This window comes from Streptomyces sp. NPDC047079 (assembly GCF_040643755.1).
Classification (GTDB): domain Bacteria; phylum Actinomycetota; class Actinomycetes; order Streptomycetales; family Streptomycetaceae; genus Streptomyces.
Map to the genome: position 1 here is coordinate 385,245 of NZ_JBEYUZ010000003.1, position 57,671 is coordinate 442,915.

Here is a 57,671-nt window from a genome sequence, read left to right on the forward strand (position 1 = left end):
GGCTTCGCGGCCCGCGACCGCCGTCCGACGCCACCGGTTCCCGAACCCCGACCAGACGTTCATCGGCTTGCCCGGACGGTTCCAGGGCCGGGGGCAGCACCCACGCGAGCAGCTCCCGGAACCGCCCGGACCAGATCAGTCGGCCAGCCGGTTGACGGCACCGGCGGTGATGCCCGCCATGTAGCCGGGGTCGTCACTGGGCTGACCGGTGAGTTCGACGATGCCGAACCTGTGGCCGCTGCGGATCACCGCGACGCCGCCGGTAACCTTGCCGTCGCCGCTGAAGGCCGGGTACCAACTGCCCTCGCCGGCCTTGACGGTGATCGTGTGCCCCTTGCCGTAGTACCAGTGACCATGCGGCTCGTCCTGGCAGCCGCGCACCAGCTTGTCGAGCTGCTTCTCGTACGAGGCCGCCGATGTGTCGGTGGAACCGTCAGCGACGGATTCGGTCAGCGAGGTGCCTTTGGTGTCGAAGGACCAGGTCACGTCGGCATAGGCGGCGGCCTGCCCCTTGGTCAGCTCTCGCATCGTCTCCTCGCCGGAGCATGCCGAGAGAGCTTGCTTTCCGGTCAGGTCCACCGTCGCGCGGACGGGGGCCAGGCCCTGCTGGAAGAAGTCTTCACTCTGCATCAGGCCGGCGGAGCCGAGGCCGGGTGCGGCAGGAGCGGCGGCAAGGGCGGTTGCCGACCGGCTCGCGGAGCTCGTGTCCGCGCCGGCGGCGGGAAGCGCGCCGATGCCGACCGCTATGAGGGCGGCACCGACGGAGGCGGCTATTCCTGCGGTACGACCGCGACGCGCGAACTGCCTGCGGGCTGCCTGGTTGTCGAACATCTCATCTCCTGTCTGGTCGCGACGCGGTTGGCGTCGTCATACGTCTGGGAGATGCCGGAGGTACGGGAGATGTTGGATGGCGATCTACCGTGATCGATGTGACGTATGTCACGTCCACTGGTGGGGCGGTGGTGGCCTCAGAGCCGTGTCACGGCCGCGCGGACGATCCGCGTCATCGCAGCCGTGTCCAGGCAGGCATCAACCTCCAGGACCCCGTAGTGCGAGCCGTTGCGGAGTATGGCGACGCCTCCACACGGCTCCTTGCCTCGTGGTGCGGTCCCTGTGGTGTTCAGGTCGCCGCCGTAAACACCCATCCAACTCGCGGTGATGTCCGCAGCGACGTCGATCGTGTGCGTCGGCCCGTAGATCCAGTGGGTGGCGGGCTCGCTCTGGCACGGCACCTCCTCCAACAGCAGGCGTTGCGCGTAGTTCTGAGCCAGTGCGCGGCTTCCGGCGTCGTCGGCGACTTCGCGTGCGACCTGATCGTCGATGTTCGCCGCCTCGGTGGGGTCGCCCTGGCCTGTGTCCTTGGTCGTCACCAACCCGCGGAAGTGCGCGTCGGACGACCCCAGCGTCTCGCCGAGGGTCTTCTCGCCGGTGCAGGTCGCGTTGGCGTAGTTGCCGTCTCCGACGCGATCCCGAACGTAGATGCGCTTGGAGAGACCAACCTTCCTGAACTCGGCCGCTGTCAACAAGTGCCGGTTCGTCACGGGCCCGCTCGCGGGCCTCGGCGTCGGAGAGCCGTTGCCCGGCGAGGACGCCGCAGCGCCTGGCGTCACCGTCGGGGTGGCCGGAGCAGAGGGCGCGGGCAGGACGAACCGGCCGGTCAACAGGCCGAGTCCGATGGCTACCGCCAGGATGACGACGATCGTCCGAGGACGCACGGCCTCCCGGCCCGCGGTCGAGCTGATGCCAGGTGAGAGCGGGAAGCCGGGGCGTCTCAGAGGCCACCGCCGAGGCGGTCCCGCATGAAGCGGCGGGCCTGATGGATGCGGTCCTTGACCGTGCCCAAAGGAGCGTCGGTGATCTCGGCGACCTGAAGATAGGTCAGGTCTCCGAGATCGCGGAGCACGAAGGACTCCACCAGGGCCGGGTGCCGCTCCTCCAGTGCGGCCAGCGACTCCATCAGGTCCAGGCGGGTCCCCGCGATGACGCTCGTCGTCCGTGGGTCGACACCGTCGGGAACGATGGCATGACTGTCCTCCGCGCGTCGGCGCATCGAGCGATACGTGGACCTGGCGGCGTTCGAGGCGATCACTGTCACCCAGCCGAGGAACGACCCTCGCCCGGTGTACTCGTGCAGATGTGTGCTGATGGACAACAAAGCGTCCTGCGCGGCCTCTTCGGCGTCGGCGTGGTGTGGAAGAAACCGGGAGCAGCGGCGCATCACGGTGGGCCGAAGCCTGACGAGGAGGCGGTCCAGGGACGACCGGTCACCTTCCTGGGCAGACGCCACGAGCTGCGTCAGCTCATCCTCCTCGAGCACCCTGCTGTCCCCCGCTATCGTCCGACCTGGACCCCACTGGGTCGCACGGAAGTGCCCAACTACAGCCGGCCGCATCCGCCACATCGCCCCGGGAAAAATGTTGCCACATGCAGAAGCTAGGTCGTTATCTCCTTGAGGACAGGCTGGGAGCCGGTTCGTTCGCCACCGTCTGGAAGGCATACGACCCCGAGCTCGACACCGATGTCGCGGTCAAGGTGCTGGCCGACAACTGGGCGTCGAACGCCGATGTACGACAGCGCTTCCTGGCGGAGGCGAGGCTGCTCCGCAGGATTTCCAGCCCACGTGTCGTGCGCGTTCACGACGTCGGCGTCCAGGACGACCGGCCGTACTTCGTCATGGACTACGTCCGAGGCGGCACGCTGGCCGAGAAGACAGGGCACTGCCGGCCTGCGGAGGCGCTCCGGCTCGCGGCCGAGGCCGGATACGCAGTTCAGGTGCTCCACGACGCGGGCGTCATCCACCGCGACATCAAGCCGTCGAACCTCCTGCTCGACGCCGGCCGCACGCCTGCCGCCGTACTTGTCGCGGACCTCGGCAGCGCGAAGCAACTGGCCGACGCGTCGGGGCTGACAGTCACCACCGGCACTCCCGCGTACATGGCGCCCGAACAGGCCTTCCAGACCGGCGGGTTCGACGGCCGAGCCGATGTGTACGCCCTCGGTGTCGTCGCGTTCGAGTTGTTGACCGGACGCAAGCCGTTCGGCTCGGGCGGTCGCACAGTCCTTGTGACGCAGCAGGCGTCGACGACGTCGTTGCCGTCCCTTCCCAGGGAGCTGAGGGTTCCGGACGGCATCGAAACACTGCTTCGCGCTGCGCTGTCCGTTGAACCTGACGAACGACCCCAGACCGCGCAGGCGTTCGCGGACGCGCTGCTGTCACGGGAGGAAGAGGAGCGGGCGTCGGTCAGGTCTTCGGGGCCGACGCGCCTGATGGTCTGGCTTGCGGCGGTCGTCGTGTACCTGATGACAGCGGGGCTGACCTGGTTGTTCCGCTGAACTTGCGGGTACCGCCTCCCATGCGGAAGGTGCCGCCTGCTCGCGAGCGCCGCAGCAGGTTCCGGCACGACTCGCCGCAGCTCATGGTTCGCCTCGGTGCCTTCGGCCTGCTGGGGGGACATCGCTGTCCGCGGTGCACTGCTGGGCGAGCGGGCGCACTGCACCGGCCGCGCCCGCAGCGCGACGTACCGTGACGAGTCCGCCCGCTTGCGGATCTCCTTGTAGCCGCGGTTGAGGATGCTCGCCCTGTGGCCGGAGCTGTTCATCCAGCCGTCCATGACGCTCTCGGGAGAGTTGTACGCGTAGGCGACGTTCTCGCCCGCCGACCTGTACTCGTACCCGACACGAAACAGCCGGCCGCTCATGGTCGAGCCGTCGGAGCCGGGCGCTTCTGGCCGTGCGGCCTGGACCACGACAACGAGTAGTCGAACACGGCGGCCGACCGCCACGTCCAGATCATCGCCGCGATGGTGCGTGACGGCCTGCAACTCCGCCGACGGGCCGGAAGCCGGGGCGACGGGAGCCCCGGCTCACTGGGTCAGGACCCCGGCGGGGCGACTCGGCCCGCCGAGACCGGACAACAAAACCCCAGGCCGCTGACCTGGGGTTTCTCTCTGGAGCGGGTGACGAGAATCGAACTCGCGCTCTCAGCTTGGGAAGCTGATGTTCTACCATTAAACTACACCCGCGTAAGACGCCGGTTCAGCCCGGTGTCCGAACGCTCGCTCACTCTACCTCATGTCGGACCCCCGGTGTCGCAGCCGTGGGGTCCGCAGGTGTTATCCGGGGATGGACGGGGCTGCGGGTGGCAGGAGTTGGGGCGTACGGTGGGGGTAGTGGAGAGGTGTCCTGTGCGGTCGGAGTGCCGCCTGGAGAGCCGTCCCTTTGATCCCGTAATGTGGCTTTCGCCGTCCGTCGAGGACGTGACGGCGAAGGCTCTTGGGGAAGGGACTCAGAGGACTTGATGGAGCGCACCGTCGTCCGATGTGCCGAGGGGCACGTGTTCAGTACCGCTTCGTTCCCGATGCAGCAGGCCGAGCGTCTCGGGCCCGGCCGGCTCGTGCGGTGTCCGCGCTGTGCCAGGCTCCGCAGTGCGGTGCCGGTGGTTTTGGGGAAGAGGTAGCGGTAGGCGTCACGGGCGCGCGGAGTCGTCACGATTGGGGCGAGTCCGCGCGCCTTGCGTATTCTCGGGACGTGCTTCTCTCAGACAAGGACATCCGGACCGAGATCGACAAGGGGCGGGTCGTCATCGACCCGTACGATCCGAGCATGGTGCAGCCCTCGAGCATCGACGTGCGGCTCGACCGCTACTTCCGGGTGTTCGAGAACCACAAATACCCCCATATCGACCCCTCCGTCGAGCAGATCGACCTCACCCGGCTCGTCGAGCCGGAGGGCGACGAGCCGTTCATCCTGCACCCCGGGGAGTTCGTCCTCGCCAGCACCTACGAGGTCATCACGCTGCCCGACGATCTTGCGTCGCGGCTCGAGGGGAAGAGCTCCCTCGGCCGGCTGGGGCTCGTCACCCACTCCACCGCCGGGTTCATCGACCCGGGGTTCTCCGGGCACGTCACGCTCGAGCTGTCCAACCTCGCCACGCTCCCGATCAAGCTCTGGCCGGGTATGAAGATCGGGCAGCTGTGCATGTTCCGGCTCAGCTCGCCGGCCGAGTACCCGTACGGCAGTGAGCGCTACGGGTCGCGCTACCAGGGGCAGCGCGGACCCACCGCCTCCCGCTCCTTTGTCAACTTCCATCGGACCCAGGTGTGAGCGCAGACATGACCGACGTACGGGAGAACCTCACCTACGAGGCGTTCGGGCGTGCCGTCCGCGAGCTCGCCCAGACCATCGCCGACGACGGCTACGAGCCGGACATCGTGCTCAGCATCGCGCGCGGCGGTGTCTTCGTGGCCGGAGGGCTGGCGTACGCCCTGGACTGCAAGAACATCCATCTGGTCAATGTCGAGTTCTACACCGGTGTGGGCACGACGCTCGAAATGCCGGTCATGCTCGCTCCCGTCCCCAACGCGATCGACTTCACCGACAAGAAGGTGCTGATCGCCGACGACGTGGCCGACACCGGCAAGACCCTCAAGCTGGTCCACGACTTCTGCCTCGAAACCGTCGCCGAGGTCCGCTCCGCGGTGATCTACGAGAAGTCGCAGTCGCTCGTGAAGTGCGAGTACGTCTGGAAGCGCACGGACGACTGGATCAACTTCCCGTGGAGTGTCTTGCCTCCAGTACATAGGTTGGGAGAATCGGCCAAGCCGAACACGGAAGCGCTCTGACCTGGACTTCCTTCGCACCCGGCGTTGCTTCGGCTGTGCTAAGGCCCCCGGCCAAATCTGACCGGGGGCCTCCTCGACCTGGAGCTGACAGGATTTGAACCTGCGGCCTCATCCTTATCAGGTCGATCACAGGGGCTTATCAAGGTCGACCAACGGTCCCTGCGCCTCGGTCGATCGTCCGCTGAGGTCCGGCACCGACCGCTGCTATTCGTGCTTGTTGGTGTCAGCCGTTGGTGTCAGGAACTGATGCAGGTCTTGACAACGTCTAAAGTCCCAGCCCGCCCATAACAGACAGCTCCTGCCTGGTGAACTCTCCCGTCAGCATCGGCATCGCCTTGCCGATGGCAGCCTTTGTCTCCGGCAGCTCCAGCGAAGCATCGTGATGCTCCTTGCTCTGCCAGACCTCGGTCACCCAGATCGTCACGTCATCGTCGTCGGACACGCTCACAACGTAGAGGTGGCATCCCGCCTCGCGGAGACCGTCCGCACCACTCAGCAAAATGGAGACGACTTCGTCGCGGGAACCGGGCTGGGTTTTCATCGAGGCGATGTAGCCGTAAGTCATCGTGACTTCCTCTCCCAGGGATGGGCCGTGCTTGCCTGGACCAGGACCCTGCCATCGGAGATCTGGAGACACAAGGACGGAAGGTCACGGCCGAACACCCACCGACGCTCCGCGCCCCAGCGTCCCCACCCACCCCAGCCCACCACCCTCCCCAGCTCCCATCCCGTCCGCCGTCGACCCACACACCGTGGAGCGGGCGTGGTTCATGGCGTCCAGGTGGAGCGCGCCACTGTACGAACGACCTGGACGCCATGGGCCGCGTCTGCTCGGCTTCGCCTGGGTCGACGGCGGACGGGATGGGAGCTCCCCGCGCACGCCACTACGGGCCCGCAGTCGGGAACGGCGCCCCCTCCATCCCGGTGTCGGCCGATCCCCCGCCGGAGGCATCGCCTTGACCGCAGGCCGCTCTATGCGGTGATCGACTCATGGCTACCGGCCCTATCCACATGTGGGCGCGCGTCGGCGCAGCGCGCGGGACTGTAAATCGTTCGGTGTAACTCCCGATCATGGAAGATGCATCGATGACCAGTGAGAACGTGGCCGAGCACGAGGCAGGCGAGTCGGTGGCGGCTGTGTCGGCGAAGGCCGTGGACGACCAGCTGATCGACGAGCTGGTGAGCCGGGCTCAGGCCGAGGGCCTGCGGTTGACCGGTGAGGGCGGGCTGCTGCAGCAGCTGACCAAAAGGCTCCTGGAGTCCGCGCTCGAAGGTGAGATTACCGACCACCTCGGCTATGACAAGCACGATCCGGTGGGCAAAGACGGTGGCGACTCCCGCAATGGCAAACGCTCCAAGACCGTGCTGACCGATGTGGGACCGGTGGAGATAGCCGTGCCCCGCGACCGGGACGGCTCCTTCGAGCCGAAGATCGTCAAGAAGCGGCAAAGCGCCTGACCGGCGTCGACGAGATGGTGATCTCGCTGGCCGCGAAGGGCCTGACCACCGGTGAGGTGCAGGCCCACCTGGCGGAGGTCTATGGCGCCGAGGTCTCCCGGCAGACCATCTCCACCATCACTGACAAGGTCCTCGAGGGCATGGCCGAATGGCAGAGCCGCCCTCTGGACTCCGTCTATCCGGTGGTCTTCGTTGACGCCATCCACGTGAAGATCCGCGACGGCGCGGTCGCCAACCGCCCGATCTATGTGGCGCTGGCCGTCACCACCGAAGGTCGGCGCGAGATTCTCGGGCTGTGGGCCGGCGACGGCGGCGAGGGCGCCAAGCACTGGCTGCACATCCTCACTGAGATCAAGAACCGCGGCGTGAGCGACGTGCTGATGCTGGTCTGCGACGGGCTCAAGGGCCTGCCCGAGGCGGTGGAGACGGTCTGGCCTCGCACCATCGTGCAGACCTCATCCGTGCACACTCCTTGGTGGCGGGAATTCCCCGCCGGTCACCGCGCCAGCGGGAGAGGACCTATGCAGACGCGTTGCCTTCGAGGCCCCCATGCAGACCAGTCCCTCCCGCTGGAGGCGGGCCGCGAACTGGCCAGCGGGAGTCGCGCCTCGAGCGCCGAGATGAGGTACCAGCGGGGCCGCCCAGCCGGTGACCAGGACCGACAGGACGGTATCCATGGACCATTCGTTACCCACCAACACCACAGATCCAGGCCGGGTCTTCGCCGGCGTCGACTGGGGCAACGCCCATCAGCAGCTCTGCCTTGTGGACGAGGCCGGCCAGGTCGTGCACCAAAGGCGCTACGCGCACACCGCTGACGGTCTCGAGCGTCTGGACCGGCACCTGCGCCGTCACACACCACTGGCCGGGATAGCCATCGAACGAGGCGAGGGCCTGCTGGTCGAGCGCCTTCAAGCCGCAGGTCACACCCTCTACTGCGTCTCTCCGAAGGTCTCCGCGCGAGCGCGGGAACGCTACCGGATGGCACCGAAGAAGGACGATGCCTTCGACGCGTTTGTCCTGGCTGACACTCTCCGGCACGAATACCGGCACTGGCGGCCGCTGCCGGTCGCCTCACCGAAGCTGGCCGAGCTGCGGGCCGTCATCCGCGATCGCGAACGCGTCGTCTGGAACCAGCGCGACCTGGAGAACCAGCTGCGGGCCATCCTCGAGTCCTACCACCCGGCCGTGCTGCACCTGTTCTCCTCCCTCGACCGCGACATCACTCTCGCGTTCCTGCAGGACTACCCCAGCCCTGAGCAGGCCCGCCGCGTCGGCCCTGAGCGGATGAAGGCGTTCACCGGCCGTCACGGCTACTCCGGGCGTACTCGCCCCGAAGTGCTGGTGGAACGACTGCGTACGCACCTGCTGTCCGCAGCCCCAGGCACGGTCGCCGGCAAGCAGCTGACCGCCGTGCTCTTCGCCGAGCAACTCGCCTTGCTCAACGACCACATCCGCATCCTCAACAAACGGATCGACGAGCTCCTGGTTACGCACCCCGACGCGCCCCATCTTCCTCAGTTTCCCCTGCATGGGCCGCTCCTGCGCGGCAACTTGCTGGCCGAGATGGGCGAGGACCGCGATCGTTTCCCCACCCCGGCCGCACTCATGGCCGAGACCGGAGTCGCCCCGGTCACCCGGTCCTCCGGCCGCACCCGGCAGGTCCGTTTCCGCTACGCAGCCAACAAGCGAATGCGCCACGCGGTGGACTGGTGGGTCTTCAATATGGCTCGCGAAGTGCCCTGGGTGCGCGAGGCATACGAGCAGGCCAGGTCCCGCCGTCAGCCCCACAACCGCGCTATCCGCGGCCTCGGCGCCCGTTGGGTCCGCGTTCTCTGGCGTTGCTGGCAGGACCACACCCTCTACGACCCCGACCTCCACGTCGGCAACCGTTCGGAGGCCGACCTGACAGCCTGAAGACATCCTGGGCCGTCTGACTGAAGCCGCGGGATGATCACGTCATCGACCCTCGGCTCCTTGGCATGCGCGCAACCCTGCCGAAAGAACAAACGCCTCGTGATCCACAAACCGGAAGGTTGACAGGGGGAGTCTGCGTGGTCCACCTGCTGCGGAACTCCTTCCGTTATGCGGCCCGCCAGGACTGGGACAAGATCGCCAGGCTCCTCAAGCCCGTCTACACCGCTCCGACCGAGGAGGCCGCCCTGGACCGGTTCGCGGAGTTCGCCGACGCGTGGGGCAGGAAGTATCCGGCGATCGTGAAGCTGTGGGAGAACGCGTGGGAGGAGTTCACTCCGTTCCTGCGGTTCGACACCGAGATCCGCCGGATCATCTGCACCACCAACGCGATCGAGTCGGTCAACGCCCGCATCCGGCGAGCGGTCAAGGCCCGCGGGCACTTCCCCAACGAGCAGGCCGCCCTGAAGTGCGTCTACATGGCCATCATGTCCCTCGACCCCACCGGCAAGGGCCAGGCCCGCTGGACCATGCGCTGGAAGACCGCGTTGAACGCCTTCGACATCACCTTCGACGGCCGACTTTCAGCGGCCCGTCAGTAACCATCAACTACCCCAGTTACACCGCTCGTTTGACAGACCCCGCGACGGAGCGGAAGGTCATGACGACGGAGGAGTGGATCCAAATGCATCTCCGCCGAGCTCCCGAACGGGATGAGGAGTGGACACGTCGGGCGCTCGTGTTGCAGGGACGCCTCTAGTACTGATCCAGCTTGAGCCACGGGTCCACGTGTAGGTCCGCTGCTTCGGCGTCCATCGTCCTAGTCGCCAGACGAACATTCATCATGGCGGCCGTGCTGGTGGACTCGTCGGCCTGCTCAAGGATGGCCGTACGCGAGGTCGCGACTGCTCTAGCCCATGCCTCTGCTGCGTCGGCGAAGTCCTGCGTTTCGGCGGGTGCGCGTTGCGAGAGCTTCGAGAGCTTGTTGCTTTCTACCTGCGCAACAAGCTGCACGCTCTCGACCTCGTCCCGAGCATCGCCGGACTTAACAGCCTTCGTCTCGTCCTTCATTGCGCTCTGCAAGTCACGGACTGCCTTGGCTATGTCGTCCACAGACTTGTCGCGCTCAGCATTGTTGCTGCATGCCGTCAGAGCTGTGGTGGCCGCCAAGCATGCGAGTGCAAGCCAGACCCGTCTCATGATCCCCTCCCCTTGACCACAAACGACGTGGTCATCAAGGCGCAGCTTAGAGGTTCGCTCACCCCTTGTCGTGAAGCGGTCACACAGGCGGAAGCACTTGTAGCTCCTACCGCCAAACTGGCTCGATCAGCGAGGGATCAAAGACGCGCTTGCCACGTCCGGCAGGGTGGATGATGACTGCGGATAGGCTGTGAAGCACGATCTCTTGCTGACGCTCGATCGGCAGCCCAAAGAAGTCGTCAACCGTCAGGTTCGCTGTCTCGCCCTTGGCCTCCGCCTGCTTCCGCTCCTTGTAGAACCGGGCTCGCTCCAACTTCAGCTCGTCCCGTGCCCGCTCCTTGGCCGGCAGGAGCTGCAAGAGGGTGGACACGGTGATCTGCTTCGTCCGCTCGGCCTCGACCAGTGCGGCAATGTCTGCGTTCACCTGCTCCAACTCGGCCTCGTTCGGCCATCGCTGGTCAGCAGGCACACCCGTCACCGACGCTCGCGCGCGCTGCTCCTCCAACACGAGTTGAGCTATCAGCCGGTCGACGGGTTCTCCGGTACGGCCGACCTTGCCGCAGCCGCCGTTCACCACAGAGCACTGATAGGTGAACCTGGCTGCCTTCGACTCCGGCTTCCAACGCTGGTTGATCTGGCCTCGAATCTTGGTCTTGCACAGTCCACACCGGGCAATTCCTGACAACAGGTACTTACGGGCGAGCGACTTTCCGGGGCGCTTCTGCTTCCGCTCGGCGATCGCTGCGCACACCGCCTCCCACTCTTCAAGCGTGTTGATCGGCTCCCATTCGCCCATGACGGGCTGGCCGTCGTCGCCGTAAAGGATCTCGCGGTGGTAGGTCCGGTAACCGACCAAGCGGGGGTTGGTCAGGATGTGCTCGACGTGATGGTGAGCCATGCGCTTGGTGCCCTCACGGGGATTGCCCAAGCCCTGTTCCTGCCACCTCGTGCGGATGGTCCCGATGCGGACCCCGGCCAGGATCTCGCGCTGTGCCTCGCGGATCGCCTTGGCCGCCTCCGGGTCGACCTTGGTCCGGTCGTCCTTCCGCCATCCGTACGGCGCCGGCCCGCCGCTGTCCTTCCCCTGCTGGGCCAACTCCAAGTGTTTCCGCTTAATGCGGCGCGAGGCGTCGTGCGACGACTTGTTGGCGAAGGCGACCATGATGCGCGCCATGGTGCGGCCGTCCGGCGTCCCGATGTTGATGTCATTGGTGACGGTGGCGAACAACAGCCGCGGGCGCTCGTCGTAGATATCGATGAGGCGTTCCAGGTCCCTCGGCTGTCGGGCGAGCCGGTCGAGGTCATAGGCCACGATGCCGTCGATGAGGCCGGCGCGGAGATCCTTCAACATCAGTTCGAACTCGTCGCGCACGACGTTGCGCTTGAACGCGGACACGTCGTTGTCCTCGTAGACCTTCACGGGCTGCCACGACCGTAGGTCCGTTAGACGCTCGCAGTCCTGCTGCTGCCGGGCGACACCTAGGGCGTCGCCTTCGTCGTCCCGCGAGATGCGGGTGTAGATCCCCACCCTGCGTGCCAAGATCGGGCCTCCCCTGCCTCCAAAGCAGGGATCAGGCTACTACCGTCATCGAGTCAAGTCAGCTTGGAGTGTCGAGCCTCCGGTCGTCTCCCGGGCGGGGCAGGTACTGGACGCCTGAGGGGCCGCCCTACGTCAAAGGGCCCCGGCGCCGCTGGAACCCAAGCACGCGCCGGGGCCCTCTCGCGTGGGGCGCGGGGATGGCGGCCTTCCGCGCCCCGCGCCGGCCAGTGCCCCAGCAGGCGCTAGAAGGTGCCGAGCTTCACGATCGACAGGATCGCGATCAGCTGGATCGCCGACGCGCCCAGCGCCTTCGGCCACGGCAGGTCGTGGGACTTGGAGATCATCAGGGTCAGCAGCGCGCCCGCCGCCACCCAGGTCGCCCAGCCCAGGAGCTGTACGAAGGGGGCGTCGCCGCCGAAGAACATCGCGACGACCAGGCGCGGCGCGTCCGTGATGGACATGATCAGCATGGAGAGGCCGACCGTGGGCTGCCAGGCGCCGTCTCCGCCGAGCTGGCGGGCCAGGGTGTGGGTGACCACGCCCAGGACGAAGGAGCTGAGGACGAACGCCACGGCCGTCGTCAGGACGATCGGGATCGCGTTCGACAGCGTCGCGTTGATCGCGTCCTGGCGTGCGCCGTCGAAGCCGAAGACCGCCAGCAGGCCGTAGAGGAAGGTCACGATGAGGGCCGGCGCCCACATCGTGTAGTCCCGCATCTGCAGGAAGGTCTGGCCGGGGGACAGCACGACGCCCCGCAGCAGGTCCTTCCAGTGCAGCCGCGGGCCGATGGGCGGCGCCGAGGTCTGGCCCGCGCGGTAGGTCTCGCCCTGGCTGTACGGGTCCTCGCCGACGGAGAACGCCTGGGTGTGGCCCGGGTTGTTGGCCGCGTACGGGTCCGCGGTCACGGGGTGGCCCTGGCCGCCCCCGTCCCCGAAGTACTCCGGCTCGCCCTGGCCCTGCGGCGCCCGCCACTGCGGATGACCGCCCTGGGGCTGTGCGCCCGCGTAGGGCTGTGCGCCGCCGTACTGCCGCTGCGGCGCGGAGGGGTAGCCGTACGACGGGCCCTGGGGCGCCTGCTGTCCGTACGGCGTCTGCTGCGGTCGAGCTTGAGCGCGGTTGTCCCGGCCGCGTCCGATCCTGAATCCAGCCACGTCCTCGAACGTACCTGGTCCCGGAGGGTCGCGTGCCGGGCCGGGGGCGAGGGGACCGGCTTTGCTGCCGAGCTGTGACATCCCCTAAGGGATCGGCGGGTGGCGAGTCAGGGACGTCTCAGTGACCGGTACGCCCGTCTCACCTGGTCCGCCGCCGTGCCCAGTGCGCGGCGGTGAGGGCGACGAACCGGGTGTTGCCCACCGCGTAGCGCAGGAACATGCGGCGCGGCTCCTGGGCCAGGCGGTGGAACCATTCGAGGCCGGCCCGCTGCATCCACCGCGGTGCCCTGCTGCGCAGCCCCGCCACCACGTCGAAGGAGCCGCCGACGCCGACGACCAGGGCGCAGCCCAGCTCCTTTTGCCGGCGGGCGAGGAAGTGCTCCTTGCGCGGGCTCGGCACCGCGAGGAACAGCAGGTCCGGGCGGGCCTCGCGGACAGCCGCCACCACCTCGGGCTCCCGGGCCTCGTCCCAGTAGCCGTCCCGGTGTCCGACGACGTCGACGCCCTGCCGGGCGGCGATGCGGGCGGTCTCCCTGACCACCTCCGGCTCCGCGCCGAGGAGGTAGACCCGGTATCCGTTGCGGGCGGCGCTGCGCCACATGGCCAGCATGAAGTCGATGCCCGCGACCCGCTCGGGCAGGGGGCTGCCGAGGAGGCGGCCCGCCCACACGACCGACTGGCCGTCGGCGTTGACGAGCGAGCACGAGCGGATGATGCCCGCGAGTTCCGGGTCGTCGTGCGCCTGCACGATCTTGGCGGCGTTCAGTACGACGTGCTGGTGGGGGCCGCCGTCCGCGATCAGTGTCTCGGCCGCCGCCACCGACTCCCGAAGGGTGAGCGGGTGTACGGGCAACCCGCACACCGTCACCGGCCGGCCCGGGCCCCTCGGCCCGGTCGGCGCCTTCTCGTCCAGCGGCGGGGTGGTCGGCATGCCGGGTCTCCGTTCCGTCAACGATGCCGGGTCAGGCCGAGGTTCCGCCAGAACCGCACGAACTCCTCCGTGACACTGGCCGGTTCGTACCGGGGCCGCAGTTCCTCCCAGGCCTTCTGCTGGCGCCGTCGGATGTCGTCGATGTCGTCCACGCACGCCTTGAGGAATCCGGCCACGGACTCCACCGACGCCTCGACCGGTTCCACGCAGCCCTGGCCGAACAGCTCGGCGCTCCCGGGTGACGGGGTCGCCGCGACGGCGCAGCCCGACTGGAGCCCTTCGAGCAGGACGAAGGGGAGCCCCTCGACCCAGCGGGCCGGCAGGACGAAAACGTCGACCTCCGCCCAGAACGACAGGGCCTCCGACAGGTCGAGGACCCCGAGGTCCTCGTCCACGCAGGCCATTCGGGTGAGTGGGACGTCGTGCCGCATCCCGGCGACCCGGAACTCGACGCCGAGTCCCTGCCCCTTGAGCGCCTCGACCGCACCGCAGACGAGGTCGAATCCCTTGACCCGGCTCATCGTGCCGATCCAGCCGACGCGCAGCGCCCGGGACGGGGCGGCCTCGCGTGCGGGCGGGGCCGCCGGGGGCGCGGGATTGCGCAGCACCGTGACCGACGCCGTACGGCAGCCGCTGGCACGCAGCCGGTCCGCCACCGCCTCGCTCAGCACGATCCAGTGGCATCCGCCCAGCGACGCGCGCAGCACGGGGCTCGCGGCGAGCCGGGCCGGCAACTGCGCGCCATGGAGATGAAGGACCGTGGTCGAGCCGGTGGTCCTGGCGAGGAGGACCAGGAGCACATCGCGCAGCAGGGGCAGGCCCCACTGGGAAACCGGCAGGTAGACCGCGCTCGGCGCTGTCCCGATCAGCACGTACGCGGCCCTGCCGAGGGCCGCCGCGGTGGCCGAGGCCTTGGCGGACCATGAGGCGGCCAGCCGGTCGGAGCCTGCCCGGCTCGCCGAGAGCGAGATGACCGCCGGCACCTGGCAGCGGCTCGTGAGAACGGGGGTGAAGAACTCGGCCGCCCGGCCCATTCCACCGAGACGCGGACTGTGTCGGAAAACAAGGACGGTCGGCCCAGCGCATTGGCGCGGAAAAGGTGGACGGACGCGAAACATTACCCTGTCTCCAGCCATGGGTGCGGGAATGCGGAGCTCGGGTGAAAATGGCGATGAATCCACCGAAGCACTCGGTCTCCGCGGAAGTCCAGTGCAACACGTCGAACCGCTCTTTTCATACGGTATGCAGCGCGGGAATCAAGGGGCGCGCCCCAGCGCGGAGCCGGTATTTCTGGCCGGCGTGATATGAATCGACGAAGTCGGCGAAAGGGAGGGCTGTGAGCGTTTTCGACTTCACTCCACAGTTTTATTCCGTCTTCGCCGCGGTATGTGCCGTCTCCGTTCTGGTGCTGGCCGTGTGCCTGCGCGGCGCGGGCTGGCTGCTCTGGGCGGCCTGCCTCGTGCCGCTCTTCCTGCTGAGCAGGACGTACGCGACGGTGGGCGTCGACCCGTTCTACGCCATGGACGTCACGGCCGCGTTCGCGCTGGTCGCGACGGTGCGCATGTGGGGGCCCCGGGCGCTCTCGGAGAGGCGGTTGAGCGGGTTCCGCGTCGTGGCGGTGGGCCTGGCGGTGATCACGTGCCAGGCGGTGTACCGCGGACTGGCCGCCGAGTACCCCGAGGCCCTCAAGGGCGTCATCCTGGGGCTTTACCCGGTCGTCGGGTGGTGTGCCGCGACCTGGTTCCTCACCCGGCCCGTCGAAGAGGCCCTGCGATGGCGGTGGGTGCTGTTCGTGCCGACCGCCGGACTCCTCCTGGCGTGGAGCGCCGGCACCACGCTGCCCGCCGCGGCCTGGGGCCTGTATCTGGCGATCGCCGGCGCGTTCGGTGCGCAGCTGCGGCTGCGGGGGAACAGCCGGCTGCTGCTGTGGACGCTGGTCGGGGCGGCCCTGATGACCGCCCTCGCGAGCAAGCGGGGCCCGCTGCTGGCGGTGGTGGCGGCGGTGGCCGCCACTACGGTGGCCGGCCGGGCGTACCATCGGCGCGCCGTCCGCCTGCCGGTCCTGTCGTGGAGCCTCGCCACCGCCGGGGTGGTGGCCGTGCTCGGGTTCGCCCTGGGCGGGCAGGACGTGTCGGACATGCCCGTGGTCGGCGGTCTTGCGAGCCGGGTGTCGCGCTCCCACGACACGAGCACCGAGGCGGGAGCCAACGTCGAACTGCGGCTGGAAATGTGGCAGGAGGCCTTCCGGGTGGTCCGGAAGGACCCGCTGCTCGGCGCGGGCGCCGGGCACCCGATCGACGTGGTCGGACACGGAAGGCACCTGAACGCCCCCAGGGCCGGCCCGCACAACTCGTTCGTCGGATACGTCTACTACCTGGGCTGGCCCGCGGGAATCGCGGTCGTCCTGCTCGTCGCCGCTACCCTGCGCCGGACCTGGCGGGCCCGGCACCACCCCGCGGCCGCGTCGTGGTTCGGGGCGACCGTGGGGGTCGCCGTCACCGCGTCCACCAACGTCGCCTTCGAGACCACGTACATCGGTCTGCCGTCCTGGCTGGTGCTCGCCTGCGCCTACGCGCTGGTCGGTGTCCCACAGGGGGACGGCGAGGCCTCCGACGGGCCCCGGGACACGGCCGCGCCCGGTCGCGGCGTCCTCGCCGCCCCCTCCCGTTCCGGCACCGGACGTCCGCTGCCGGCGCCCCCGATGGTGCCGGTCTCCTCCTGACCCAGGGCACCACCCCGCGACCGCGGGCCGAAATGCGTCCCGAACCGGCGTGAATACGGCCGCACGGGGGATGCGCGGCCATGACCGTGGGCTATTCCGGAATTATTTCCTACGCTGTGCACGGGGGAGGCGCGAACCGGCCGCCCGAAAAAGGGAAATGAAAATACGGTCGGCCGCCGAATCGCCCCCGTCTCACCACAGGGAGTCTGTGTGACAGCCAGAAAGGCGCTCATTACCGGAATCACCGGGCAGGACGGCTCCTATCTCGCCGAGTTGCTCCTGGAAAAGGGTTACACCGTCCACGGGATCGTCCGGCGTGCCTCCACCTTCACCACCAGCCGCATCGAACACCTCTACCAGGACCCGCACGATCCGGGGGCCCGGCTGTTCCTGCACTACGGCGACCTGACGGACGGCAGCAGGGTCGCGGGCCTTCTCGAACGCGTGCAGCCCGACGAGGTGTACCACCTGGCCGCCCAGTCGCATGTGCGGGTCTCCTTCGACGAGCCCCTTTTCACCGGGGACACCACGGCGCTGGGCACCACACGGCTGCTGGAGGCCATCCGCACCACCGGCCTGCCCTGCCGCTTCTACCAGGCGTCCAGTTCCGAGATGTTCGGGGCGTCGCCCCCGCCGCAGCACGAGGGCACCCCGTTCCACCCGCGCTCCCCGTACGGGGTCGCGAAGGTCTACGCGTACTGGATCACCCGCAACTACCGTGAGGCGTACGGCCTTCACACGGTCAACGGCATCCTCTTCAACCACGAGTCGCCGCGCCGCGGCCCCACCTTCGTCACCCGGAAGGTCGCCACGGCCGCGGCCCGCATCAAGGCGGGCCTTCAGGACACCCTGTATCTGGGCAACCTCGACGCGCGCCGCGACTGGGGCTACGCCGCCGAGTACGTCGAGGCGATGTGGCTGATGCTGCAACAGGACGAGCCCGACGACTACGTCGTGGCCACGGGCAGCAGCTACAGCGTCCGCGACTTCGTCGAGTACTCCTTCGCCCACGTGGGCCTGGACTGGCGTGAGCACGTGCGCTTCGACGAGCGCTATCTGCGCCCCGCCGAGGTCGACGACCTCGTCGGCGACGCGTCCAAGGCCGCACGTGTCCTCGGCTGGCGGCCCGCCGTCCGGGCACCGGAGCTGGCGCGGCTCATGACCGACGCCGAACTGGACGCCCTACGGGGCGGCGACCGGTCCCCCGCGGCGACGGTACCCGCGCCGGCCCAGGCGCTGGCCGCATACGGGCGTTAGGCGGCAGCGCCGTGGCAGTCCCACGCCCCTCGCGCGCTCTGAGCCGGGCCGGGCGGCGGCCCGGGGCCGTGCCGTTTCCCTCGGCGCGCGCGCCCGAAGGGGCGGACGGCACGCCGAGCCCGCGGTTCGCCGGTGCCGTCGCCCGGTCGATCGGCGCGAGAGCCGTGACGCTCCCCGTCACCGCGGTCACCAACCTGGCCCTCGCGCACACCGTGGTCGGGGCGGTCGGGGTGCCCGGCTATGCGCAGTTCGCCCTGGTCACCACCCTGCCCGCGGTGCTGCCCCTGACGGATCTGGGCGCGGGGGCCGCCATCACGGAGGCCGTCGCCCGCGACACCTCGCGCGAACGGCGGCTGGTGCGCGGCGCGGTCCTCACCGCGGCGCGCAACCTGATGTGTGCCGGGGCCGTCATCGCCGCAGCGGGGGTGACGCTGGCCCTGCTCGGGATGTGGGACGCGCTGCTCGGGGAGGCGGCGCAGCCGGGGTCCGACCTCACGGTGGCGGTCGCCTCGCTGCTGTTCGGGTGCAGCATGCCGCTCGGGCTGAGCAGATCGGTCCTGCTGGCGGTCAACCGCAACGACGTCGCGTTCCTGCTCCAGGGGGCCGGCAGTGTGCTGCTGCTCGCGCTCGTGCTGCTCGCCGCCCGACTGCACGTGCCCACCGGCGTGTTCGTGGCGGCGGCCTTCCTCGCGCAGTGCCTCGTGAGCGCCGCCGGCGGGGTGCTCGCCCGGCGGTACCTCGGCATGCCGCTGCTGGGCATGACCGTGGGCAGCATCCGCGCGTCCACCGTCCGGGACCGCGCGCCCATCGCGCATCTCGCTCTCCCGATGACCGTCGTCACGGCGGCCACGGCCGTCGCCTACGCCACCGACCGGCTCGTCCTCAGCCACACGGCCGACGCGGCCGCGGTGGCCGGTTACTCGGCCGGTGCCCAGTTCTTCGCACCGGCGAGCAGCCTGCTGGGCGCGGCCGGGCTGCCGCTGTGGGCCCTGTTCGCCCGCCGCAGGCGCTCGCCGGGCGCGCCCAGACGGCAACTGGCCGGGTTCACCGTCTGCTTCGCGGCGGGCGGTCTGATCGTGGGCGCCGGGATCGCCGTGCTCGGGCCGCTCGCCGGCACCTGGATGATGCACGAGCGCATCCGGGTCGGGACCGGCCTGATGGCCGCGTTCGCCGCGCTGCTGTTCGTTCAGGCGGTCGCCTACCCGGCCACCATGTGGGCGACGGACGAGGCGGGGCTCCGATTCCAGGCGGTCGCCTTCAGCCTGATGGCTGCGGTGAACCTCGCCGTGTCCATCCCCCTGGCGCGCCTGGGAGCCGAGGGCCCCGTCATCGGTTCGGTCGCCTCCTACGCCGTCTTCGTGCTCGTACCCACCCTGTTCCGAGCCTTCCGCCCGGGGACGGCGACGCCGTCGGCGCGAGGGCCCCACCGCGTGTCGACGCAGAGGTTCCCACCGTGATCAAGCTGATCAAGTCCACCTTCCACCGCGAGGCCGAGACCCGCCGCGCCCTCGCCGAGTTCGTGCTCCACCAGGACGTGCTGAGCATGAACGAGCAGTGCCGGGCGTTCGAGGAGGCCTTCGCCGCCCGGCAGGGCCGCCGGTACGCCGTCTTCGTCGGCAACGGCAGCGTGGCCGACCTGCTGCTGATCCAGGCCCTGCTGAACGAGGGCCGGCTCCGGCGGGGCGACCGGGTCGGGGTCTCGGCCCTGACCTGGCCGACCAACGTCATGCCGCTCATCCAGCTGGGTCTGGAGCCGGTCGCGATCGACTGCGCGCTCGACACGCTCAACGTCTCGCCGTACACCCTGGAGCCGCACATCGGCGGTCTGCGGGCGCTGTTCCTGACCAACGTCCTGGGCTTCTGCGACGACCTGCCCCGGCTGCGGGAGATGTGCCGCGACCGCGGCGTCCTGCTCCTCGAGGACAACTGTGAGGCGCTCGGGTCGATGACGGCGGGCACGCTGCTCGGCAACTTCTCGCTCGCCTCGACGTTCTCCTTCTTCGTCGGCCACCATCTGTCCACCGTGGAGGGCGGGATGGTGTGCACCGACGACGAGGACCTGCACGAGCGGCTGGTGATCTCCCGGGCGCACGGCTGGGACCGCAATCTGTCACCGGACCGGCAGGCACGGCTGCGGGCCGACGCCGGCGTGGACGACTTCTACGCCCGGTACACGTTCCACGACCTGGCGTCGAACTTCCGGCCCACCGAGCTGGCCGGGTTCATCGGAAACCGGCAGATCCGGTACTGGGACGAGATCGTGGGCGCCCGCGCGGCCCACTTCGCGCGCTTCGGGCAGGCCATGGCGGGCAACGCGGACCTCCACCGGTACGACCTGTCCCACATGGACCTCGTGTCCAACTTCGCCATGCCGGTGGTCTGCCGGACGCCGGAACTGGCCGGGAAGTACCGCGCCGAGTTCGAGGCGGCCGGGGTGGAGATCCGTCCGGTCATCGCGGGCGACATCACCCGGCAGCCGTTCTACCGCCGTCACGTCCGCGACACCGCCGAGTGCCCCGTGGCCGGTCTCGTCCACACGAACGGTTTCTACTTCGGCAACAACCCCGACCTCACCGAGGACGAGGTGGCCACGCTGTGCGAGCTGCTGGGCGGATGAGGCACGTGATGGACCAGCGAGCGCGGATCTACGTGGCCGGTCACACGGGCATGGTGGGTGCGGCCGTCGTCCGGCGGCTGCGCGACGCGGGTTTCGGCAACCTGGTGCTGCGCACCCGCGCGGAACTCGACCTCACCGATCAGGCGGCCGTACGGGACTTCATGGCGGCCTGCAGGCCCGTGTACGTCGTCGACTGCGCGGCCAGGGTCGGCGGCATCAAGGCCAACATGACCCGTCCCGCGGAGTTTCTGTACGAGAACCTCCAGATCCAGAACAACCTCATCTGGTCGGCGAAGGAAGCGGGGGTGGAGACGTTCCTCTTCCTCGGCAGCTCCTGCATCTACCCCCGGGGATGCCCGCAGCCGATGCGGGAGGAGTACTTCATGACGGGCCGCCCCGAGCCGACCAACGAGGCGTACGCCTACGCCAAGATCGCCGGGATGAAGCTGTGCGAGTACATCCACGAGGAGTTCGGCAGGAACTTCGTCTCCTGCATGCCGACCAACATCTACGGCGAGGGGGACAACTTCGACCCGGAGACCTCCCATGTGATCCCGGCGCTGCTGCGGCGCATGCACGAGGCCCGGCAGGCCGGGGCGTCCGAGGTCGTGATCTGGGGGACCGGGGACAGCCGCAGGGAGTTCCTGCACGTGGACGACCTGGCCGACGCGGTCCTCTGGCTGCTGGGCCACCACCGCGCGAAGGGCTTCCTGAACGTGGGAACGGGTGAGGACATCTCCGTCCGGGAGCTGGCGGAGCGGATCCGGCGCCTGGTCGGGTTCGAGGGCGCGCTGGTCTTCGACGCGTCCAAGCCCGACGGTATGCCCAGGAAGGCGCTGGACGTGTCCGCGCTGCACGCGGCCGGCTGGCACCACCGGATCGGCTTCGATGAGGGCCTGAGCCGCACCTACGCCTGGTACCTCGCGCATGTCGCCCGCGCCGGGGCGCCGGCGTAGGGGATTGGCGGTGCGGTACGCCGTCCCGCGCGGGCCACCGGGGACGGTGGTGTCAGCAGCCCTGAGGGGCGCGCCGCCTGATGCGCAGGCCGGTGGTGCGGCGTGCCGCCGCGTCGATCAGACCCGACCGCGTCGTCGCGCCCCACGCCTTGCTGACGCCCTGGGCGACCGGCCACCAGCACGACTCCAGGCGCAGCGCGACGGGGCTCAGGTAGCGGCGCATCACACGGCGCCCCTCGTCGTCCGGGCAGGGGTTGGTCACCGTGAGGGAGGTGGAGTGGACCCGGAAGCACCCGAGGACCTTCGGCAGATACACCATGCCCCCGCTCTGCCGCATCCGCAGATGCAGATCGAAGTCCATGGCGTAGCGCAACCCCGGATCGAGCATTCCCGCCCGCCGCACGGCGCTGCTGCGGTAGAGGGAGCCCGGCTGGCCGACGAAGTTCTGCCCGTACCGGGAGAACCAGGAGGCGAAGGTGCCGGGGCGCAGGGTGTACAGGGCCCGGTCGTCGGCGTCGATGACCCGCAGCCGCCCATAGGCCATGGCGGCCCGGGGAGCCCGGTCGAGCGCCTCACAGGCCGCGGCGAGGCTGTCCTCCGTCAGCAGGTCGTCGTCGCCGAGCCATGTCACGTACTCCGTGGCGGCGTCCCGCCAGGCCTGGTTGACCGCGTTGCTGAGCCCCCGTTCCTCCTCCACCAGGAAGCGGCACCGGTGGCGCTCGGCCGCGGCGCTCAGGGCGCGCTGCGCCCGGGCGGGTCCGACGACGACGACCTCCACGGGTTCGCGCTGCCGCCTGACGGACGCCAGGCACTGTTCCAGGTATTCGGGGCGCTCCCCGTTGGACGGCACCACCAGCCGCACCCGCGGAATGGTTCGGGAATTCATCGCCTGTGCGCCTTTTCTGTCCGACGTGCTGCCGCTGTGCATAGGTAGAGCTACACCGGATCGGACGGCTTGTGCGGCCGACACGGCCGGTGCCCGTGCAAAACGATTCGGTCGGAACATGTGCGGCGCGCTTGCTCCGGAAGAGGTGGTGTACCGGGCCATCCTGTCGGATGCCTTTTCGTTTTCCGTGAACATCCCAGCCAATTCACCTGCGGCACATTTCCGGAAAGGATTCCCCCTGGTGTTCTCCACTGTGTGCGTGATCGGCCTCGGCTACATCGGACTGCCCACCGCCGCCGCGCTCGCCACGAACGGGATCGACGTCGTCGGCGTCGACGTCAACCCGGCGACCGTCGACCTGATCAACGCCGGCCGCGCCCCCTTCGTCGAACCGGACCTGGCCGTGGCCGTCAGCGGCGCCGTGGCCATGGGGCGGCTGCGTGCCACGGGGGCGCCCGAGCCGGCGGACGCCTACATCATCGCCGTACCCACCCCGCTCCAGGACGACCGTACGGCGGACCTGTCGTACGTACGGGCCGCCGCGGCCTCGGTGGCCACCGTGCTCAAGGCGGGCGACCTCGTGATCCTCGAGTCCACCTCGCCGCCCGGTACGACGGTGGAGCTGTCCCGGTGGCTCGGCAAGGACCGGCCCGACCTGTCGTTCCCGCACGAGTCGGGCGAGGCGCCCGACGTGCGGGTCGCCCACTGCCCCGAACGTGTCCTGCCGGGCCGCACGATGATCGAGCTGGTGACCAACGACCGGGTCGTCGGCGGTGTGGGGGAGGGCTGCGCGGAGCGGGCGCGGGCACTGTACGAGGTGTTCACCAAGGGGGAGTGCCTGCTCACCGACGCCACGACGGCGGAGATGGCCAAGCTCAGCGAGAACGCCTTCCGGGACGTCAACATCGCCTTCGCCAACGAGCTGTCCATGGTCTGCGACCACCTCGGCATCGACGCGGGTGATGTCATCGCCCTGGCCAACCGCCACCCCCGGGTCGACATCCTGCGCCCGGGACCGGGCGTGGGCGGGCACTGCATCGCCGTGGACCCCTGGTTCATCGTCGGCACCGCGCCCCGGCAGTCACGGCTCATCCGGCTGGCCCGCGAGGTCAACGACGGCCGGCCCGACTATGTGCTCGGCGAGGTCGTCCGGACGGCCGGCCGCTTCAAGGACCCCGTGATCGCCTGCCTCGGTCTGGCCTTCAAGGCGAACATCGACGACCTGAGGGAGAGCCCCGCCCTGCACATCGTCACGCAGCTGGCGGAGCGACAGGTCGGCCGGCTGCTGGTGGCCGAGCCGCACATCAGGGAGCTGCCCGACTCACTGGCGCGCACGGGCACCGTCGGGCTCGTCGACGTCACCACCGCCGTACATGACGCGGACGTCGTGGTGCTGCTCGTGGACCACGACGCCTTCCGCGGGGTCAGACGCACCGCGCTGCGCGGCAAGGCGGTGTTCGACACCCGCGGTTTCTGGCGCTGACACACGGCCGCCGGGGCCGTACTCGCCGGGATTCGGCGCCTGGGGGGACTACGCGGGTCCCGGCGCGGGGGAGAGCTGCGCGGGTCCCGGCGCCGGGGAGGGTTCCGCGGGTCCCGCCCCCGGGCGGAAGTCCGTGGGGCGTGGGCACAGGCCAAGCCAGTGTCCGACGGCCCGTACGGTGCGCTCCGCGGCGCGGCCGTCGCCGTACGGGTTGACCGCCCTCGCCATCGCGGCGTAGGCCGCCCGGTCGTGCAGGAGCCGCCGCACCTCCTTCACGATGCGCTCGCGGTCGGTGCCCACCAGCCGGGACGTGCCCGCCCGCAGGGCTTCGGGACGTTCGGTGGTGTCCCGCATGACCAGCACCGGCTTGCCCAGTCCCGGCCCCTCCTCCTGGATGCCGCCGCTGTCGGTCAGGATGAGGTGCGCGCGGTTCATCAGCCGGGCGAAGGCGCCGTAGGGCAGCGGTTCGGTGAGGCGTACGCAGTCAAGGCCCGCCACCTGCGGCAGGATCGCGGCCCGCACCACCGGATTGGGGTGCAGCGGCAGCACGATGAGCAGCCCGGGCTCACTGCGGGCGAGATCGGCGAGGGCACCGCCGATGGACTCCATGGCGCCGCCCCAGGACTCCCGGCGGTGGGCCGTCACCAGCAGCACCCGGCGGGGGGTGTCGTCGAGGTCGGCGAGGGCCGGGTCCCCGTAGTGCGCGGTGCGCCCGACCGCCCAGCGCAGGGCGTCGATGACCGTGTTCCCGGTGACGACGACCGACGACGGGGGGACACCGTCGCGCAGCAGGTTGTCCCGGGCGTGAGCGGTGGGCGCCAGATGGAGGGACGCCAGCTGGGTCGCGAGCCGGCGGTTGATCTCCTCGGGGAAGGGCGCGTACCGGTCGTCGGTGCGCAGTCCCGCCTCCAGGTGCACCACGGGCACCCGGCCGTAGAAGGCGGCGAGCGCCCCGGCGAACGCGGTCGTGGTGTCCCCCTGGACCAGCACCGCGTCCGGCCGCTCCCGCTGGAGCACGGGGCACAGCCCCTTCAGGACGCGCACGGTGATGTCGGCGAGGGACTGGCGCTCGCTGAGGATGTCGAGGTCGTGGTCGGCGCGGATGCCGAACAACGCGTGCACCTGGTCGAGCAGGCCGCGGTGCTGGGCGGTCACCGTCACCGTCGGCCGGAAGAGCGGTGAGCGTTCGAGCGCCTCGATGACGGGGGCCATTTTGATGGCCTCTGGTCTTGTTCCGTAGACGACCATCAGTCGTTTCACCCGAGTCTCCTTATGGAAGAAGCGCTCTTCGGGCACCAGCGAATCGCTGTTCCGCGGCAATACCAGCCATGCCGGAGGCATGTTCACGCGGCCGAATGAAGATGTTCGGCCGTCTGGTCCGTTCGGCGGGACACGGGCACGGCCCGTCACATCGCCGTCCCTACAGTGCGCCGTGGTCCGCGTTTTCTGGTCCCGTGGCGGCCGTTTCCCCTCCCGTAAAGGCAGGAAATGAAAACAGTCCTCCTGTCCCCGCGCACCGGCGTCATCACGGTGGGAGACATTCCCGCCCCCGAAGCGACCGCCGGGACGGTGCTGATCCGTAACGAGTGGTCGCTCATCAGCGCGGGGACCGAGCGGGCCACTGTCTCGACCGGCGCGCAGAGCCTGATCGGCAAGGCCCGGCAGCGTCCGGACCAGGTGGCGCAGGTCATCGACAGCGTGCGGCGCACCGGCCTCGCCGAGACCTACCGGACCGTCAAGGACCGCCTGGACCGTCCGGTGCAGCTCGGGTACTCCTGCGCGGGCACGGTCCTGCGGGCGGGGGAGGGCGTGGAGGACATCCGTCCCGGGATGCGGGTCGCCGCGGCCGGGGCCCGCTACGCGTCGCACGCGGAGATCGTCGCCGTGCCGCGCAACCTCGTGGTCCCCGTGCCGGACGGGGTGGACACCCAGTGGGCCGCCTTCGCCACGGTCGGCGCGATCGCGCTCCAGGGCATCCATCAGGCGGAGTCGGTGCCGGGGTCCCGGATCGCCGTCATCGGTCTCGGGCTGGTCGGCCAGCTCACACTGCAACTGCTGCGCGCCTACGGCTACGACGCGGTCGGCATCGACCCCGACCCCGCCATGGTGGCGCTCGCCGAGTCGGCGGGTCTCGTGGCCTTCCCGCGCGGCGCGGACGGCCTGTCCGGTGCCGTCCTGCGGCACTGGTCGGGCGCCGGCGCGGACGCGGTGCTCATCACCGCCGCCACGCCCAGCTCCGATCCCGTGGAGTTCGCCGGTCACCTCGCCCGGGACCGTGCCACCGTCGTCGTGGTCGGTGACGTCGGCGTCACGCCGCCGCGGTCGTCGTACTACCACAAGGAACTGTCGATCCGTTACGCCCGCTCCTACGGCCCCGGCCGCTACGATTCCCGCTTCGAGGAGGGCGGCCACCCCTACCCCGAGGGCTATGTCCCGTGGACGGAACGCCGCAACCTCGCCGAGGTGCTCCGGCTGACCGCGACGGGAGCGCTGGACCTGTCCAGGCTGGACCCGCGGGTCTTCCCCGTCGAGGACGCGGCCGACGCGTACGAGTCACTGAAGCCGTCGCCCGGCGGACGCCGCGTCGCCCTGCTCCTGCGCTACCCCGGGACCGCCGAACTTCCCTCCCCGCCCGCTCCCCCGGCCGGCTCCGGCACCTGGACCGCGCCCCGGGGCACCGTGCGCGTCGCGGCGATCGGTGCGGGCAACTTCGCCACCAGGACGCTGTTCCCCGAGCTGAAGCGGGAACCCGGCGTCGCCTTCTCATGGGTCGCCGGCGGGCGGGGGCTGTCCGCAGCGCACCAGGGGCGGCGGTGGGGCTTCCGCACCGTCGCCGACAGCGTGGACAGCGGTCTCGCGTCCGGTGACGCGGACTGCGTGATGGTGCTCAGCCGCCACGACAGCCACGGCCGGTACGCGGCCGGGGTGCTGCGCGCCGGCACCGCCCTGTACTGCGAGAAGCCCCTCGGTCTGACCGAGGAGGAACTGGAGGACGTGGCCGACGCCTGGCTGGTCTCGGGCGCCCCGGCGATGGCCGGGTTCAACCGGCGGTTCGCGCCCGCGGTGCGGGACCTGCGCGCCGCGCTCCCCACCGGTGCGCCGCTCCAGGTGGTCTACCGGGTGTTCGCGGGCCGGCTCCCCGCCGACCACTGGTACTTCGATCCCCGGCAGGGCGGCCGGCTGCTCGGCGAGGTCTGCCACTTCATCGACACGGCGGGCTTCCTGGTCCCCGGAAGGCCGGTCGGTGTGCGGGCCGTCGGCGTGGGCAGGGGGGACCCGGCCACGGCGCAGAGCGTCACCCTCCAGTTGACGTACGACGACGGCTCCGCCGCCTGTGTCGTGTACGGGGGACTGACCCCGCCCGGCGCGCCCAAGGAGCTCCTGGAGGTCGCCGCCGACGGGGTGGCGGCCAGGATCGACGACTTCCGTTCGCTCACCGTGTGGAAGGGGGGCAGGGCGGCCACGACGGCCTACCGCGGCGGGCCCAAGGGCCACGCGGCCGAGATGCGCGGCCTCGTCCGGCTGGTGCGGGGCGAGCCCCTCGGCGGGGCGGCGGCCGCCGCCGACTTCCCCTCCGCGTTGTGGAGTTCCCTGGTGGCCTGCCGTGCGGCCCGCTCGCTCACGGAGTGCCGCGTCGTGGAGACGGCCCCCGCCACACCCGCTCTGGCCCGGGCGCTGGGCTGCGCCGCGCCCGGTGCGGGGGCCGCGGTGCCGAAACCCGGCCGTCCGGCCGGTGGCGCCGCTGCGGCCACGGCGGCGTCCTGATGTGCGGCTTCGTCCTCCTGCTGAACCGGACGGCGCGAAACCGGCCGCCGTCGGGCCCGGACCCTTGCGCGGCGCTCGCGCACCGCGGCCCCGACGCGGAGGGTCACCTGGACCTCGACGGGGGCGCCTGGCGCGCGGAGCTGCACTTCCGCCGCCTGGCGGTCGTGGACCTCGACCCGCGCAGCGACCAGCCCTTCGGCACCCCGGAGCGGGGGGTCATGGTCTACAACGGCGAGATCTACAACGCGCCGCGGCTGCGTGAGCTGCTGCGCGGGCGGCGCGTGGCGTTCACCACCAAGGGCGACACCGAGGTCCTGTACGAACTGCTGCTGCAACCGGACGCCCCACGGCTGCTCGACCAGGTCGACGGCATGTTCGCGTTCGCCCTCGTCCTGCCCGACGGCGAGATCCGCTACGGGCGTGACCGGCTGGGCGTCAAACCGCTGTACGCGGCGTCGGACGCGGCGGGCCGCCTGGCCGCGCTGGCCAGCGAGATCGAACCGCTGCGGGCCGCCGGCCTGGCCGGTGAGGCCGACCCGGTCGCGGTGGCCCAGGGCGCCATGTTCCTGTGGACACCGCCGCCGCGGACCGGCTGGCGGCGCGTGTGTGCCGTACCGGCCGGGACGGTGCTCGCCGCCCGGGCCCCCGCATACGACGAGGTGTCACCGAGGTGGCGGGCGGGCCCTGTCGCGCCCGCCGAGGACATCGGCGCCGCGGTCCGCACGTCGGTCGCCCGGCAACTGCGTGCGGATGTGACGGTGGGTCTGCTGCTGAGCGGAGGTCTGGACAGCACGTGGCTGGCCGTGGAGATGGCCGGGCGCGGCTTTTCCGGACCCTCCTTCGCCGCGCGGCCCCGCACCCCCGCGGCCCGCGCGGAGCCGTTCGAGGACGACGCCCCCTACGCGGCCCGGGTGTCCCGCCGGCTGGGTCTGCCGCTGACGTGGGTGGATCTCGACGTCGACGTGCTGCGCCGCATCCCGGAGCTGGTCGCCACCACCGAGGTGCCCTTCGGGGACCCCGCCGCCGTCGCCCTCATGCAGCTCTCCCGTGCCGCCCGCGGCGAGGCCACCGTGCTGCTGTCGGGGCTCGGGGTGGAGGAGCTGTTCCTCGGATACGAGCGCTACCAGGCCGTATGGCTGCTGCAACGCTTCCCCGCGTGGGCGCGCCCCGCTCTCGGGGCGACCAGCGCGGTGCCCGCGCCCCGGCGCTACCGGGGCCGCGCGGACAAGTTCGGGCGGCTGCTCCAGCTCGGCGCCCTCGACTGGTCCTGGGCGACGCAGGCGTACTACTCCCGGCGGGAGTGGGCGGCGCTGTCGCCGCTCGTCGGTCTCGACGCGATCACCGAGCGGCACCGCGAGGTGGCGGGCGCCGTGCTGGACGCGGGCGGCACGCCTCTCGCGGCGCTGGCGGAGTGCGACCGGCGGCTGTTCCTGCCGGGGCTGAACCTGCTGTACGCCGACCGGGCGTCGATGCGGGCGAGCGTGGAGCTGCGGGTGCCGTTCCTGGGCGAGCCGGTGGTGGCCGCCGCGCTCGGTGCCGTCGCCGAGGACCAGGTGCGGCTGGGCGACGGCAAGGCACGCTTCCGCGCGGCGGCGGTGGCGTCCGGGGTGCCGCAGTTCGTGGCCCGGCGCCCGAAGACGGGGTTCGGGGCGCCGGTGCGGTCGCTGCTGCGTGAGCACGGGGCGCGCCTGTGGCGGGAGGTGCGGCGCTCCCCGCTGTTCGACGACGTCTTCGACCGGCGGACCGCGGACCGTCTCGTCGCCGAGCACGTCCAGGGGCGGCGCGACCGGGGACTGGCGGTGTTCGGTCTGCTGTGCGCGGCCGTGTGGTGGGAGCGGAACGCGGCGGCGGGTGCGGGACGGACCGCGGACGTCCTGTCGGGCTACGAGGCGGCCGCCGTCGGCTGACCGCCGGGAGCGGAGGGCTGCGAACCGCCCCGCAGGACGGCGTGCAGGGCGCTCAGCGCGTCCAGCAGGGGCGCGGCACTCCAGCGGGGCGACTCCCACAGGGCCCGGTTCCCCCCGAGGAGTCCGCCGCGTCGGTGCGGGCCGAGGCCGGGATAGCGGTCCACGACGGCCGCCAGCACCGCGCACGCGAAGCCGGGGGTGGCCAGGCCCCGTTCGGCCGCCCAGGCCGCCATCCGCACGGCCGTCGCGTCGTTGTTCGGGTCCCGGCGGGGCCGGCCGCCCGCGAAGTAGCGGGGCAGGGGGCCCTCGAACAGGTCCCGCAGGTAGTGGTCCGCCCCTCGTTCGAGGGGGGCCCGGACGTCCATGCCGAGCCGTGTCCCGGCCTGGTCCAGGCGCAGCAGCACGTATCCGGTGTGGAAGCCGTCCACCCAGTCCAGGCCCGGGCCCCGGCCGTACGGCCACGAGCCGTCGGGGCGCTGACCGGCGAGGCTCACCTCGACCGCGTCGCGGGCTGCGGTGGCCAGGCGGTCCGCGAGGCCGCCCGGCAGGGTGCCGGTGCCGGACAGGCGGGCGGCGAGCGCGGCACCCATGAGGTTGGCGTTGTGGACGAGAACCTCGCTCGTGGGGGTGTAGGTGAAGAACTCGCCGTTGTGGAGGTGCTCCAGCAGGGCGCGGGCGAGGGAGCACACGGCCTCGTCGCCGAGCGTCCCGGTGTCCAGGCAGCCGTCCGCGCAGAAGGTGGTGGCGACCAGGTTCGGGACCCGGGACGGGTAGTACGCCCAGCGGGTCTGCACATCGAACTCGTAGCGCCACAGTCCGGTGTAGCGCCCGGACAGCTGCTCGGCGGCCGTACGCCGCCCCAGCCGGAGGGCACGTTCCCGCCAGACGGGGGAGTCGGTGAGCCGGGCGCAGGCGCTCGCGGCGGTTCCGGTCGCCGTCGCGGTGCGCAGGGGGCGGATACCGAGGACGGGGCGCAGGTCCAGCGGGCTGCGTTTGACGCTCTGGAGGAGGACCTGCCGGAGCACGCGGTGCACGGCCGCCCGCCCCAGCGGCCCGGTCAGCCCGTCGTACGGGTCGGGGCCCGCCCAGCCCCGTCTGTCGGCCCACCCGAAGAGCCGCTCCGCGAAGGCGGCCACGTCCGTGCTGTCGTACGGAGTCACGGGCGTGCTCCCGCGCGCCGGGCAGGGGGCGGGCCCGGCCCCGCGTGAGGGGCCGGCGGGGGTGGTGGTCGACGGCACGAGCGCTCCCTGGACGTTCGCCGGTGGTGTGGGGGGTGTCGCCGCTGGTGCCGACGGGCGGATCGCGGCCGCCCCGACGGGCCCGGTGGGGCCGTCGGGGGCTCAGTAGGCGCCGGTGCCCGCCAGCACGGCGCGCACGGTCCGCAGGAGCACTCCGACGTCCACGGACAGGGACCAGTTGTCCACGTACCTGAGGTCCAGGGCGACGGTTTCGTCCCAGGACAGGTCGGAGCGCCCGCTGACCTGCCACAGGCCGGTGAGCCCGGGTTTGACGGCCAGCCGGCGCAGTTCCACCTCGTCGTAGCCGGCGACCTCGTCGGGCAGCGGCGGGCGGGGGCCGACCAGGGACATGTCCCCGCGGACGACGTTGAACAGCTGGGGCAGCTCGTCGAGGGAGTACCGGCGCAGCACCCGGCCGACGCGGGTGACCCGGGGATCGCGGCGCATCTTGAACATCCGGCCGTCCTTCTCGTTGGTCCCGGCCAGCTGGTGTCTCAGCCGCTCCGCGTCGACGACCATGGTGCGGAACTTCGCCATGGTGAAGGGCACCTGGCCGCGGCCCATACGGGTCTGCCGGTGTACGACGGGCCCCGGCGAATCCAGCCGTACGGCGAGGGCCACCGCCGCGAACAGCGGGGAGAGAAGCAGGATCAGCAGCGTCGCGCCCAGCCGGTCCGTCACCGACTTGAGCAGCGCGGCGAGCCCCCGGCGCAGCGGCGGGGCCACGTTCAGCAGGGTGAGCCCGGCCACCGAGGAGACCCCGACCCGGTGCCCGGCCACCTCGGTCAGGCCCGGTACGACCACGAGCGGGCACTGGGCGCCGTGCAGCGCCCATGACAGCCGCCGCAGCCGGGCCCCGCTCAGGTGCGGTCCCGGTACGACGACGACCACGTCCACGCCGAGGCGCCGGGCCGCCTGAAGGACGGGCCCGGCGTCGGCCGACATTCGCGACGGCGCCTGCCGCCGCAGCCGGGCGGCGATCGGGGCCAGATCGTGCGGGTCCTCGTCGCCGATGGGGCACACCCCGACGACGACGAACTCGTGGTCGGTCCGTCTGGCGAGATGGCTCACCAGACCGTCGACGGCCTTCGCCTCCCCGATCACCAGGGCCCGGCGGACGGCCCGGCCCGTACGGCGCCGGGCGAGCAGATGACGCTGGAGCAGCGCGTGCACGGCGGCGCTCGCCGGGGCGCACGGGGCGAGGGCGGCCAGGGCGAGGAGGAAGGGGGACTGCTCGCCCGTCGCCGCGCGCACCACCGCGAGCAGTCCGATCAGCACCAGCCAGTCCTGCAGCGCGGAGGCGACGTTGTCGCGCTCGCCGAGCCGGCGTACGGCGTAGCGGTCCCGTGCGGCGCGCACGAGCAGCCAGGCCAGGGCCGCCACCACCCCGTACACCACCCCGTTCCTGCCGTCGGCCTGCGCGAAGGCCGCGCACACCGGGGCGCCGGCGGCGGCCGTGTCGCCGAGGAGGGCCGCGGGCGCGTACCAGGCGGGCTTGCCGACGCGGCGTCCGGCGGGTGGCTGTGCCCGGATGACCTGTGTCCGTGCGGGCTTCGTCATTGGTGCGTGGGGCATTGTCTCCCCGAACAGCCACATGCGCCCTCCAAGAGGATCGGAAAGGACGAATCGAGTGTGTAGGGCGGGCTGTGGGGGAGAGGGGCACGACGCTGGGGGAGAGGGAACTCTCACCCGATGAGCAGAGCGCCATGCCCGGCGCATATGCGAACCGGCACGGCGCGTCGCGGAGGTCGGTGGACGCGGGTGCCGGTGCACGCACGAGGGGCCGGGGTCGCTCCATGGCGACCCCGGCCCCTCGTCGGTCTGCGGCGTACGAACCCGGTCTACTTCACGGGCTCGGGCTCCGGCTCGCTCTCCGTCTCGGCCGCGCCCGCCGGGTCGACCGGCGTCTTGACGGAGTCGAGCAGCAGCTGGGCCACGTCGACCACCTGGACGGACTCCTTGGCCTTGCCCTCGTTCTTCTTGCCGTTGACCGAGTCGGTCAGCATGACGAGGCAGAACGGGCAGGCGGTGGAGACGATGTCGGGGTTGAGGGAGAGGGCCTCGTCGACGCGCTCGTTGTTGATGCGCTTGCCGATGCGCTCCTCCATCCACATCCGGGCGCCGCCGGCGCCGCAGCAGAAGCCGCGCTCCTTGTGGCGGTGCATCTCCTCGTTCCTGAGGCCCGGGACCTTGCCGATGATCTCGCGCGGCGGCGTGTAGATCTTGTTGTGGCGGCCCAGGTAGCACGGGTCGTGGTAGGTGATGATGCCCTCGACCGGGGTGACCGGGACCAGCTTGCCCTCGTCGACCAGGTGCTGCAGCAGCTGGGTGTGGTGGATGACCTCGTAGTCGCCGCCGAGCTGCGGGTACTCGTTGCCGATCGTGTTGAGGCAGTGCGGGCAGGTCGCGACGATCTTCTTCGCCGACTTCGGCTTCCTCGACTCCGCCGTGACCTTGCCGTCGTCGTCCAACTCCTCGCCGAACGCCGTGTTCAGGGCCATGACGTTCTCCATGCCGAGCTCCTGGAACAGGGGCTCGTTGCCGAGGCGGCGGGCGGAGTCGCCGGTGCACTTCTCGTCGCCGCCCATGATCGCGAACTTCACGCCGGCCATGTGCAGCAGTTCCGCGAAGGCCTTGGTGGTCTTCTTGGCGCGGTCCTCCAGGGCGCCGGCGCAGCCGACCCAGTAGAGGTACTCGACCTCGGTGAGGTCCTCGATGTCCCGGCCGACGACCGGGACCTCGAAGTCGACCTCCTTGGTCCACTCCAGGCGCTGCTTCTTGGCCAGGCCCCAGGGGTTGCCCTTCTTCTCCAGGTTCTTGAGCATCGTGCCCGCCTCGGACGGGAACGCGGACTCGATCATCACCTGGTAGCGGCGCATGTCGACGATGTGGTCGATGTGCTCGATGTCGACCGGGCACTGCTCGACGCAGGCGCCGCAGGTGGTGCAGGACCACAGGACGTCCGGGTCGATGACGCCGTTCTCCTCGGCGGTGCCGATCAGCGGGCGCTCGGCCTCGGCGAGGGCGGCGGCGGGCACGTCCTTGAGCTGCTCGGCGGACGCCTTCTCCTCGCCCTCCATGGTCTTGCCGCCGCCGGCCAGCAGGTAGGGGGCCTTGGCGTGGGCGTGGTCGCGCAGCGACATGATCAGCAGCTTCGGGGAGAGCGGCTTGCCGGTGTTCCAGGCCGGGCACTGCGACTGGCAGCGGCCGCACTCGGTGCAGGTGGAGAAGTCCAGCAGGCCCTTCCAGGAGAACTGCTCGACCTGGGAGACGCCGAAGACGTCGTCCTCACCCGGGTCGGTGAAGTCGATCGCCTTGCCGCCCGACGTCATCGGGAGCAGGGCGCCGAGGGCCGTACCGCCGTCGCTCTCCCGCTTGAACCAGATGTTCGGGAAGGCCAGGAACCGGTGCCAGGCCACACCCATGTCCGTCTTCAGCGAGACCGTGATCATCCAGATGAAGGACGTCGCGATCTTGATCATGGCGACCAGGTACACCAGGTTCTGAAGCGTGCTCACGCCCAGGCCCTTGAAGGCCGCGACCAGCGGGTACGAGATCAGGTAGGACGCCTCGTAGCCGTCCACGTGCTGCAGGGCACCCTCCAGGCCGCGGAGCGTCAGGATCGCCAGGCCGATGATGAGGATGACGGCCTCGACGAAGTAGGCCTGGCCGATGTTGGAGCCCGCGAAGCGTGACTTGCGCCCCGGGCGGTCCGGCCGTGACAGCTGGCGGATCACGATGAGCGTGAGGATGCCCAGCGTGGTGAGCAGGCCGACCAGCTCGGTGAAGACCTCGTACGGCGCCCAGTCGCCGATGACGGGGATGTACCAGTCGGCCTCGAAGAGCTGCCCGAAGGCGTTGACCAGGGTCAGGACCAGGGTGAAGAAGCCCACCGCCACGAACCAGTGCGCGACGCCGACGATGCCCCAGCGGTTCATGCGGGTGTGGCCGAGGAACTCCTTGACCACGGTGACGGTGCGCTGCTTGGGGTCATTGGTGCGGGTGCCGGCGGGCACGTTCTGTCCGAGCCGCACGAAGCGGTAGATCTGGCCGATGGCTCGGGCGAACAGCGCCACGCCGACCACGGCCAGGACCAGCGACACGATGATCGCGGCGAGTTGCATTTGGGGGCTCCTCGGGCCTGCGAGGGGGTTTCCTCCGTGTACTTCCTGTGTACTCCGAAGGCGCGATTACTAAGCAGTAACTTATGCAGTCCGTCTGAGACTACCCACTTATGCCGCCGCACTGTAGTGGCGCAAGCGGTGATCTGCGTCGCTGTGGGCCTTCCGCCCGCTCAGCCGCCGGAGCCGCCCGTGCCGAGGGCCGGTGCGAACGTCACACGGAACATTCTGGGCCAGAACTTCCCCGTGACGAGGAACTGGTCCGTTCCGGGAACGGCCGCGATGCCGTTGAGTACGGCCCCGGGGGCGAGCGCGGCCCCGCGCATCAGCCCCGAGGCGTCGATGTCCGCGGTCACCGCGCCGGTCGCGGGGTCGATCCGCACGATCCGGTCGGTGTCGAACACATTGGCGTACACGGCGGCGCCGACGCACTCCAGTTCGTTCAGCCGCTCCAGCGGAGCGCCGTCCTCGGTGACCGAGACCCCGCCCTTCGCCGCGAGCGTGCCCGGGTCCCGGAACGTCAGCCGGGCCGAGCCGTCGCTCGTCACCAGCCGGTGCCGGTCCTGCTGGAAGCACATCCCCCAGCCCTCGTCCGGGTACCGGACGCGGCGCAGCTCCTTCAGCGTGGCGGTGTCGCGTTCGACGGCGATCCGGTCCCGCCAGGTGAGCTGCCACAGGGTCCGGCCGAGCACGGTGATCCCCTCGCCGAACAGGGGTCCGGGCAGCGCCACCCGCGCCGTGGGCCGCCGCCCCGGGGGCCCCGCCTGCACCCAGGAGCCGCCGGAGAGGCCGGTGCCCTCGTAGAGCGTGCGGCCGGCCATCTCCAGGCCCTCGGTGAACGCGGCCGGATCGTGCGCGAGGACCTCCAGCACCTCGACCCGCAGACGCTCGGCCCGGTGCGCGGCGGGCGCGCCCCCGGCCGGGCCCGCGGTACGGCCGGGGGCGCGCTCCCCCTGGGCGCACGACACCAGCAGCAGCGCTCCCATCAGCAGGGCCGCCCCGGTCACGGCCGGTGTGACACGGTCACGCACGGCAGACACCCCCCGGTTTCAGGACCGCCCGCAGGGGTGTCACCAGGGGCTGGCGCAGCAGCGTGGGGGTGCGGTCGGCGTGGGGCTCCAGCAGGTGCAGGACCAGGGTGCGCCGTGAGCGGGCGGGCAGCTCCAGGTCCAGTGTGAACACCGAGTGGCCGCGTTCGACGGCGGACGAGAGCAGCACCGGGCGGCCGTCCAGGGTGGCGCCGGCGAGGGAGGCGCCGACCCCCGCGTAGTACGAGACCAGGAGCCGGTTGTCGCCCGGCCGGGTGCGGTAGGGCGGGGAGTCGCCCCGCAGGGTGACATAGCCGGGCAGACCGGAGGCCGGGGCCCGGTTGGCGAGGGTGAGGGTCACGGTGACCGGGCGGTCGCCGCCGCGGCAGCCGTCCCCCTCCGCCTCCCAGAGCAGGCTCCGGTCGAGGTAGTAGTCCAGCTTGGAGCCCGCCGCGTTGTTCACCACCACCCCGGCGAAGGGGCCCGGGGCGTCCGGGAGCGTTCCGGCGTACGGGCGCGACTGGAGGAGGCGCTGCTCCTCCGCGTGGGCGCTCCACACCTTCAGCCGTCCGTCCCGCTGGGCGTCGTGCGCGGCGACGAGCAGCCCCGGCAGCATCCCGGCGTCGTCGGCCGCGGTCATCAGCCGCCCGGCGGCGGCACGGGCCGCCTCCACGAAGAACGCCTTGCGCCGGGTGACGTCACGGTAGCGCGCGTAGCTGGTCCTCTCGGTGAGGTCCACGACGTTGCCGGCGGTCAGCTCGGTGCCGTCGGCCATCCGGGCCGGGCCGGTGACCTGGAGGAAACGGCTCAGGGTGACCGGGTCGACGGCGATGGCGCCGTCCACCCGCTGCCCGGTGTGCTTCCGCCACGCCGCCGCCCAGATACGGGCCGCGTAGGGGAAGTGCGGGCTCATGTTGGAGTTGGCCCACACACGGGTGGGCGAGGAGCCCTCGTAGCGTGCCCTGAAATCGGCTCCGGGGCTCTCGAGGTCCTTGAGGCCGAGGTCCGTCTTCCCCGTGGCCATCTCGGTGTTGTTGCCGAACCGCTCGAAGGACAGCCGGCCCCGGTCGGCCCGCAGCACGGCGAAGGCCCCCGGCACACCTCCGGTGCCGCGTGCCTCGGCGATGTTCTGGAAGGCGAGGAAATAGCGCCGTTCGCCCTGCGCGCCGAGCATGGGGGGCAGGACCCGCGCCGCCACGGAGACGTCGGTCATCACCGGCGCGAGGCGGTCCAGCCGGCGCACGAGCCCGGCGCGGGCCCGGTCGGCTGCGGGCAGCCAGGTGGTCCCGGGCAGCCGGTGCACATCGGCCCGGACCTCGGCCGTGACGTGTGCGGCCCGGACGAGCCGGGGAGCCTGCTGCCGCAGCGCCATGAGGGCCTCGGGCATCCCGCCGCCGCGGCCGTCCGGGGCGACCGCCGCAAGAGCGCCCGCCAGCGGGGACAGCACCTCGCCGGCCAGCCGGTCCGCCGCATACGCGGCCCCGCGCACGGTCCTGACGGGCTCCCCCGCCACCGGCAGCAGGGCCGCCGCGTACCAGACCGGGCCGCTGGTCAGGCGATGGGCCCGGGCGGCGTGCACGGCCGCGGAACGCACCGCCGCCAGCCGCTCCCGGGCCGGGCCGGGCACTGAGCCGGACGCCTGCGCGGACGCCGCCGACTGCCGTAGCGCGTCCAGGTCCCGCTGGGCCGCGAGCAGTTCGGAGCGGGCGAAGACTCCGGTGACACCGATCCAGACGGCCGCGGCCACCGGGAGCGCGACGGCGGACAGCAGGGTGGTCCTGAGCACGCGCCGGCAGACCCGGGCCCCCTTGCCGGGGCGGCCGGGCCCGGGCGCGCCGACGGCGTCCCGGCCGGGGCCGGGACGCCGTGGTGCCGCGGTACGCGTGTCCTGCTCCGTCATGAACTGCGGCGACGGCGTACGGCCAGCATCGCGCCACCGCCCGCCGCGATGAGCCCCGCGGCGGTGCCGCCGACGGCCAGGGCCTTCTCGCTGCCGGTGGCCGCGAGTCCCGCACGGTGCTCGGAGCGGCCCGGAGTGCCGTGGCGGCCGTGGTCGCCGGGACGGTCGTCCCCGCCGGGACCGTCGTGGTGACCGGGCCCGCCGAGCGCCGCCAGCACCCGGATGCGGGTGGAGACGCTGCGGCTGGGATGGCGCGCGGTGAGCCGGAAGACGTGCCTCCCGGGGCGGACCGTACTCGGGATGGTCACGGTCCCGTCCACCGTCCCGTCCTCGTGGGCCGTGAAGACGCCGAGGACGATCGGGCGTGACTCCAGTCGCGCCGTGACGGTCTGGAACTTGGCGAAGCCCGTGGCGTGGAAGGTCACCGCCTCTCCGGCCCGCAGCGAGGTGCGGTTCAGGCTCAGGGTGGGGGTCACCGGCGGGTACTGCGCATGGGCGGTCTGCGCCCCCACCAGCGGTGCGGCCACGAGCACAGCAGCCGTTGCTGCAGATGCCAGTGCGCACCGCCATCTGGGCGATGACGTCATCTTCTTCACTCTCCTCGACTTCGTCCGGGCCAGGCGGCTGCTGCGTCGGCCGTAATCAAGATCTGGATACATCGAATAAATGGGACATTCGGGTCCCGACTGGCGTGATGGTGCCCAGAAGTCACCGGATGGGGGAGCACTCGTTCCGCGATGGCCCATGTGATCGCGCCGATGGAGTGACGGGGCGATGTGGGTCGCCGGGGTCGTTCGGCGGGCCGACATGGGGTGGCTCCGCCGGTTGGTGAGCGCGATTCCCTATCTTCGGCTGTGCGCATAGGGAACAGAACGCCTCAATTCGGGTGGTTCCCTTGGTTCTATGAGGGGTGCACCTTGGATCTCCACGGATTCCTGAAGGCTCTTGCCAGACGCTGGCCGACCGTCGTGGTCTGTCTGGTTCTCGCGATCGGGGCGGCGCTCGCCGGGACGAGTTTGAGTGCTCCCGTCTACGAGGCCCGTACCCAGCTCTTCGTCGCCACCCGTACCGGCGACGACACCTCGCAGTTGAACCAGGGTCAGAGCTTCTCGCAGGCGCGTGTCCAGTCCTACGCCGCGATTGTGACGACACGTCAGGTGACCGCGCCGGTGGTGGAGAAGCTGCGCCTTCGCACCACGCCCGAGGAACTGGCGTCCCGGATCACCGCCAACGCCCCGCTCAACACCGTGCTCATCGACATCACCGTCCGGGACACCGCGCCCCGGCGGGCGGCACGTATCGCCAACGCGGTCGCCGAGCGGTTCGGCGCGGTCGTCGAGCGGCTGGAGACGCCCGGGGGTACGGCGGGTTCCGCGGGGTCCGAGCGGTTGGCCACGCGCTCCTCGCGCGGCGGTCCCGTCACCGCCTCCCCCGTCTCGCTCGGCGTGACCCAGGAGGCCGTCCCCCCGTCCGTCCCGGTCTCGCCCCGCCCGGTGCTCAACCTGGCCGCGGGGGCGCTGGCCGGGCTGCTGCTCGGTGCCGGGCTGGTCGCCGTGCGCGAGACCCTCGACACCACGCTCAAGACGAGCCAGGCGCTGAGCGAGTTCACCGCGCTGCCGGGCCTCGGGAGCATCCCGTACGACAAGAACGCGGTCAGGCAGCCGCTGGTCAGCGCCGATGTGCACTCCAAGCGGGCCGAGGCCTTCCGCAAGCTGCGCACCAACCTCCAGTTCGCGCAGGTCGACGATCGGCCGCGGATCATCGTGGTGACGAGTTCGCTGCCCGGCGAGGGCAAGACCAACACCGCGGTGAACCTCGCCCTCTCGCTCGCCGAGGCGGGGATCTCCACCTGCCTGGTGGACGGCGACCTGCGCCGTCCCTGCGTGGCCTCGACCTTCGGCCTCGTCCAGGACGCCGGTCTGACCACGGTCCTGATCGGGCAGGCCCGGATCGAGGACGTGATGCAGCAGGCCGGCGGCCGGCTCTCGGTGCTCACCAGCGGTGCCGTACCGCCGAACCCGACCGAACTGCTCGCCTCGGCGCGCATGGAGGAGGTGCTGCGCGAGCTGGCGGGCGTCTACGAGGTCGTGATCGTGGACACGGCCCCGCTGCTGCCGGTCGCCGACACCGTCGGACTCGCCTCGCTCGCCCAGGGCGCGCTGCTCGTCGTCCGCGCGGCGAAGACGCGCCGGGACCAGGTCCGCACCGCCGCCGAGTCGCTGGAGCGGGTGGGCGTCCGCGTCCTCGGCACCGTGTTCAACATGGCCCCGGCCCCGAAGGGCGACCGCTACGGCGCCTACGGGCGGTACGGCGAACTGCCCGCTCCCCGCGCGTCGACCCCTCTGGGCGGAGCCGGCGCGCCCCCGGTGACGCGGGGCGCGGGCGGACAGTGATCCGGGGCCGCGCGGTATGACCCGGGTCCTGTTCGTCTGCACGGGCAATGTGCACCGCTCGGCGCTCGCCGAGCGGCTGCTGGCCGCGCGGCTGGGGCCCGGCTCGGGCGTACGGCCCGAGAGCGCGGGTACCCGGGCGTGGCCCCGGCCCGGTATGGAGTGCGCCACCCAGGCCGTGCTGGAGGAGCTGGGCGGTGACGGTTCGGGCTTCGCGGCCCGGCCGCTCACCGCGCGGCTGGTCGCGGACGCGGCGCTGGTCCTCGGGCTCGCCCGGGAACACCGGGAGGCGGCGGTGCGGCTCGCCCCGGCGGCACTGCGGCGCTGCTTCACTCTCAGGGAGTTCGTACGGCTGGCGGCCGGGGCGGCGGCGTCGCCGGCTGGCGGCCGGGTCGAGGGCCTGGTGGCGGCCGTGGCCGCCCGGCGGGGCCAGGTCGCCCCGGTCGTTCCGGACGAGGACGACATCGCGGACCCCTGGGGCAGGCCGCACCATGAGCTGTACAGGTGTGCCCGCCAGATCGACGGGCAGGTGAGCAGACTCGCCCGGCTGCTGGAGGGCGGCGGGGCGGGCGTCTGAGCGTGGCGCCCTGCGGTCGGTCGGCAAGGCTCCCGCCTGGGGCTTTGCCGCCATTGCCGAACTGCACCGGATGAAAGTTGAGTCGGCGTGACTCAGGTCTGTTGACGCCGTGGGATCCCTCATGCATCCTTGAGCCTGTTCCACTCAAGTCAGCTGGAGGAATCGAAATGGCACGTGCGGTCGGCATCGACCTGGGCACGACTAACTCCGTCGTCAGCGTTCTGGAGGGCGGCGAGCCCACCGTCATCACCAACGCCGAGGGTGCCAGGACCACGCCGTCCGTCGTCGCCTTCGCCAAGAACGGCGAGGTGCTGGTCGGTGAGGTGGCCAAGCGCCAGGCGGTCACCAACGTCGATCGGACCATCCGGTCCGTCAAGCGTCACATGGGCACCGACTGGAAGATCGCGCTCGACGGGAAGGACTTCAACCCGCAGCAGATCTCCGCGTTCATCCTGCAGAAGCTGAAGCGGGATGCCGAGGCGTACCTGGGCGAGAAGGTGACCGACGCGGTCATCACCGTCCCGGCGTACTTCAACGACTCCGAGCGCCAGGCCACCAAGGAGGCCGGCGAGATCGCGGGCCTGAACGTCCTGCGCATCGTCAACGAGCCGACCGCGGCCGCGCTGGCCTACGGCCTCGACAAGGACGACCAGACCATCCTCGTCTTCGACCTCGGTGGCGGCACCTTCGACGTGTCCCTGCTGGAGATCGGCGACGGCGTCGTCGAGGTGAAGGCCACCAACGGCGACAACCACCTCGGTGGTGACGACTGGGACCAGCGTGTCGTCGACTACCTGGTCAAGCAGTTCCAGTCCGGCCACGGCGTGGACCTGAGCAAGGACAAGATGGCCCTCCAGCGCCTCCGTGAGGCCGCCGAGAAGGCCAAGATCGAGCTGTCCTCGTCCACCGAGACCTCGATCAACCTGCCGTACATCACCGCGTCCGCCGAGGGCCCGCTGCACCTGGACGAGAGGCTCACACGGGCTCAGTTCCAGCAGCTGACGGCCGACCTGCTCGAGCGCTGCAAGACGCCGTTCCACAACGTCATCAAGGACGCCGGCATCTCCATCAACGAGATCGACCACGTCGTCCTCGTGGGTGGCTCGACCCGTATGCCCGCCGTCGCCGAGCTCGTCAAGGAGCTGACCGGCGGCAAGGAGGCCAACAAGGGCGTGAACCCGGACGAGGTCGTCGCCATCGGCGCCTCGCTCCAGGCCGGTGTCCTCAAGGGTGAGGTCAAGGACGTCCTGCTCCTCGACGTGACCCCGCTGTCGCTCGGTATCGAGACCAAGGGCGGCATCATGACCAAGCTGATCGAGCGCAACACCACGATCCCGACGAAGCGTTCGGAGATCTTCACCACGGCCGAGGACAACCAGCCGTCGGTGCAGATCCAGGTCTACCAGGGCGAGCGCGAGATCGCGGCGTACAACAAGAAGCTCGGCATGTTCGAGCTGACCGGTCTGCCGCCGGCGCCGCGTGGCGTCCCGCAGATCGAGGTCTCCTTCGACATCGACGCCAACGGCATCATGCACGTCACGGCGAAGGATCTCGGCACCGGCAAGGAGCAGAAGATGACCGTCACCGGCGGCTCCTCGCTCCCGAAGGACGAGGTCGACCGGATGCGCCAGGAGGCCGAGCAGTACGCGGAGGAGGACCACCGCCGCCGCGAGGCCGCCGAGACCCGCAACCAGGGCGAGCAGCTCGTCTACCAGACGGAGAAGTTCCTCAAGGACAACGAGGACAAGGTCCCGGCCGAGATCAAGACCGAGGTCGAGTCCGCCGTCGCCGAGCTGAAGGAGACGCTCAAGGGCGAGGACACGGCCGAGATCCGCAGCGCCACGGAGAAGGTCGCGGCCGTCTCGCAGAAGCTCGGCCAGGCCATGTACGCCGACGCCCAGGGCGCCCAGGCGTCCGCCGATGCGGGTGCCTCCGGGGCCAAGGCCGACGACGACGTGGTCGACGCCGAGATCGTGGACGACGAGCGCAAGGACGGTGCCGCGTGACGGAGGAGACCCCGGGCTTCGAGGAGAAGCCCGACGTCCCCTCCGGCGCCACCCCCGAGGACGCCGAGCCGCAGGCCGCCTCCCCCTCTTCGGAGGAGGCGGCGGCCCCGGCAGGGGACGCAAGCGCACAGAACGCCGGTCTGGTGGCCCAGCTGGACCAGGTGCGCACGGCGCTCGGTGAGCGCACGGCGGACCTCCAGCGGCTCCAGGCCGAGTACCAGAACTACCGCCGCCGCGTCGAGCGCGACCGGATCACGGTCAAGGAGATCGCCATCGCGAACCTCCTGACCGAGCTCCTGCCCGTGCTCGACGACATCGGCCGCGCACGGGAACACGGCGAGCTGGTCGGCGGCTTCAAGTCCGTCGCCGAGTCGCTGGAGACCGTCGCGGCGAAGATGGGTCTTCAGCAGTTCGGCAAGGAGGGCGAGCCCTTCGACCCGACCATCCACGAAGCCCTGATGCACAGCTACGCGCCGGACGTCACCGAGACGACGTGCGTGGCGATTCTGCAGCCCGGGTATCGCTTCGGCGAGCGCACCATCCGCCCCGCGCGGGTGGCCGTCGCCGAGCCGCAGCCGGGGGCGCAGACGGTCAAGGCCGAGGAGACGACCGAGGCGGGCGACGACAAGGAGAACGGTGGCCCGGACGAGGGCTGACGTACACCACGAACGCGTAGGGAAGGAGGGACGTCGGGGATGAGCACCAAGGACTTCATCGAGAAGGACTACTACAAGGTCCTCGGCGTCCCCAAGGACGCCACCGAGGCCGAGATCAAGAAGGCGTACCGGAAGCTCGCACGCGAGTTCCACCCGGACGCCAACAAGGGCAACGCCAAGGCGGAGGAACGTTTCAAGGAGATCTCCGAGGCGAACGACGTCCTCGGCGACCCCAAGAAGCGCAAGGAGTACGACGAGGCCCGCGCCCTCTTCGGCAACGGCGGCTTCCGTCCCGGCCCCGGGGCGGGCGGCTCGTTCAACTTCGACCTCGGCGACCTCTTCGGCGGCCAGGCCGGCGCCGGAGGGAGCTTCGGCGGGGGTCTCGGTGACGTCTTCGGGGGCCTGTTCAACCGTGGCGGCGGCGCGGGCACGCGTACGCAGCCGAGGCGCGGCCAGGACATCGAGTCCGAGGTCACGCTGAGCTTCATGGAGGCGGTGGACGGCGCGACCGTGCCCCTCCGTATGTCCTCCCAGGCGCCCTGCAAGGCCTGCTCGGGCACCGGCGACAAGAACGGCACGCCCCGGGTGTGCCCGACCTGCGTCGGCACCGGGCAGGTGGCGCGGGGCTCGGGCGGCGGCTTCTCGCTGACCGACCCGTGCCCGGACTGCAAGGGCCGGGGCCTGATCGCGGAGAACCCCTGCGAGGTCTGCCACGGCAGCGGCCGGGCGAAGTCCTCACGGACGATGCAGGTGCGCATTCCCGCGGGTGTCTCCGACGGGCAGCGCATCCGGCTGCGCGGCAAGGGCGCGCCCGGTGAGCGGGGCGGCCCGGCCGGCGACTTGTACGTCGTCGTGCATGTGAACCCGCACCCGGTCTTCGGCCGCAAGGACGACAACCTGACGGTGACCGTGCCGGTGACCTTCGCGGAGGCGGCGCTCGGCGCCGACATCCGGGTGCCCACCCTCGGCGGGCCACCGGTGACGCTGAAGCTGCCTCAGGGGACGCCCAACGGGCGCACCATGCGCGCCCGCGGCAAGGGCGCGGTGCGCAAGGACGGCACCCGCGGGGACCTTCTGGTCACCGTCGAGGTGAGTGTCCCCAAGGACGTCTCGGGGAAGGCTCGTGAAGCTTTGGAGGCGTATCGCGAGGCAACCGCGGAGGAGGACCCGCGGGCGGAGTTGTTCCAGGCCGCGAAGGGAGCATGAGGAGATGGACGGCCGTCGACGCAACCCGTACGAACTGACCGAGGACACCCCGGTCTATGTCATCTCGGTGGCGGCCCAGCTCTCCGGACTGCACCCGCAGACGCTGCGCCAGTACGACCGCCTGGGCCTCGTGTCCCCGGACCGCACCGCGGGCCGGGGACGGCGCTACTCGGCCCGTGACATCGAACTGCTCCGCCAGGTGCAGCAGTTGTCGCAGGACGAGGGCATCAACCTGGCCGGCATCAAGCGCATCATCGAACTGGAGAACCAGGTGGCCGCGCTCCAGTCCCGGGTGGTGGAGCTTCAGGACGCCCTGGAGGGTGCGGCGGCGACGATGCGCCAGCGCGAGGCGGCGGTCCATGCCTCGTACCGCCGCGACCTGGTGCCGTACCAGGAGGTGCAGCAGACCAGCGCGCTGGTGGTGTGGCGGCCGAAACGGCAGCAGCAGGACTGACGCGGCGTGCACGCGGACGTGAAGGGGTCGGGAGGCCGGAAGGCCTCCCGACCCCTTTCGCGACGTCCGGCCTGACGGTGGCGGGGGTACCCGCGCTTGTGTGGGCGTGATGTAGATCACGTTGCTTATTTCGGCCGAAAATCCCTGCTGACAAGGAAGTTGACGGGCTGTCGGGTGCGAAACCCGCCCAGGTCGGAGGCGGAATCTCCATCGGGCAAGGGTTTTGAAACGGGTGCCGCACGAGACTCTCTTGGTCTTCACGTGAATTCCACAGAGATCCTGTTGCCATCTCGTTAACCCCTGCTTCTTGACGCTGCCCCCCGTCGCCGCGTTGGCTTTCAGCCACTGGGGTCGCAACGCTGCTCCCCCGCCCGGAAGGCACCTGATGTGAACGCTCGTACCACCCGTAGGACTGCTGTGCGTCGAACCGCCATGGCCCTGGCCGCCTCCACGGCGTCCGTATCCCTTGCCGCGTGCGGCGTCATCGACGGAGTCGGCGGAGGCAGCAGCTCCGCGTCTCCCAAGAAGGGCGACGACATCACAGTGGGTCTCCTTCTGCCGGAGAAGGAGAACCCGCGGTACGACAAGTTCGACTACCCGATCATCAGGGACCAGGTGCGTTCCCTCACCCACGACAAGGGCAGGGTCGTCTACGCCAACGCCGATGCGGACAAGACCAAGCAGAACGAGCAGCTCGACCAGATGATCGCCGACAAGGTGGACGTGCTGCTGCTGGACGCGGTGGACGCCAAGGCCATCGCGCCCGGCGTGCAGAAGGCCAAGGACGCGGGCATCCCGGTCATCGCCTACGACCGGCTCGCCCAGGGCCCGATCGACGCGTACATCTCCTTCGACAACGAACTGGTCGGCCAGGTGCAGGGCCGCGCCCTCATCGAGGCGCTCGACGGCAAGGCGGGGACCGGCAAGGTCGTCATGATGAACGGTTCGGTCACCGACCCGAACGCGGCGCAGTTCAAGGCGGGCGCGCTCAGCGAGCTCCAGGGCAAGGTCAACATCGTCAAGTCCTATGACACGAAGGACTGGAAGCCGGAGAACGCCAAGGCGAACATGGAGCAGGCGATCCGCTCCGTCGGCCTGAGCGCCATCGCGGGCGTCTACTCCGCCAACGACGGCATGGCCGGCGCCGTCATCGACGCGTTGAAGGAGGCGGGCGCCTCCAAGGTCCCGCCGGTGACCGGGCAGGACGCGTCGCTGGACGCCGTGCAGCGGATCGTCGCGGGCGAGCAGTACATGAGCGTGTACAAGTCGTACCCGCAGGAGGCCAACAACGCCGCCGAGATGGCGGTGTCCAAGGTCCAGGGCCGCTCGATCGAGTTCGACGCGCTGACCCGGGACAAGGTCGACAGCCCGACGCAGAAGAAGATCCCGTCGATGCTGATGCCGGTGGTCGCGCTGAAGACGGACAACATCAAGGAAACCGTGATCCAGGACGGCTTCTACACCGTCGAGGACATCTGCACCGCCAAGTACAAGGCTGCCTGCGCGGTGATCGGCCTGAAGTAGCGGGCATGGAGCGGCAGGACTGAAACAGCCGGACGGGAACGGTCGCACCGGAAACAGCCGTGGCGGGCGGGCAGCGATGCCTGCCCGCCACGGCTGTTTCCGGCGGGCCCGGCCACCCCGCCCGCCGCGGCCCGCACCCCCGTCATCTGAGTGCAATCGGAACTTCCGGAGGTAGGGAGAAGCGGGGATGTTCCGGGGCAAGTACGGGCGTTGGGGCGGCGGAGCCGTGTTGCGGAGGCGGGCGGCTCCGCGCATAGTTGCGCTGCAAAGGCGACGCAGGACGCCGGAGCCGGGAGTGGGAGCCAGGGGTGGAAGATGGCCGGGCACGGGACGGACGCGCATCCGCACGGCGCTGACCGGCTCTGCGAGGCCGGGAACCGCGTGTACTCCCGGGCCGTACGCCGGGGCCGGGTGCCCCGTGCCGACGCCGCGCCGGTGCCCTGTCTGCTGGAACTCGCGCTGCTGCACCCGGACCCCGACGACATGGACTGGCTGGTGCCGACCTCCCCGCAGGAGGTCATGACCCGGCTGCTGCGCGGGGTGCACGAAGAGGTCAGCGCGAGCCAGGCGCGGGTCGGGGCGGCGGTGGCCGCGGTCGAGTGGTACGCCGGGCTCGGCGGCCGTGAGCAGGCCCCCGTGGAGGGGGTGGCGATCCGTGTGCTGGACGGGCTGCCGCGCATCCGTGCCGCGATGGACGAGGCGACCGAGGGGTGCACGCGCGAGGTGCTGACGGTGCAGCCGGGCGGCATCCGACGCGAGGACGAGCTCTCCGAGGGCCTGCACCGGGCGATGGAGATGCGCCGCAGGGGCGTACGCATGCGCGACCTGTACACGCACGTCGCCCGGCACGGCCAGGGGCTGCACACCTACATGGAGCTGATGGGCGAGGCGGCCGAGGCCCGCACCCTGGACGAGGTGCCCGAGCGTCTGATCCTCTTCGACCGCGCGGTCGCCTTCATCCCGGCCAACGCCGACCGCACCATCGCGCTGGAGCTGCGCCACCCGGCCCTGATCGACTATCTGGTGACCGTCTTCGAACGCCTGTGGCGTCTGGCGATCCCGCTGACGTCCCCGCTGCCGGAGACCGGCATCGACGGCATCACGCACCGGGAACGCTCGATCGCGGCGCTGCTGGCGGAGGGCCACCAGGACGCCGTGGTCGCCGAACGCCTCGGTATCAGCGTGCGCACCTGCCGGGCGCACATCGCCCGGCTCTCCGAGACCCTGGGAGCGGCGAGCCGTACGCAGTTGGGCGTCCGCATCGCCCAGGCGGGCCTGGACGGGCCCTCGCACGCGCCCGAACTGCTCCCCGCCACCACTCCCGGTGCTCCGCAACCCCCCGCGGGTCTATGAGGCAGCCGAGCGGCGCGGCTGCGCTCCGTACGAGCGGGCCCCGGGTCGCGGGGCACCGTCGTCACTGCGGTCGGCCCTCCCCCGAAAGCGGGTGATTCTGGCTCAGAATCCCCGACCGCGCGATGAGATAGCCGAGTTGGGCGCGGCTGCCGCTGCCGAGGGCTGTGGCCAGCTTGGCTATGTGGGCGCGGCAGGTGCGCACGTTCATCCCCAGGCGGCGGGCGATGGCCTCGTCGACGTGGCCCTCCACGAGCAGTTTGGCGATGGAGTGCTGGATGTCCGTGATGCCGTCCGGATCGGTCTCGTAGGGAGTGCCCGCTCTCAGCGGCACCGCCCGGCCCCACATGAACTCGAAGACCTTGACCAGATAGCGGACGAGGCCCGGGTGACGCAGTTCCAGGGCGACCTGGCGGTCGTCACTGATGGGAATGAACGCGACGGCCTCGTCGCAGATGATGAGCCGCTCGACGAGTTCGTCGATGGTGCGGTACTCGGCCTTGCCGTCGGTGAACTGGTCCACATAGGCCAGCCGTTCCGGGCTGTACCGGGCCGTGTGCTGGTACAGGGTCCGGATACGCACCCCGCGTTCGATGAGCGGCCTGTCGCGCTCCAGTCCCTCGATGAGCCGGCGCTCGGGGCGGTGGCCGCTCGGCTGGACCGTGAGCATCTCGTTCTGGCACTGGGCCGTGGCCAGGTCGAGTGCGGCGTTGATCCGGTCGAGTCCCTCCAGCACCGTGATCGAGTGCGTGGGCGCGGTCGCCTGGGCGCTGAGGGCCATGAACGGCTCGAAGGTTTCGGCCAGGTTGGTCGACAGCCGCCTGCGATCGGAGATCTCACGCTCTATCGGGTTGAGCCGCTGGGCCAGAGCGACCGAGGGGGGCACGGGACGCAGCCAGTTCGCGTCGTCCGGATCAGGGTGGAGGAGGGCGAACTCCATGAGACACGGTGCCTCTTCCGCGTCGGCGCGGGCGATACGCCCTGTGCGCAGGGCGTTCGCGTACAGGCGGCCACCCTCCTCGCACAGTTCGGTCAAGGCATGGGGATGTGTCGCTTTAGCCCGATTGGTTGTCAAACCTCCACCCCCCAGGGTCCTGAACATGCAGGAACATGATGCACCGATTGTGTGGCCATGACGTGCCCGAATGAGCCATCGTCTTAGTCGACGGGGGAAGAGGGGACCTTCAAGTGAGGACGAAGCCGACTATGGGTAAGAGAATGCTTCGCTCGGTGCTTGTCGCCACCTTCTCCGCCGTTGTGGCCTTCGGAACGCTGAGTGGCCTCTCCGGCACGAAGGAGGACGTGCGAGCGGACAGCGTGTGGTCGTTGGTGCCCGCTTCTTCTGCTGCGGCCGGCAGTGACACGCCCGTCGGCACAGACGACAGCGTGTGGAGCTGATGTGACCACTCCTCCGGACGACCGCACCTTCCGTCGCGAGATGGCCACGGCCTACCGCTCCGGCTGGCACTTCATCGACCTGGTCACCGCCATCCCCCACAGCGGTGACTCGTTGATGGTGACCGTGTTCGGGGAGCCCGTCGTCGTCACCCGTGACGACGACGAGGATCTGAGGGCCTACCGGCTTCTGCGGCGGCCTCGGGGGGCGCCGCAGCCCGTCCGGTGCGCCATAAGGTACGGAATGATCTTTGTGAACCTGGACCAGCGCGACCATCGGCTGGTCGAACCGGACACCCCGGAAATGAGGACTGTCTCAGCCACCCCCCGCAGTGCCTGACGCGATTCCCCCGTCGTAAAAGATCGCTCAGGTGCTTCCCCCCGCAGCGGCGTCACCGTGACCTGAACACGGTGACGCCGCTGTAGTTTGCACGGCGAAGCCCGGTATGCCCCCGAGGGTACGGTGGCTGGAACCAGCCCCTCCTCGTCCCTGGTCCTGGGCTCGTGAGCCCGGTGCCGGTCACAGCCGGTCACACCCGGCGACGGTCTCGCTGCGTGTGCCCGTGCCACGGATGCCGGTGCGCCCCGCGAGCCCCCGGGTCGCGCCGCCCCTTTTCGTGCGCGCCTCTTCCCCGATCGCCGAGCCCGCCCCCGCGCCCCGCCCGTATGTCAGTGAGGACGTCATGCGGGTACACGGCCATTGCCTCTCCCGCTCCGCGCCTTGAGTGGAATAGACTCAACTTTGTGTACGTTGCTCTCGTCAGAATGACGCAGGACGACAGCTGAGCGCGGCCGACGCAAGGAGGAGATCGGGAACGTGGACGCCGAGCTGACCAACAGGAGCCGGGACGCGATCAACGCGGCCACCAGCCGGGCCGTGTCGGAGGGCCACCCGGACCTGACCCCCGCCCACCTGCTCCTCGCGCTGCTCGAGGGGCAGGACAACGAGAACATCATCGACCTGCTGGCCGCCGTGGACGCCGACCAGGCCTCCGTGCGGTCCGGTGCCGAGCGCGTGCTCGCCGGTCTGCCCAGCGTCACCGGGTCGACCGTCGCGCCGCCGCAGCCCAACCGCGAGCTGCTCGCCGTGGTGGCCGACGCGAGCAAGCGTGCCAAGGACCTCGGCGACGAGTACCTCTCCACCGAGCACCTGCTCATCGGCATCGCCGGCAAGGGCGGTGCCGCGGGGGAGGTCCTGTCCCGAGAGGGTGCGGACGCCAAGAGGCTCCTCGAAGCGTTCCAGAAGACAAGGGGAGGACGCCGCGTGACGACCGCGGACCCCGAGGGCCAGTACAAGGCCCTCGAGAAGTTCGGCACGGACTTCACCGCCGCCGCGCGTGACGGCAAGCTCGACCCGGTCATCGGCCGGGACCAGGAGATCCGCCGCGTGGTGCAGGTGCTCTCCCGCCGTACGAAGAACAACCCGGTCCTCATCGGTGAGCCCGGCGTCGGCAAGACCGCCGTCGTGGAGGGGCTCGCCCAGCGGATCGTGAAGGGCGACGTGCCCGAGTCCCTCAAGGACAAGCGGCTGGTCGCACTGGACCTCGGCGCCATGGTCGCGGGGGCCAAGTACCGCGGCGAGTTCGAGGAACGCCTGAAGACCGTCCTCGCCGAGATCAAGGACTCCGAGGGTCAGATCATCACGTTCATCGACGAACTGCACACCGTCGTCGGTACGGGCGCCGGAGGCGACTCCGCCATGGACGCCGGCAACATGCTCAAGCCGATGCTGGCCCGCGGCGAACTGCGCATGGTCGGCGCGACGACCCTCGACGAGTACCGCGAGCGGATCGAGAAGGACCCGGCGCTGGAGCGGCGCTTCCAGCAGGTGCTCGTCACCGAGCCGACCGTCGAGGACACCGTCGCGATCCTGCGCGGCCTCAAGGGCCGCTACGAGGCCCACCACAAGGTGCAGATCGCGGACAGCGCGCTGGTGGCCGCGGCCACCCTCTCCGACCGGTACATCACCTCCCGCTTCCTGCCCGACAAGGCCATCGACCTGGTCGACGAGTCCGCCTCGCGGCTGCGCATGGAGATCGACTCCTCTCCCGTCGAGATCGACGAGCTCCAGCGCACCGTGGACCGGCTGCGCATGGAGGAGCTGGCCCTCGCCAAGGAGACCGACCAGGCCTCCAAGGAGCGGCTGGAGAAGCTGCGCCGCGACCTCGCCGACAAGGAGGAGGAGCTGCGCGGCCTGACCGCCCGCTGGGAGAAGGAGAAGCAGTCCCTCAACCGCGTCGGTGAGCTGAAGGAGAAGCTCGACGACCTGCGCGGCCAGGCCGAACGCGCCCAGCGCGACGGCGACTTCGACACCGCCTCCAAACTGCTGTACGGCGAGATCCCGGGCGTGGAGAAGGAACTTCAGGCCGCCTCGCAGGCCGAGGAGGAGGCCGCCAGGGACACCATGGTCAAGGAGGAGGTCGGCCCCGACGACATCGCGGACGTCGTCGCGTCCTGGACCGGCATCCCCGCCGGACGCCTCCTGGAGGGCGAGACGCAGAAGCTGCTGCGCATGGAGGAGGAGCTGGGCCGGCGGCTCATCGGCCAGACCGAGGCCGTACGGGCCGTCTCCGACGCCGTACGCCGCAGCCGGGCCGGGATCGCCGACCCCGACCGCCCGACCGGCTCGTTCCTCTTCCTCGGTCCGACGGGCGTCGGCAAGACCGAACTGGCCAAGGCGCTCGCCGACTTCCTCTTCGACGACGAGCGGGCGATGGTCCGCATCGACATGTCGGAGTACGGCGAGAAGCACAGCGTCGCCCGCCTGGTCGGAGCCCCGCCCGGCTACGTCGGCTACGAGGAGGGCGGCCAGCTGACCGAGGCGGTGCGCCGCCGCCCGTACAGCGTCGTACTGCTCGACGAGGTGGAGAAGGCCCACCCCGAGGTCTTCGACATCCTCCTCCAGGTGCTGGACGACGGCCGTCTGACGGACGGCCAGGGACGCACGGTCGACTTCCGCAACACGATCCTGGTGCTGACCTCGAACCTGGGCAGCCAGTTCCTGGTCGACCCCGTCACCAGCGAGGACGAGAAGAAGGAGCAGGTCCTGGAGCTGGTCCGCGCCACCTTCAAGCCGGAGTTCCTGAACCGGCTCGACGACCTCGTCGTCTTCTCGGCGCTGACCAAGGACGAGCTGAGCCGTATCGCCCGGCTCCAGATCGACCGCCTGGCCAAGCGGCTGGCCGAACGGCGGCTGAGCCTGGAGGTCACGCCGCAGGCCCTGGCCTGGCTCGCGGACGAGGGCAACGACCCGGCGTACGGCGCCCGCCCGCTGCGCCGCCTCGTCCAGACCGCCATCGGCGACCGCCTCGCCAGGGAGATCCTGGCGGGCGAGGTCAAGGACGGCGACACGGTCCGCGTGGACGCCTTCGGCGACGGGCTGCTCGTGGGCCCGGCGTCCGGCAAGACGCTCTGACCGCCGGCCCCACCGTCAGGGCCCGGCCGGACCGAGCAGGTCCCGTGGTGTACGAGGGCGGCGTCCCCGTCCTCGTACACCACGGCCGGCCCGACCTCGCCGACGCCGGTCCAGAGGCCATCGTGGACCGCCGGGCAGGTGCCGTGCCCCCGCCGGGACACGGCCACGAAGGCCGGGGAAAGGCACCGGACACCCCCCATGATCTTGCGCATGCTCACCCCCCGTCCGCCGCACCGGACGGCGCAGACCGGCCGGATCGTGTCAGCCCCCCGCGGACACGACCCGTTCAGGGTTGCCACCCCCCTCCCCGGATGAGGGAGGATGGCGTAATCCGTACGAAGGGAAGAACACGGTGAGCATCGACCCGTCCTCGATTCCGAATTTCGGGGGCCAGCCCGAGCCGCAGCCGCCGGCGGGCCCCGTGGTTCCGGATCAGGACCTCGTGAAGCAGCTCCTGGACCAGATGGAGCTCAAGCACCTCGTTGACGAAGAGGGAGACCTCGTCGCGCCGTGGGAGCAGTTCCGTACGTACTTCATGTTCCGCGGCGAGGGCGACCAGGCCGTCTTCTCCGTGCGGACGTTCTACGACCGTCCCCACCAGATCGACGAGAAGCCGCAGCTGCTGGAGTCCATCGACGACTGGAACCGGCGCACCCTGTGGCCCAAGGTCTACACCCACACGCACGACGACGGCACCGTCCGCCTCATCGGTGAGGCGCAGATGCTGATCGGCACCGGCGTGAGCCTGGAGCACTTCGTCTCGTCGACCGTGAGCTGGGTGCGCGCCGCCATCGAGTTCGACCGGTGGCTCGTCGAGCAGCTCGGCCTCGCGGAGGACGTCGACAACGCGGAGAAGCCCGAGGACGACGGAGAGTAGACCCGGCTAGAGGGGCGAGCGGGCCAGCACCACCAGATACGCCCCATGGACGAACGAGAGCCCGGCCAGGGCGCTCGCCACGACAGTGGCGTGCCAGGGCCGGGCTCTCGCCGTCCGTACCAGCGCCCGCGCCACCACGATCAGCAGCGGGAACGCCGGCACCAGGAAGCGTGGCTTGGACTCGAAGAACCCGGAGCCGCCGAGCGCGATAACCAGCAGCACGCCGCTGTAGACGACGAGCGGCAGCGGGGCGCGGTCCGCGATCAGCAGAGCGAAGAGCACGCCGCTCACCGCGACGATCACCAGGGCCAGCGGGAACAGCAGCCGGGTGCCGTGCAGCATCATGTGCTCGGTGAAGCGCAGCGAGCCGCGCCCGAAGTCGAAGCGGGAGCCCCACAGCCGCTGCACGGTGAAGTAGCCGCCGAGCGGATCGCCCCTGCGGTGGCCGACCCACACCACATAGCCGCACCACCCGAGGGGCGCGAGCGCCGCGCCCGTCCACAGCCTGTGGGAAACTCCGCGCCCGCGGGTCCGCCCCACCTCGTGCGCCGCCGCCGCGAGGACCGCCGCGGCCACCGCGCAGCCGTTGGGCCGGGACAGGCCCGCGAGCGCCGCCAGAGCTCCCGCCCACACCCAGCGCCCGGTCAGCACCGCGTACAGCGACCAGGCGGCGCACGCCGTCAGCACGGGCTCCGTGTAGGCCATCGACAGCACGACGGAGTGCGGCAGCAGGCCCCACAGCACGACGAGGACGGTGGCCACGGCAGGGCCGTGCAGCCGTTCGCCGAGCAGGTAGATCCCGTACGCGGCGACCGCGGCGGCCGTCCATGACACCAGCAGGCCCCCCGTGACGCCGTCGAGCGGGGTGAGCGTGGTGACGGCGCGGACCAGACCCGGATACAGCGGGAAGAACGCCAGGTCGCTGTGGACGCCGGTGCGGCCCCGCTGGGTGAGTCCGTAGCCGTGGGCGGCGATCCGCAGGTACCACACGGAGTCCCAGGAGTGGCCGAGCAGAAGCAGGGGGTGCTTGCCCGCGGACCGGGCGACGAGGGCGAGCACGAGGGCGCCGCACAGCCGAGTGGTGAGGAACAGCCCGAGGGCCGTCGCGGCCGTCGTCGGCAGCCGCCGGCCGGCCCCGGACGGACGGACACGGTCGCTGTTCCGTGGACCCCGCGCGGTGGGGGCCGGGATGGTCCTGACGTCGGTCACATCGGAACCATGCGTCCATCAAGCGCGATTTGCGAACCTCGCGCGGCCATGAGGGGGACGAATTCCCGCGTACGGCGCGCCCCCGACCGATGGTCCGGGGCGCGCACACAGGGGTGAGCCCGCCCGGCGGGCTGCGGGTCAGTCGGCCAGGGACTTCAGGCGCCGGACGGCCTCCTCCAGGACATCGGTGCGCTTGCAGAAGGCGAAGCGGACGAACGGGGCGCCGGCCTCCCGGTGGTCGTAGAAGACCGCGTTCGGGATGGCGACGACTCCCGCGCGCTCGGGCAGGGCACGGCAGAAGGCGAAACCGTCGCTCTCGCCGAGGGGGCGGATGTCGGTGGTGACGAAGTACGTGCCCGCGGGCCGGAACACCGCGAAGCCCGCCTCCGTGAGCCCGGCCGCGAGCAGGTCGCGCTTGGCCCGCAGATCCGCCCGGAACTCCTCGAAGTACGTCTCGGGAAGCGCGAGCGCCTCGGCGACGGCGTACTGGAACGGCCCCGACGCCACATACGTCAGGAACTGCTTGGCCGAGCGCACCGCCGTGACGAGCCCCGGTGCCGCCGTCACCCAGCCGACCTTCCACCCCGTGAAGGAGAACGTCTTCCCCGCCGACGAGATGGTGACGGTCCGCTCGCGCATGCCGGGGAAGGTCGCGAGCGGCACGTGGTCCGCATCGTCGAACACCAGATGCTCGTACACCTCGTCCGTGACGACGAGCAGATCCCGCTCGACGGCCAGTTCGGCGATCGCGGCCAGCTCCTCGCGGGTGAGCACCGTGCCGGTCGGATTGTGCGGGGTGTTGATCAGCAGCAGCCGGGTGCGATCGGTGACGGCGTCGCGCAGCTCGTCCAGGTCCAGGCGGAAGCTCGCGCCCCCCTCGTGGTGCGGCCGCAGGGTGACCGGCACGCGCACCCCGCCCGCCATCGCGATGCAGGCGGCGTACGAGTCGTAGTACGGCTCCAGCGCGATCACCTCGTCGCCGGGCTCCAGCAGCGCCAGCAGGGCCGCGGCGACGGCCTCGGTCGCGCCCGCGGTGACCAGCACCTCGGTGTCGGGGTCGTACCCGAGGCCGTAGCGCCGCCGCTGGTGTGCGGCGATGGCGGTGCGCAGCTCGGGGACGCCGGGACCCGGCGGGTACTGGTTGCCGCGCCCGTCGCGCAGCGCCCGCACGGCGGCCTCGCGGATCTGCTCCGGGCCGTCGGTATCGGGGAAACCCTGACCGAGGTTGATGGATCCGGTCCTCAGGGCGAGGGCCGACATCTCGGCGAAGATCGTCGTCCCGAACTCGGCGAGCCGGCGGTTGAGGAAGGGGCGCGCGCTGGAGGTCATGGCCGCCATCCTGCGCCGAAGCTCTGGACTTCCTCAACTCTGCTTTGGCCGCCGGAACGCGAGGGCATCCCCCGTGCACCCGGGAACACGGAGGGGCCCGCCGGGGCCGCCCGGGGATACGAAAGGGGGACGAGGTCATGATCCTCGGCATCGCTCTGGTGATCGTCTGCGTCGGTCTCGTGGTGAGCCTCGTGGTGAACGGCCGCAGGCGCGGACGGAAGGCGGGGCCGCGACCGGTGGCCCGGAAGCGGGGGCTCTCGCGGAACAACAGCGACAGCGGCGCCGGCTGGTGGGCCGCCGGATCCGCGGGCGACTCCTCGTCGGGCGGCCACCACTCCGGCGGACACCACTCCTGCGGCGGGGGTCACTCGTCCTGCGGGTCGTCCTGTGGGTCCTCATGCGGTGGGGGCGGATGCGGCGGGGGCAGCTGACAGGGGGGCGGCCGGGCTCCACGGGGCCACGCATCCGGGGTCGCGTGTGCCCGCCGGGAGACTCTCCCGGCGGGCACACGCGCGGGGGCCGTAGCGAGATGAGGGAACGGTCACCCGACCGAGGGAGCGCCCGGATGCGTGCCGTCCGCATCGTCCACGGCCGCGCGCCCGGCCGTGAGCCGCGGAGGCGCATTAGGCGGCCTCGCCAATGCCCCTGGCGTACGCCGTAGTTGAACAGTTGCTCTGTGGAGCCCTCGGGGGGATGGAAACCGGGCGGTCTTGGGTAAAAACGCTGTGGCGGCGCCACAGTTCATGATTCCCTTTCAACCATCGAAGCAGCCCGCGGACGCCCTTCGGACACCTGTCCCGCAGGCGTCCTCCCCACCGGGCCAACCGGACGTACCACCCGACTGGCCGAGCCGGCCTCGTCCGCCGGCGCCACGACCGGGGTGCGCCGGACCCCACTCCTCACTTTGCGTGCTAGCGGAGCCGATCCATGCTCACGACCCTGAACACCTCCTACACCGACACGCGTGCGGCCGACCTCGCCTGGACCCTGGGCCGCGAGCCGCTGCCCGCGCTCGCCACACTCGACCTCGAACTGTCGGGGACGCGGCTTCAGTTGAGACTTCTCGGCGCGTCCCACCAGGTACTTCTCGAGGAGGAGCGGGGCATCTGTTCGGAGACGGTGGCGTGTATCGCGGGCTCCAGCGCCCCGCTGCCCCTGGGTGTCGCCAAACGGGTCGGCGACTGGGAGTACGAGTTCGCGGCCCGGGTCGAGGTCCTGTCGCCCGGCTCCTTCGCGGGCCGCGCCCAGGAGTTGCTGGCCCTGGTGTCCGACCATCCGCACGGCCTGGCGGGCGTCTTCCCCGGCAGCCCGCACGCATTCACCGCGATGCTGGCCCACCACCACGAAGGCCAGGTCCACTGGCGGACCTGGCACGCCTACCCGCAGGACGGCCAGCTGGTGGCGACCCGGACCCGGGTCGGGGTGAAGACGCCGGCGTCGCGAACCGACGGCACCCCGTCACGGCTGAGCCCCTCCGATGTATGAGGGGGCAACAGTTCCACACGTGTGGGTGACAAAGCCCGCCGCGAGCCTGACGTACCGTTCCCACCGTGATCGAACCGCACGCGCCCGCACCACCCGGCGCGCC

The 57,671-nt window shown here is 70.7% G+C and carries 45 protein-coding genes, 1 tRNA gene and 3 pseudogenes (1 of these 49 only partly in view); 27 read left to right on the forward strand and 22 right to left on the reverse strand.

Going from position 1 to position 57,671, the window contains the following annotated elements; genetic code table 11:
• Positions 1-135 precede the first annotated feature (135 nt).
• The 3 genes from ABZ823_RS06625 to ABZ823_RS06635 form a co-directional block, all read right to left on the reverse strand.
• Positions 136-831: a hypothetical protein gene (locus tag ABZ823_RS06625; RefSeq protein ID WP_361654525.1), complete on the reverse strand. Its 696-nt coding sequence runs from the start codon at positions 829-831 to the stop codon at positions 136-138.
• A gap of 137 nt (positions 832-968) precedes the next feature.
• On the reverse strand, positions 969-1,541 hold the full coding sequence (locus ABZ823_RS06630) for a hypothetical protein (RefSeq protein WP_361654528.1): 573 nt from the start codon (positions 1,539-1,541) through the stop codon (positions 969-971).
• 230 nt (positions 1,542-1,771) lie between these two features.
• Positions 1,772-2,317 (reverse strand): RNA polymerase sigma factor, encoded by a 546-nt coding sequence (locus ABZ823_RS06635; protein WP_361654531.1) that lies wholly within the window; start codon positions 2,315-2,317, stop codon positions 1,772-1,774.
• Between the two features lie 107 nt (positions 2,318-2,424).
• Here ABZ823_RS06635 and ABZ823_RS06640 point away from each other — a divergent pair, with 107 nt between their 5' ends.
• Entirely contained in the window at positions 2,425-3,333 is a 909-nt protein-coding gene (locus ABZ823_RS06640; RefSeq protein WP_361654534.1) for a serine/threonine-protein kinase, read from the forward strand.
• A gap of 224 nt (positions 3,334-3,557) precedes the next feature.
• Here the strand turns inward: ABZ823_RS06640 and ABZ823_RS06645 are convergent.
• Both ABZ823_RS06645 and ABZ823_RS06650 read right to left on the reverse strand, forming a co-directional pair.
• A pseudogene (locus tag ABZ823_RS06645) lies at positions 3,558-3,782 on the reverse strand (CAP domain-containing protein); the annotation flags it as partial.
• A gap of 166 nt (positions 3,783-3,948) precedes the next feature.
• Positions 3,949-4,022, reverse strand: a tRNA-Gly gene (locus ABZ823_RS06650).
• 505 nt (positions 4,023-4,527) lie between these two features.
• Between ABZ823_RS06650 and dcd the strand changes: the two genes are divergently transcribed.
• Together dcd and ABZ823_RS06660 are read left to right on the forward strand one after the other, a co-directional pair.
• Positions 4,528-5,103 carry a dCTP deaminase gene (gene dcd, locus ABZ823_RS06655; RefSeq protein ID WP_361654537.1) on the forward strand — a complete coding sequence of 192 codons (576 nt, stop codon included), beginning with the start codon at positions 4,528-4,530 and terminating at the stop codon, positions 5,101-5,103.
• A gap of 8 nt (positions 5,104-5,111) precedes the next feature.
• Positions 5,112-5,621 (forward strand): phosphoribosyltransferase, encoded by a 510-nt coding sequence (locus tag ABZ823_RS06660; protein ID WP_361654540.1) that lies wholly within the window; start codon positions 5,112-5,114, stop codon positions 5,619-5,621.
• Between the two features lie 265 nt (positions 5,622-5,886).
• On the opposite strand, the gene ABZ823_RS06665 is transcribed toward ABZ823_RS06660, so the two are convergent.
• On the reverse strand, positions 5,887-6,186 hold the full coding sequence (locus tag ABZ823_RS06665) for an antibiotic biosynthesis monooxygenase (RefSeq protein WP_361654543.1): 300 nt from the start codon (positions 6,184-6,186) through the stop codon (positions 5,887-5,889).
• A 521-nt stretch (positions 6,187-6,707) separates the two neighbouring features.
• Here ABZ823_RS06665 and ABZ823_RS06670 point away from each other — a divergent pair.
• The 3 genes and pseudogenes from ABZ823_RS06670 to ABZ823_RS06680 form a co-directional block, all read left to right on the forward strand.
• Positions 6,708-7,546, forward strand: a pseudogene (locus tag ABZ823_RS06670) (IS256 family transposase); the annotation flags it as partial.
• Positions 7,547-7,754: 208 nt separating this feature from the next.
• The gene (locus ABZ823_RS06675) at positions 7,755-8,996 is read left to right on the forward strand and encodes an IS110 family transposase (protein WP_361654546.1); all 1,242 of its coding nucleotides are present in this window, start codon (positions 7,755-7,757) and stop codon (positions 8,994-8,996) included.
• A 134-nt stretch (positions 8,997-9,130) separates the two neighbouring features.
• A pseudogene (locus ABZ823_RS06680) lies at positions 9,131-9,595 on the forward strand (transposase); the annotation flags it as partial.
• Between the two features lie 154 nt (positions 9,596-9,749).
• Here the strand turns inward: ABZ823_RS06680 and ABZ823_RS06685 are convergent.
• The 5 genes from ABZ823_RS06685 to ABZ823_RS06705 all read right to left on the reverse strand — a co-directional run bounded on the left by ABZ823_RS06685 (position 9,750) and on the right by ABZ823_RS06705 (position 14,849).
• Positions 9,750-10,193 (reverse strand): hypothetical protein, encoded by a 444-nt coding sequence (locus tag ABZ823_RS06685; RefSeq protein WP_361654549.1) that lies wholly within the window; start codon positions 10,191-10,193, stop codon positions 9,750-9,752.
• Positions 10,194-10,299: 106 nt separating this feature from the next.
• Entirely contained in the window at positions 10,300-11,721 is a 1,422-nt protein-coding gene (locus tag ABZ823_RS06690; protein WP_361654552.1) for a recombinase family protein, read from the reverse strand.
• A 254-nt stretch (positions 11,722-11,975) separates the two neighbouring features.
• Positions 11,976-12,965: a YIP1 family protein gene (locus ABZ823_RS06695; protein ID WP_361654555.1), complete on the reverse strand. Its 990-nt coding sequence runs from the start codon at positions 12,963-12,965 to the stop codon at positions 11,976-11,978.
• Positions 12,966-13,023: 58 nt separating this feature from the next.
• The gene (locus tag ABZ823_RS06700; protein ID WP_361654558.1) at positions 13,024-13,815 is read right to left on the reverse strand and encodes a WecB/TagA/CpsF family glycosyltransferase; all 792 of its coding nucleotides are present in this window, start codon (positions 13,813-13,815) and stop codon (positions 13,024-13,026) included.
• A 17-nt stretch (positions 13,816-13,832) separates the two neighbouring features.
• Entirely contained in the window at positions 13,833-14,849 is a 1,017-nt protein-coding gene (locus ABZ823_RS06705) for a glycosyltransferase family 4 protein (protein WP_361654561.1), read from the reverse strand.
• 302 nt (positions 14,850-15,151) lie between these two features.
• On the opposite strand from ABZ823_RS06705, the gene ABZ823_RS06710 reads away from it, so the two are divergent.
• The 5 genes from ABZ823_RS06710 (at position 15,152) to ABZ823_RS06730 (ending at position 21,367) form a co-directional block, all read left to right on the forward strand.
• On the forward strand, positions 15,152-16,537 hold the full coding sequence (locus ABZ823_RS06710) for an O-antigen ligase family protein (protein WP_361654564.1): 1,386 nt from the start codon (positions 15,152-15,154) through the stop codon (positions 16,535-16,537).
• 210 nt (positions 16,538-16,747) lie between these two features.
• Positions 16,748-17,794 carry a GDP-mannose 4,6-dehydratase gene (gene gmd / locus ABZ823_RS06715; protein WP_361654567.1) on the forward strand — a complete coding sequence of 349 codons (1,047 nt, stop codon included), beginning with the start codon at positions 16,748-16,750 and terminating at the stop codon, positions 17,792-17,794.
• Between the two features lie 164 nt (positions 17,795-17,958).
• Positions 17,959-19,251 carry a hypothetical protein gene (locus ABZ823_RS06720; protein WP_361654570.1) on the forward strand — a complete coding sequence of 431 codons (1,293 nt, stop codon included), beginning with the start codon at positions 17,959-17,961 and terminating at the stop codon, positions 19,249-19,251.
• On the forward strand, positions 19,248-20,411 hold the full coding sequence (locus ABZ823_RS06725; RefSeq protein WP_361654573.1) for a DegT/DnrJ/EryC1/StrS family aminotransferase: 1,164 nt from the start codon (positions 19,248-19,250) through the stop codon (positions 20,409-20,411). The genes ABZ823_RS06720 and ABZ823_RS06725 overlap by 4 nt, the downstream gene beginning before the upstream one ends.
• Positions 20,412-20,419: 8 nt before the next feature.
• Entirely contained in the window at positions 20,420-21,367 is a 948-nt protein-coding gene (locus ABZ823_RS06730; RefSeq protein ID WP_361654576.1) for a GDP-L-fucose synthase, read from the forward strand.
• A 52-nt stretch (positions 21,368-21,419) separates the two neighbouring features.
• Here the strand turns inward: ABZ823_RS06730 and ABZ823_RS06735 are convergent, their stop codons facing one another.
• Positions 21,420-22,253 (reverse strand): glycosyltransferase, encoded by an 834-nt coding sequence (locus ABZ823_RS06735; RefSeq protein WP_361654580.1) that lies wholly within the window; start codon positions 22,251-22,253, stop codon positions 21,420-21,422.
• Between the two features lie 241 nt (positions 22,254-22,494).
• Between ABZ823_RS06735 and wecC the strand changes: the two genes are divergently transcribed.
• Entirely contained in the window at positions 22,495-23,736 is a 1,242-nt protein-coding gene (gene wecC / locus ABZ823_RS06740; protein WP_361654583.1) for a UDP-N-acetyl-D-mannosamine dehydrogenase, read from the forward strand.
• Between the two features lie 48 nt (positions 23,737-23,784).
• Here the strand turns inward: wecC and wecB are convergent, their stop codons facing one another.
• Complete coding sequence (gene wecB, locus ABZ823_RS06745; RefSeq protein ID WP_361654585.1) at positions 23,785-24,996, reverse strand: UDP-N-acetylglucosamine 2-epimerase (non-hydrolyzing); 1,212 nt, start codon at positions 24,994-24,996, stop codon at positions 23,785-23,787.
• 228 nt (positions 24,997-25,224) lie between these two features.
• Between wecB and ABZ823_RS06750 the strand changes: the two genes are divergently transcribed.
• A complete protein-coding gene (locus ABZ823_RS06750; RefSeq protein ID WP_361654587.1) occupies positions 25,225-27,501 on the forward strand; it encodes a bi-domain-containing oxidoreductase in 2,277 nt (758 codons plus the stop codon).
• Positions 27,501-29,408 (forward strand): asparagine synthase-related protein, encoded by a 1,908-nt coding sequence (locus tag ABZ823_RS06755; protein ID WP_361654590.1) that lies wholly within the window; start codon positions 27,501-27,503, stop codon positions 29,406-29,408. Before ABZ823_RS06750 ends, ABZ823_RS06755 begins: the two co-directional genes overlap by 1 nt.
• On the opposite strand, the gene ABZ823_RS06760 is transcribed toward ABZ823_RS06755, so the two are convergent.
• The 6 genes from ABZ823_RS06760 to ABZ823_RS06785 all read right to left on the reverse strand — a co-directional run bounded on the left by ABZ823_RS06760 (position 29,384) and on the right by ABZ823_RS06785 (position 38,222).
• Complete coding sequence (locus ABZ823_RS06760; protein WP_361654592.1) at positions 29,384-30,568, reverse strand: hypothetical protein; 1,185 nt, start codon at positions 30,566-30,568, stop codon at positions 29,384-29,386. The two genes, ABZ823_RS06755 and ABZ823_RS06760, sit on opposite strands and share 25 nt — an antisense overlap.
• A 180-nt stretch (positions 30,569-30,748) precedes the next feature.
• Complete coding sequence (locus ABZ823_RS06765; RefSeq protein WP_361654595.1) at positions 30,749-32,206, reverse strand: sugar transferase; 1,458 nt, start codon at positions 32,204-32,206, stop codon at positions 30,749-30,751.
• Positions 32,207-32,487: 281 nt separating this feature from the next.
• Complete coding sequence (locus ABZ823_RS06770; protein ID WP_361654598.1) at positions 32,488-34,770, reverse strand: (Fe-S)-binding protein; 2,283 nt, start codon at positions 34,768-34,770, stop codon at positions 32,488-32,490.
• Between the two features lie 170 nt (positions 34,771-34,940).
• The gene (locus ABZ823_RS06775; protein WP_361654600.1) at positions 34,941-35,798 is read right to left on the reverse strand and encodes a glutaminyl-peptide cyclotransferase; all 858 of its coding nucleotides are present in this window, start codon (positions 35,796-35,798) and stop codon (positions 34,941-34,943) included.
• A complete protein-coding gene (locus tag ABZ823_RS06780; RefSeq protein WP_361654603.1) occupies positions 35,791-37,695 on the reverse strand; it encodes a DUF4012 domain-containing protein in 1,905 nt (634 codons plus the stop codon). Before ABZ823_RS06780 ends, ABZ823_RS06775 begins: the two co-directional genes overlap by 8 nt.
• A complete protein-coding gene (locus ABZ823_RS06785; RefSeq protein WP_361654606.1) occupies positions 37,692-38,222 on the reverse strand; it encodes a hypothetical protein in 531 nt (176 codons plus the stop codon). The genes ABZ823_RS06780 and ABZ823_RS06785 overlap by 4 nt, the downstream gene beginning before the upstream one ends.
• Positions 38,223-38,612: 390 nt before the next feature.
• Here ABZ823_RS06785 and ABZ823_RS06790 point away from each other — a divergent pair, with 390 nt between their 5' ends.
• The 8 genes from ABZ823_RS06790 (at position 38,613) to ABZ823_RS06825 (ending at position 47,861) form a co-directional block, all read left to right on the forward strand.
• Complete coding sequence (locus ABZ823_RS06790; RefSeq protein ID WP_361654609.1) at positions 38,613-40,088, forward strand: polysaccharide biosynthesis tyrosine autokinase; 1,476 nt, start codon at positions 38,613-38,615, stop codon at positions 40,086-40,088.
• Positions 40,089-40,104: 16 nt separating this feature from the next.
• Positions 40,105-40,662 (forward strand): low molecular weight phosphatase family protein, encoded by a 558-nt coding sequence (locus tag ABZ823_RS06795; RefSeq protein WP_361654612.1) that lies wholly within the window; start codon positions 40,105-40,107, stop codon positions 40,660-40,662.
• A 167-nt stretch (positions 40,663-40,829) separates the two neighbouring features.
• Positions 40,830-42,668 (forward strand): molecular chaperone DnaK, encoded by a 1,839-nt coding sequence (gene dnaK / locus ABZ823_RS06800; protein WP_361654615.1) that lies wholly within the window; start codon positions 40,830-40,832, stop codon positions 42,666-42,668.
• On the forward strand, positions 42,665-43,324 hold the full coding sequence (gene grpE / locus ABZ823_RS06805; protein WP_361654617.1) for a nucleotide exchange factor GrpE: 660 nt from the start codon (positions 42,665-42,667) through the stop codon (positions 43,322-43,324). The genes dnaK and grpE overlap by 4 nt, the downstream gene beginning before the upstream one ends.
• A gap of 39 nt (positions 43,325-43,363) precedes the next feature.
• Positions 43,364-44,530, forward strand: coding sequence for a molecular chaperone DnaJ (gene dnaJ, locus ABZ823_RS06810; RefSeq protein WP_361654619.1), 1,167 nt, complete (start codon positions 43,364-43,366; stop codon positions 44,528-44,530).
• A gap of 4 nt (positions 44,531-44,534) precedes the next feature.
• Positions 44,535-44,984, forward strand: coding sequence for a helix-turn-helix domain-containing protein (locus ABZ823_RS06815; protein ID WP_361654621.1), 450 nt, complete (start codon positions 44,535-44,537; stop codon positions 44,982-44,984).
• A 417-nt stretch (positions 44,985-45,401) separates the two neighbouring features.
• Complete coding sequence (locus ABZ823_RS06820; RefSeq protein WP_361654624.1) at positions 45,402-46,508, forward strand: substrate-binding domain-containing protein; 1,107 nt, start codon at positions 45,402-45,404, stop codon at positions 46,506-46,508.
• 315 nt (positions 46,509-46,823) lie between these two features.
• Entirely contained in the window at positions 46,824-47,861 is a 1,038-nt protein-coding gene (locus ABZ823_RS06825) for a helix-turn-helix transcriptional regulator (RefSeq protein WP_361654626.1), read from the forward strand.
• Positions 47,862-47,922: 61 nt separating this feature from the next.
• Here the strand turns inward: ABZ823_RS06825 and ABZ823_RS06830 are convergent, their stop codons facing one another.
• Positions 47,923-48,960, reverse strand: a complete 1,038-nt coding sequence (locus tag ABZ823_RS06830) for a helix-turn-helix transcriptional regulator (protein WP_361654629.1) — start codon at positions 48,958-48,960, stop codon at positions 47,923-47,925.
• Between the two features lie 336 nt (positions 48,961-49,296).
• Here ABZ823_RS06830 and ABZ823_RS06835 point away from each other — a divergent pair, with 336 nt between their 5' ends.
• From ABZ823_RS06835 to ABZ823_RS06845, 3 genes are all read left to right on the forward strand, one after another.
• A complete protein-coding gene (locus ABZ823_RS06835; protein ID WP_361654788.1) occupies positions 49,297-49,593 on the forward strand; it encodes a (2Fe-2S)-binding protein in 297 nt (98 codons plus the stop codon).
• Positions 49,594-50,070: 477 nt separating this feature from the next.
• Complete coding sequence (gene clpB, locus ABZ823_RS06840) at positions 50,071-52,668, forward strand: ATP-dependent chaperone ClpB (protein WP_361654632.1); 2,598 nt, start codon at positions 50,071-50,073, stop codon at positions 52,666-52,668.
• A gap of 352 nt (positions 52,669-53,020) precedes the next feature.
• Positions 53,021-53,545, forward strand: coding sequence for a YbjN domain-containing protein (locus tag ABZ823_RS06845; protein WP_361654634.1), 525 nt, complete (start codon positions 53,021-53,023; stop codon positions 53,543-53,545).
• A 6-nt stretch (positions 53,546-53,551) separates the two neighbouring features.
• Here the strand turns inward: ABZ823_RS06845 and ABZ823_RS06850 are convergent, their stop codons facing one another.
• Positions 53,552-54,667, reverse strand: coding sequence for a hypothetical protein (locus tag ABZ823_RS06850; protein ID WP_361654791.1), 1,116 nt, complete (start codon positions 54,665-54,667; stop codon positions 53,552-53,554).
• Between the two features lie 225 nt (positions 54,668-54,892).
• Positions 54,893-56,092 (reverse strand): pyridoxal phosphate-dependent aminotransferase, encoded by a 1,200-nt coding sequence (locus ABZ823_RS06855; RefSeq protein ID WP_361654637.1) that lies wholly within the window; start codon positions 56,090-56,092, stop codon positions 54,893-54,895.
• 918 nt (positions 56,093-57,010) lie between these two features.
• Here ABZ823_RS06855 and ABZ823_RS06860 point away from each other — a divergent pair.
• Both ABZ823_RS06860 and ABZ823_RS06865 read left to right on the forward strand, forming a co-directional pair.
• Positions 57,011-57,568 carry a DUF2617 family protein gene (locus ABZ823_RS06860; protein WP_361654639.1) on the forward strand — a complete coding sequence of 186 codons (558 nt, stop codon included), beginning with the start codon at positions 57,011-57,013 and terminating at the stop codon, positions 57,566-57,568.
• Positions 57,569-57,633: 65 nt separating this feature from the next.
• On the forward strand, positions 57,634-57,671 hold the beginning of the coding sequence (locus ABZ823_RS06865) for a polyamine aminopropyltransferase (RefSeq protein ID WP_361654641.1). The gene runs 1,615 nt beyond the window's last position; the window shows 38 of its 1,653 coding nt (coding positions 1-38); the start codon lies at positions 57,634-57,636; the stop codon falls past the right edge of the window.

Excerpts from the sequence above, each read along its gene's own strand:
- ABZ823_RS06625 (WP_361654525.1), bottom strand. The coding sequence starts at position 831 with ATGTTCGACAACCAGGCAGCCCGCAGGCAGTTCGCGCGTCGCGGTCGT.
- ABZ823_RS06640 (WP_361654534.1), top strand. The coding sequence starts at position 2,425 with ATGCAGAAGCTAGGTCGTTATCTCCTTGAGGACAGGCTGGGAGCCGGT.
- ABZ823_RS06660 (WP_361654540.1), top strand. The coding sequence starts at position 5,112 with ATGACCGACGTACGGGAGAACCTCACCTACGAGGCGTTCGGGCGTGCC.
- ABZ823_RS06665 (WP_361654543.1), bottom strand. The coding sequence starts at position 6,186 with ATGACTTACGGCTACATCGCCTCGATGAAAACCCAGCCCGGTTCCCGC.
- ABZ823_RS06675 (WP_361654546.1), top strand. The coding sequence starts at position 7,755 with ATGGACCATTCGTTACCCACCAACACCACAGATCCAGGCCGGGTCTTC.
- ABZ823_RS06685 (WP_361654549.1), bottom strand. The coding sequence starts at position 10,193 with ATGAGACGGGTCTGGCTTGCACTCGCATGCTTGGCGGCCACCACAGCT.
- ABZ823_RS06695 (WP_361654555.1), bottom strand. The coding sequence starts at position 12,965 with ATGTCACAGCTCGGCAGCAAAGCCGGTCCCCTCGCCCCCGGCCCGGCA.
- ABZ823_RS06700 (WP_361654558.1), bottom strand. The coding sequence starts at position 13,815 with ATGCCGACCACCCCGCCGCTGGACGAGAAGGCGCCGACCGGGCCGAGG.
- ABZ823_RS06705 (WP_361654561.1), bottom strand. The coding sequence starts at position 14,849 with ATGGGCCGGGCGGCCGAGTTCTTCACCCCCGTTCTCACGAGCCGCTGC.
- ABZ823_RS06730 (WP_361654576.1), top strand. The coding sequence starts at position 20,420 with ATGGACCAGCGAGCGCGGATCTACGTGGCCGGTCACACGGGCATGGTG.
- ABZ823_RS06735 (WP_361654580.1), bottom strand. The coding sequence starts at position 22,253 with ATGAATTCCCGAACCATTCCGCGGGTGCGGCTGGTGGTGCCGTCCAAC.
- ABZ823_RS06750 (WP_361654587.1), top strand. The coding sequence starts at position 25,225 with ATGAAAACAGTCCTCCTGTCCCCGCGCACCGGCGTCATCACGGTGGGA.
- ABZ823_RS06755 (WP_361654590.1), top strand. The coding sequence starts at position 27,501 with ATGTGCGGCTTCGTCCTCCTGCTGAACCGGACGGCGCGAAACCGGCCG.
- ABZ823_RS06765 (WP_361654595.1), bottom strand. The coding sequence starts at position 32,206 with ATGACGAAGCCCGCACGGACACAGGTCATCCGGGCACAGCCACCCGCC.
- ABZ823_RS06770 (WP_361654598.1), bottom strand. The coding sequence starts at position 34,770 with ATGCAACTCGCCGCGATCATCGTGTCGCTGGTCCTGGCCGTGGTCGGC.
- ABZ823_RS06780 (WP_361654603.1), bottom strand. The coding sequence starts at position 37,695 with ATGACGGAGCAGGACACGCGTACCGCGGCACCACGGCGTCCCGGCCCC.
- ABZ823_RS06795 (WP_361654612.1), top strand. The coding sequence starts at position 40,105 with ATGACCCGGGTCCTGTTCGTCTGCACGGGCAATGTGCACCGCTCGGCG.
- dnaK (WP_361654615.1), top strand. The coding sequence starts at position 40,830 with ATGGCACGTGCGGTCGGCATCGACCTGGGCACGACTAACTCCGTCGTC.
- dnaJ (WP_361654619.1), top strand. The coding sequence starts at position 43,364 with ATGAGCACCAAGGACTTCATCGAGAAGGACTACTACAAGGTCCTCGGC.
- ABZ823_RS06815 (WP_361654621.1), top strand. The coding sequence starts at position 44,535 with ATGGACGGCCGTCGACGCAACCCGTACGAACTGACCGAGGACACCCCG.
- ABZ823_RS06825 (WP_361654626.1), top strand. The coding sequence starts at position 46,824 with ATGGCCGGGCACGGGACGGACGCGCATCCGCACGGCGCTGACCGGCTC.
- ABZ823_RS06830 (WP_361654629.1), bottom strand. The coding sequence starts at position 48,960 with ATGTTCAGGACCCTGGGGGGTGGAGGTTTGACAACCAATCGGGCTAAA.
- ABZ823_RS06835 (WP_361654788.1), top strand. The coding sequence starts at position 49,297 with ATGGCCACGGCCTACCGCTCCGGCTGGCACTTCATCGACCTGGTCACC.
- ABZ823_RS06855 (WP_361654637.1), bottom strand. The coding sequence starts at position 56,092 with ATGGCGGCCATGACCTCCAGCGCGCGCCCCTTCCTCAACCGCCGGCTC.
- ABZ823_RS06860 (WP_361654639.1), top strand. The coding sequence starts at position 57,011 with ATGCTCACGACCCTGAACACCTCCTACACCGACACGCGTGCGGCCGAC.